We start from the raw sequence: 57671 nt of genomic DNA on the forward strand, positions 1-57671 counted from the left end.
TAGCATTTGATAGCAGCGTTGATGGACTTGATATTGCGGTTTTCTTCCAGAAAATGGCCGGTCTGCACAAACATACCGCCAGAACCGCACGCCGGGTCATGGATAATGCCGTGATCCGGCTGGATCAGGTTCACGATCAGTTGCACCAGTGCGGGTGGGGTGAAGAATTCGCCGCCTTCCTGCGCGCCTGCGCCATCCATGGAAAACTTCATCAGGAAGAATTCGTAAATGCGCCCGAACACATCCCCGGTCAGTTTTTTCACACTGTCCTTGTTGAACACACGGATAAGTTCACGAAGCAAGGCGTCGCCGCGTTCCTGATCACCCATTTCCTGATAGTTTTTGGGCAGAACCCCCGCCAGTTCAGGGTTTTCCGCCTCAATCAGGCGCATCGCTTCGTTGACAGCTGAACTGATGGTTTCACCTTCCGGCAAGTTGGCGAGATACTCATAGCGCGCTGTTTCGGGGATGAAAATGGCACCTTCCGCCTTGAATTGTTCCTTGCCTGACTCTTTGCGGGTGCGCCCCGGCGCGAGTGGCGGTAGGTTTTTCTCGACGCGCTCCCTGGCCTGTTCAAATCGGTTCTGCGCATAGCGCAACAGGATCAAGCCCAGTACCGGGTCTTTATACTCGGCAGCGGTTAGCTTGGAGGTGGCGCGCAGGGTGTTGGCGCTGTCCCACAGTTCGGTTTCCAGTTGTTTGATCTGTTTCTGGTTCAAGGGATGTTTCCGGGGGTAATTCAGGTGAAGGGGGAATGTAAGCATTTGGCGGCGGCTTGCCAACCTTGTTGGGGGGCAATTTGCATAACGGCTGTTCTATAACCTGACGCGGCTTTCGGCTATCATACCCTCTTGATGAACTGCCCAGTTGGTTGAACCCTATGCTGATCCTCCCCGGTAGTGTTGCCCTCTCTGACTCCCGCTGTCTCAAACTGTTAAACGCATTGCAGGCCGCCGTCCCCACGGTCACTGGCCTGCAAGCCGAATATACCCATTTTGTGCGCACATCACGCGAACTGAGCGCAGAGGAGCACGCCCGCCTGCAAACCTTGCTGACCTATGAGGAACGCCAGGGCAGCCATGATTTCAGTGGGACGTTGTTGCTGGTCACGCCGCGTGCCGGGACGATTTCGCCGTGGTCGAGCAAGGCGACCGACATCGCCCACAATTGCGGCCTGACCATGGTGGAACGGATTGAGCGTGGCGTCGCTTATGATGTCCAGGCCAGTGCAACGCTTTCCGATGCGGAACGCGGCCAGCTCGCCGGGCTGCTGCATGACCGGATGACGGAAATGGTGCTGGCCGACATGCAGGACGCCGTGGTGCTGTTCAGTGAGGCCGAGCCCGCGCCGCTGCGTCATGTGGACATTTCCGGCGATGCAGTGGCGGCGTTGCAGCAGGCCAACCTGGAGTGGGGGCTGGCGCTTTCCCCGGACGAAATCGACTATCTGGCTGAAAATTATGCCGAACTGGGGCGCAACCCGACTGACGTGGAACTGATGATGTTCGCGCAGGCCAACTCGGAACATTGCCGCCACAAGATTTTCAACGCGGCCTGGATCATTGATGGCCATGAACAGCCCAAGTCGCTGTTCGGCATGATCCGCAACACCTACCAGCATGCGCCGGAAGGCATCTTGTCCGCCTACAAGGACAACGCTTCGGTCATTGAAGGGCCGTTGGCGACCCGCTTCCTGACGGATGTGAAGACGGGTGAATACCACTACACCAATGAGCCGGTGCATATCCTGATGAAGGTGGAAACCCACAACCATCCGACTGCGATTTCACCATTCCCCGGCGCTGCGACCGGCTCTGGCGGCGAAATCCGCGACGAAGGCGCCACCGGCAACGGCTCCAAGCCCAAGGCCGGGCTGTGCGGTTTCTCGGTGTCCAACCTGCGCATCCCGGGTTACGAACAGCCGTGGGAGCACGATTTCGGCAAACCAGACCGGATTGTGTCCGCCCTTGGCATCATGATCGACGGGCCGATTGGCGCCGCGGCTTTCAACAATGAATTTGGCCGCCCCAATATTGCAGGTTATTTCCGCACCTTTGAAATGCAGGCTCCCGGCGCGAAAGGGCTGGAGCTGCGCGGTTACCACAAGCCGATCATGATTGCAGGCGGCCTGGGCAATATCCGTGAAGGCAATATTGAAAAGCAGCCATTGCCGGAGGGGACGCCGCTGGTGGTGCTGGGCGGCCCGGTGATGCTGATCGGCCTTGGCGGTGGGGCGGCATCCTCGATGGCCAGCGGCTCGAGTGCGGAAAACCTCGATTTCGCCTCCGTGCAGCGCGGCAACCCGGAAATGCAGCGCCGTTGCCAGGAAGTCATTGACCGTTGTGTGGCGCTGGGCGCTGACAACCCGATCCTGTCCATCCATGACGTGGGCGCGGGCGGCATTTCCAACGCCATCCCTGAAATCATCAACGACGCCGGGCGCGGCGGGCGGATTGAGCTGCGCACCGTGCCCAACGACGAGCCGGGCATGTCGCCGATGGAAATCTGGAGCAATGAATCGCAGGAACGCTACGTGCTGGCGGTCGCCGAAGAGCGCCTGGACGCCTTCCGTGAGCTGTGCGAGCGTGAACGCGCCATCTATGCGGTGGTTGGCACGGCGACCAAGGAACAGCAGCTCCTGGTCGGGGATTCCCTGTTCGACAATAACCCGGTCGACCTGCCCATGAATGTGCTGTTGGGCAAGCCGCCGAAAATGCTGCGCGATGTGCGCCATCAGACCTTCCACAAGCCGGAACTTGACCTCAGCCAGATTGGGCTGGCCGACGCCATTGAGCGCGTGCTGCGCTTGCCGACGGTGGCGTCCAAGTCTTTCCTCATCACCATTGGCGACCGCACGGTGACGGGCATGGTGGCGCGCGACCAGATGGTGGGGCCGTGGCAGGTGCCGGTGGCGGATGTGGCGGTGACCGCCGCCGATTACGCCTCGAATTATGGTGAGGCAATGGCGATGGGCGAGCGCACACCGGTGGCGCTGGTGAATCCGGCGGCCTCCGGGCGGATGGCGATTGGCGAAGCCATCACCAATCTTGCGGCGGCGGATATTGCCGACATCCGCCACATCCGCTTGTCCGCCAACTGGATGGCGGCGGCGGGTTATCCGGGGGAAGACGCCGCCTTGTTTGACACGGTGAAGGCGGTGGGCGAAGACCTGTGTCCGCGCCTGGGCCTCGCCATTCCGGTGGGCAAGGACTCCCTGTCGATGAAAACCGTCTGGCGGCAGCATGACGAAGACCGTGAAATGGCGGCACCGTTGTCGCTGATCGTGTCGGCTTTTGCGCCAGTGCAGGACATCCGCAAGACCCTGACCCCGCAACTGTGCACCGATCAGGGCGATACGGATCTGATCCTGGTTGACCTGGGCAAGGGCAAAAACCGTCTGGCGGCGTCCGCGCTGGCGCAGGTGTACGGGCAGGTCGGGCATTACGCGCCTGATCTGGATAACCCGGATGCGCTCAAGGCGTTTTTCGGCGTTATCCAGGAGTTGCGCACTGAAGGCCTGATCCTGGCCTACCATGACCGTTCTGACGGCGGGTTGCTGGCGACCTTGGCGGAAATGAGCTTCGCCGGGCATGTCGGCCTCACCGCCCGCATTGGCCTGCTGGACGATGCATTGCTGCCTGCGCTGTTCAGTGAGGAACTGGGGGCGGTGCTGCAAGTGCGCCACTGCGATACGGATGCGGTGCTGGAGGCTTTCCGTGAGGCCGGGCTGGCGCATTGCGCCCATGTCATCGGTGAACTCAACGACAGCGATGAACTGGTGCTGACCTTCGCCCATGAAGAGGCCTACCGTGCTCCCCGCGCCCGCTTGCAGAAAATCTGGGCGGAAACCAGCTACCGGATGCAGGCGTTGCGTGACAATGCCGATTGCGCCGCCCAGGAGTTTGAACGCCTGGATGACGTGCGCGACCCTGGATTGCCGTTCAGCCTCAGCTACGAGCCGGATGCGGATGTGGCCGCGCCTTATATCAGGACGGGCGTGCGCCCTGCGGTGGCGATCCTGCGCGAACAGGGCGTCAATGGCCAGGTGGAAATGGCGGCCGCTTTTGACCGCGCCGGTTTCAAGGCGGTTGACGTGCACATGACCGACCTTATCAGCGGGCGCGTCAACCTCCGGGATTTCAAGGGGCTGGCGGCTTGCGGCGGCTTTTCTTATGGCGATGTGCTGGGGGCGGGCGGCGGTTGGGCGAAAACCATCCTGATGAACCCACTGGTCAGCGATGAGTTCGCCGCTTTCTTTGCCCGTGGCGATTCCTTCGGGCTGGGGGTGTGCAACGGTTGCCAGATGTTCTCGCAATTGCGCGGCATGATTCCGGGCGCGGCGCACTGGCCGCGTTTCTACCGCAACCGTTCCGAACAGTTTGAGGCGCGCTACGCGGCGGTGGAGGTGCTGAAATCGCCGTCGCTGTTCCTGCAAGGGATGGAAGGCTCACGCCTGCCGATCGCCGTTGCGCATGGCGAAGGCCGCGCGGTGTTTGATGTTGGCGTCAATCCGGCGGATGTGCTGGCGGAAGGGCTGGTCGGGTTGCGTTACATCGGCAATTCCGGCGAGGCCACCGAGCATTATCCGGAAAACCCGAACGGTTCGCCGCTGGGGATTACCGGCGTGACCACGGCTGATGGGCGCTTCACCATCATGATGCCGCATCCTGAGCGGCTGTTCCGCGCCGTGCAGCATTCGTGGAAACCGGCGGGCGCACTGGGTGAGGACGGCGCATGGCTGCGGATGTTCCGGAATGCGCGGGTGTGGGTTGGCTGAATGCTTAAGTTAGGCGATATTGTTGCGCTTTAATTATGGCCATTTAAATTGACGCCAAAATAGACCGTTTGCAGGCTTAGTGTCATATCAAGGCAGGGCAGGCTGATTTCATCCTTCAGCCTGTCAAACTGATGCAAATCCCAGCCGCCTTCAGCATTGCGGGTCAGCATGTCCACCAGCGGTTTGTCCTGCGCCACGATCAGGTAGGCTTGCAGTGAAGGGATCGTTTGATAAGCCAGCGCCTTTTCCAGGTAGTCCTTGCGGATGGTGGAGTCGGATGAGACTTCGACGATCAGGCAGGGTTTTTCCAGATAATATTCGTCCGCGTTGTCGTCTTCTGCACAACCCACCACCACATCTGGGTAGTAATAGGTTTTGCGCTGCGTGGAGGCGCGGACTTTCAGATCCCCCATGAACGCCTCACATTGGCCGCCGCTGTTATCCATGAAAGCACGGTAGCAATTGCCTGCAATGCGGTTGTGCCGCTTGCTTGCGCCCGCCATCGAGTAAATTCGTCCGTCTATGTATTCATGGCGTTCTTCGGCAAATTTCTCCCCTTCCAGATATTCTGCTTCGGTAATGTAATGGTCTTCTTGCTGTTTTGTCACGGACATGGGCGTGGCCTCCCGCTCTTGCTTTGACAAAGCATAACATCCGGCGGAAAGCTCGGGAATTTGCTCATGTCTTAAACACCTTGGTGAACATTTCCAGCATGGCTTTGCGCGTCTTGTAGCGGGTGCGGAAATCTGCCACCAGGTTGTTCGCCATGTTTTGGCCATTGGGCATCTTGGCCAGGATTTTCAGGTCGTTGACCGTCTGTTCATAGGCATGCCGTCCGGTGTTGTTGCGGAGGTAGTCGCAAATCTGGCTGGCGTAGGCGACAGTAATTTCCTGCGGGAAAGCGGTCGCCAGCAGTTGCGCATATTTTTTGAATAATGTGTGGGTTTGTCCTGGTATGGGCGCGGGCTGGGTGACCAGGGCGTACAGGGCCGGGAGGTCGTTTTCTTCCTCCAGCAGGTTGGCACGGGCAGGGTCAAAGCCGCGCGCGGCGGGGATCATGGCGTACAGGCGCTGGCGGACTTCTGGCCATTCATCTGGGGAATAGGCGGCCTTTAGCTGGCGATAGTATTCCAGTGAAAACTGATTGTTCTGGAACAGCCATTCCAGTTCGCTGCGGATGGCGGGCGGTTCATTGAGCTGGTAGGCAATTTCCAGCAAGCGGACACGCCAGCGGTTGAGGATGCCGGGAAGGCTTTGCTGTTCAGCCAGCCTGACGCCTTCCAGCAGCAACTGGCGGGCTTTGGCGAAATCTTTGGTGTCAATGGCCTGTTGGACTGCCGTATCCCGGAAATCAGGGATTTCCAGGTGGGCGGATGTCAGCGTGTCCAGCTCATCCTGCCTGCCCCAGGCTTTGAGCAATTTCAGTTGCAGGCGTAACAGGTAATCCCGTCCCCAGCCGATGGGGGTTGCCCTGATCTGCTGGTCAAGCACCTGCAAATAAGCATCCTGATAGGCGCGGTTGTCCGCCGTCCAGGTTTCCAGCAGCTCGGTGAAAATGCCTTCCAGCCCATATTCGCTGTATTGCTTGTCAAAACTGGCAGCGAGCACTTGCTGGAACAGTTGCTCTTGGCGTTCGGCGGGCAGCAGGCGGTAGGGTTTGGCGAGAATGGCTTTAACACCATACATCAGGTCGCCGAGCCCGCCATCCGAGTCGTCAATCTGGTTGGCGATGTCCGCAATGCTGCGGGCGATGGCAAAGCCCGCGTCGATGCTACCGGCAGGTTCAAGGGGTGACTGTTGCAGCGTGTCCAGCAGTTCCTGCGCTTCGTCCACGAAGTTGTTTGCCTCTTCATAGTCAATGAAGCCGTGCTGGAAATGACGGCGTGCCAGATGGCTGAACATTTGCTGGTATTGTTTGGCGATATTTTCCCCGCCGGAAACAACTGGCTGGAAGCGCAGCAGGAATTTGTCCAACAGGGCGCGGTCGCCATGCAATTGCTGGCGGATGTAGGCTTCCAAGTCTTCGCGTTTGATGGTTTTCAGTGTCTGGTCAAGCTGTTCGCGTTTGCTGGGGGCGCTGGCGGCTGTAGCCTGGCCCGTGGCGGATGTTTGCCGACGGGCGCGGATATTGAGCAGGGTCGCCACCACATGTTTGCAAACCGGGCCGTAATCATACGGGCAGGAGCATGACCAGTCAGTCACTGTGTCGCCATCCAACTGGATTTCCACGTCGTAAGTCTCGGTGCCTTCAACGTAGGCTTGCCAGAATTCAGGTTCGGTTTCTTCCAAATCCAGGACAAAGGCGGTATAGCCTTGACCCCGTTGCAGGATGGCGTGGTCAACAGATGTTTCCAGATTGTTCAGTTTCATGGCGCGCCAAGGGAGGTGGTTCAATTCTGAGTGATTGTAGCGGATGCGGAGGGCTTCTGTGTGTTCCGGGTCTGCCTGCCGCCAGCATTTGCGTTAAACTCACCCTCATTTTGGGTGGTGGCGAGAGGCGATGGCCGATTTCTGGAATCCTGTTTTTGACAGTCTGCATCCCTGCTTCCGGCAGTTGCAAAATATCCGTTGTTGGCAGGAACAGGCGGAATGGCCTGAGGTTGAAATGCTGACCCGTTTGCTGCCCGCTGGTTTATGCGCGCAGTCCGGCCAACCGATCCGTTTTTTGCCGCAGGATGGGACTTTGCCGTTTCCGGAACTTTACTACGAAGAGCGGATTTTTCAGCACGGCATCGTCGCCACCCGTCCCAACTGGCATGATTTCTTCAATGCGTTGATGTGGGCGCTGTATCCGCAAACCAAGGTGATGGTCAATGCGCTGCATGCCACCGACATCATGCGGCATGGCCAGCCGCGCACTTCGCAGCGGGATGCGCTGACGGTGTTGGATGAAAGCGGCGTGGTGGTCGCCGCCAGCCGCCGCGACCTGTTGCAACTGGCGCTGGATTTCAGTTGGGAAGCCCTTTTTTGGCAAGAGCGCGCTGCATGGCGGCGGGAAATCGCTTGCTTTGTCCTGGGTCACGCCACCTTGGAGAAGCTGCTCACGCCGTATGTCGGCCTGACCGCGCATGCTTTGTTGGTGGCGGTGGAACCGGCGTTTTTTGGTTTGGCGCTGGCGCAGCAACAGGCGTATCTGGATGGGGTGATGGCCGCCAGCCTGCAACAAGGCGGGTTGCTTTCACCTGCGGGGCTTAATCCGTTCCCGCTCTTGGGCGTGCCTGGTTGGTGGGCTAATGATGCACCGGCGTTTTATCACAATGAGCGTTATTTCCGGGCGAAGACGCGTGAACGGAAGGCGCAAATTATTGCAGCGTACTGAACTGGAATGTATGGCTGGTTTCGGCGTCGGCGGTGACTTCCAGGCGTGCTTCCTGGGTTTCTTTGCCAAAACTGGCCTTGATGCGGTAAGAGCCGATTGGCAAGGTGTCGCTGATTTTGGATTTGAACAGGTGGCCGGAGAGGTAGTCGTCAGCGGGCGAGTACAGTGTGAAATTGGCGTCCACCGCCTGTTGCTGGGAGCCTTGCGCCTCCAGTAGCAATGTGCCCATTGGGCCTAAGTCGAAATGCTGGTCGATGGTTTGCCCTGGATTGATATGGATGGTTTTGACTTGTTTGATGGTTTTCCAAAGCATGCTGACCTGATAGTCACCGGGGGGGAGGGGCTGGCTGGCTTCGGTGCGGGCGGTAAACTCGGTGATGTAATCGCCATCGCCGCTGTAGATCAGGAAACTGGCGGGCAGGTTTGTCTCGTGGCCATTGGCTCCAGCACTCAGGCGCAGGATGCCTGATGTCTTGTCGGGCGGCGTGGCATGGGTTTGTTCCGTTGTTTGGAGGGTTTGCCGAAGCTGTCCGGCGAATTGCCCTGCATCCTGAATCCTGGCGAAGCGTCCGCCGCTGGTTTCCGCCAAGCAGCGCAGGCTGCTGTTTTCTGTGTCCTGTAAGGAAAGGACATGGATGTGGATGTCGGGATGCGTCGTTTTCAGGTGTTCGGCTGTGGCGCAGGGGTCGCCGCCGCAGCTTTCCGGGCCGTCACTGACCAGCAGGATGTCGCCAGACCCATCCAGCAGATTGGCGGCCTGTCCCAACGCAGCGCTGATAGGGGAGCGCCCGTAAGGTGCAATGCTGTTGATTTTTTGCGACAGGGCGGGCGCATCCATTTCACCAGGGCTGGCGATCACATTGATGTCGTTGCAAGCTGATTTGCGGTGGTTGCCATAAGTCACCAAGCCAATGGCGCTTGTTTCTGGTTGTTGCATCAGCAGGGTATGCAGCCCGTTACGCGCCAGGACTATTTTGTGTGTGTCACCCGCTTTCCCCCACATGCTGTTGGATGCGTCCAGCACGATGACCAGTCCGGTTGGTTCCGCTGCCAGCGGATGCACAGGTGTTGCCCCCGCCATGATGGCGATGACGAAACTGATGGTTTTCAGTATTTTGGAGAGTCCGCTGTCCATGCCAGCAGCGTAATATGCCTTGGCGAAGAAAGTATGTTTTTGCTGGCGTTTAATGCTAAATTGGGCGTTTTTTACGATAAAAGGAAAACAAAATGGGCGTTCAAGATGCTTTTATCCCTCCACGTTCCGCTGTCCAGGATGTTGCAGGCGGCAGCGGTGCAATGACCGACAACATTGTTGCTGCATTGCGTAAAACCCGGCCATGGGTGTTGTTTTTATCCATTATGGGGTTTATTGGCGCGGCCTTCATGGCGTTGGCATCCATTCCCATGCTGATGGGCAGCGCACTGATGGGCAATATGGAGGGCGCGCAGGCCGAACTGGGCATTTACGGGACAGGCATGATGGTGGGAATGGGCGTGATGTATTTGCTGATGGCCCTGGTTTATTTCATGGCGTCGCTGTACCTGCTACGTTACGCAGGCTCGATCAAACGCGCAGTCACATCACTGGATGTGGCGGATCTGGAAACGGCGCTGGGGCAACAGGCAAGCTTTTGGAAACTGGCAGGAATTATGGCGTTGGTGTTCTTGGTGCTGATGGTTGTCATGATGGTGGTTGGTATCGGCGGCGCTATTTTCATGGGTGGTCGCGGTATGTAATTTTCTGACCGTTCAAGGGGAAACTGCTTGCATGTTTCCCCTCTATCCACCATTCTTGTTGAGGATTAAGGGTCTTGTGGGCTAATAAACATCAAGACTAATCTTAAGCGCCACAGAGCGTGTAACCTAACAATAATAAAGATAATAACTCATGCAGGTTGCAACATCCGCTGCGCCAGCCACAATGTTTGGTGAAAGGCTGGTCAAATTAGGCAAACTGAAACCCGCTGATCTTGAGCGTGCATTGCGTGCGCAAACCGAGATCCGCCAGCCGCTGGGCAGTGTGCTGGTTCGTCTGGGTATGCTGACCGAACAGGAAGTGGCGTTCGTGCTGTCACGCCATTTGAATGTGCGGTTGGCGTTGACGAATGACTACCCCTCCATTCCGGTTGAAAACCCCGGCATTGCCATCAACTACATGCGTACCGCTGAAATTGTTCCGGTGCAGACGGGAGAGGAACGTCTGGTGGTCGCCATGTCCAACCCACAGGATCCTTTTGCCCGGCAAGCCATTGGCATGGCCAGTGGCAAACTGGTTGAACCGCTGCTGGGGTTGCCCAGTGAAATCCGCGCCAATATCGAGCGTCTGTATGGTGGTGAAGCTGACAAAAAAGAGGTTGGCGAGGATGAGTTCGAGATCAGCAGCCATAATGATAATTTGGATGACATCGAACATTTGAAGGATATGGCCAGTGAGGCTCCGGTTATCCGCTTGGTCAACCAGATCATGACCAATGCCATGAGCCAGCGGGCTTCCGATATTCACATCGAGCCGTTTGAAAGCCATCTGAAGGTGCGTTACCGCATTGACGGCGTGATCCATGAAGTGGATTCACCGCCGCCGCAGCTGACTTCTGCCATTATTTCCCGGCTCAAGCTGATGGCGCGGCTGAACATCGCCGAGCGCCGCCTGCCGCAGGATGGCCGTATCCAGTTGCGCGCGCAGGGCAAGGAAATCGACATGCGTGTGTCCACCGTGCCAACCATGCATGGCGAGAGCGTGGTCATGCGCCTGCTTGACAAGCACAGCGTCAAACTGGATCTGCAAACCCTGGGGTTTTCCGACGACAACTTGCAAAAACTCCAGCAACAACTGGAAGCGCCGCATGGCGTTATTCTGGTCACAGGGCCGACCGGCTCCGGTAAAACCACCACCTTGTATTCCGCCCTGACCCAATTGAACACGCCGGAAAACAAGATTTTGACCGTGGAAGACCCGGTGGAATACGAGTTGGAGGGCATCAACCAGATCCAGGCCAATCCGAAAATCGGCCTGACCTTTGCTGACGCTTTGCGCTCCATTGTCCGTCAGGACCCGGATGTGATCATGATCGGTGAGATGCGCGATGTGGAAACTGCGCGTATTGCCATCCAGTCCGCCCTGACCGGCCACTTGGTGCTGTCCACCTTGCACACCAACGACGCCGCCAGTGGCATCACCCGCCTGTTGGACATGGGGATTGAAGATTACCTGCTCACCTCGACCGTCAACGGCATTCTTGCCCAACGTTTGGTGCGGCGCTTGTGCCCGCAGTGCCGTGAGCCGCATCCGGTGCTGCCGGAAATTGAGGAAGAGCTTGGGCTGCGCCGTTACCAGCCGGATGGCGAGTTGCGGTTGTGGCGTGCCAAAGGATGCAACGCTTGCAGCAATAGTGGCTACAAGGGCCGTAGCGCCATTCACGAAATCCTGGTGATGGATGACCCGATCCGCCGCCTGATCCTCAAGCATGAAGACGCTGGCGTGTTGCAGGAACAGGCGCGCAAGGGTGGCATGCGCACCATGTACGAAGACGGCCTGCTCAAGGCCTTGAAAGGCGTGACCACCTTGGATGAAGTGCTGCGGGTAGCGGAGGAAACCCCGAATGGCAGCGTATAGTTATAAGGCCATTACCCCTGGCGGTGTGGCCAAGGAAGGCGTGATGGAGGCGGCCAGCGAAGCGCTGGTGGTGGAAAGCCTGCATGCGCAAGGGTTGATCCCTGTCAAAATCCAGGCGGGGAAATCCGCTGTGGGTGGTGGTAAGGGCTCTGCTGCCAAAAAATCCGTCGGGTTGTTCGGCGGCAAAAAGGTTGCCCAAGAAGACATTATGGCGTTGACCCAGCAGATGTCCACCATGCTCAAGGCTGGGTTGCCGCTGGACCGTGCGCTCGGCATCCTGCTGGAAATCAGCGACAAACCGGCGGTGCAGACGCTGGTGCAGGGCATCCAGAACCAAATCCGCAGCGGCAAACGCTTTGCTGACGCGCTGGATGAAAGCGGCAAGTTCTCACGTTTCTACGTCAATATGGTGCGGGCGGGCGAAGCGGGCGGTTCCATTGATGATGCGCTTGGCCGTCTGGTCGACTACATGACGCGGGCGAAGGAATTGCGCGGCACAGTGATTTCCGCCCTGATTTATCCGGCCATCCTCGCGTTTGTGGCGGTGGTGTCGATCATTGCGCTGCTGACATTTGTGGTGCCGCAGTTTGCGCAGATGTTCCAGGATATGGGCGGCGAACTGCCGACCATCACCCGAGTGGTGATGACGGCGGCGGATACCTTGCAGCATTACTGGTGGGCGGTGCTGGGTGGCTTCCTGCTGGTGCTGATGCTGCTGCAATACGTCCTGACCAATGAAAAGGCGCGCGCTGGCCTTGACCGCAGCATGTTGCGCTGGCCGATTGTCGGCGGCCTGATCGGCAAGATTGAGACCGCGCGTTTTTCCCGCAGCCTGGGAACCTTGCTGCACAACGGCGTCCCGCTATTGGGCGCATTGAAAATTGCCAAGAATACGATCAGCAACCGGGTCATGGCGGCGGCGGTGGAGGAATCCGCCGACAGCCTTAAGCAGGGCGAAAGCCTGACCCGGACATTATTGGGCAAAGGCGTGTTTCCCCCATACGCCTTGCACATGTTGCGCGTCGGAGAGGAAACCGGGCGTATGGAAGATCTGCTAAGGGAAGTGGCAGACATTTACGATGATGAAGTCAAAACTGCCGTGAAACAGATGTTGGCGCTGCTGGAGCCGCTGCTGATTCTGGTGATGGCGCTCGCCATTTTGGTGATTATTGGCTCGGTGCTGTTGCCGATGATCAATATGGCCGATCTGGTGAAGTAGGAATCCCCAATTTCGATAACACAATAAAAGCTAACCAAAATAGCTAATAACAAGGAGCTAATAATGCAACACAAACCCCAAAGTGAACGACTGTCCAACCCACAACGCGGCTTCAGCCTGATTGAGCTGATGATCGTGCTGGTCATTCTCGGCCTGATTGCCGGGATTGTTGGCCCGCAAGCCCTGAAATACCTCGGCAAGGGCAAGACCCAATCCGCCAAGGTGCAGATTGAAAACATCAGCGCAGCCCTGGACATGTACCGCCTGGAAGTTGGCAGTTACCCAACTTCGGCGGATGGGCTCAAGGCGCTGGTGACCCAGCCTTCCAATGCGCGTGGCTGGAATGGCCCCTACCTGAAAAAAGGCGAAGTGCCCAAGGATCCATGGAACAACGATTACCAGTACAAACGTCCTGGCAGCAACAGCCAGCCATATGACCTGATGTCTTTCGGCGCGGATGGTGCCGCCGGTGGTGAAGGCGAAGATGCAGACATTACGCTCTGGAAACAGCAATAGTGGCTTCACCCTGCTGGAACTCATGATCGTATTGGTTCTGGCGGGCTTGTTGATGGGGGTGGTGGCGACTTCCTTGAGCGAAGGCCCCGTGCTGCGTAAAAGCAGCCGGGAAGTCGCCGCCAGCCTGCGTCATGCCCGCGCCCAGGCGATCATGCGCCAGCAGCCGGTCTTGTGGAAAATGAACATCAAGGACAAGCGTTTCTGGATTGAGGGCGGGGCGGACAATGCCGAACGCACGTTCAGCAGTGCTATCGAGGCCAAAATCAACACCACCTCTTCGGAAGTGAGTTCCGCCGACCAAGGCGGCATCCGCTTCTTTCCTGATGGCGGCTCCACCGGCGGGTCGGTGGAGCTGACCTACAAGCAACAGGCCTACAAGGTCAATGTCGAATGGGTGACGGGGCGTGTTTCAATCCAGTAAAGGTTTTTCCCTGCTTGAAGTGCTGGTCGCTTTTGTGGTGATGGGGCTGGTGGTCGGTGTCATCCTGCAACTGTTCGGTTCCTCCATGCGCGGTGTGGCGCTGTCAGATGAATACAGTTTTGCCGTGCAGGTGGCCGAGTCCCGCATGGCGGCTGTTGGCCGCGAGATTCCGGTGGAAGAGGGGGATACCAGCGGCGAGGAAAAAGGCTCCGGCTACCGCTGGGAAGTCAGGATGGAGCCAATCAAGCTGGATGACAAGCAGGAAAAGCTTTCCATCCCGTTGCAACTTTATCAGGTGGATGTCGCCGTAACCTGGAAGACGGGTGAGAAAGCGCGGGAATTCCATTTGTCCTCTTTGCGTTTTGGGAAAGAAAAATGAAGCAGCGTGGCTTTACCTTGCTGGAAATGCTGATTTCATTTGCGCTGGTCTCCTTATTGTTTCTGGCCCTGTTTGCGGCTTTCAACACCATCGGGCGCGGTTGGGATGCGGCGGACGCCCGCATCAACAAAACCGAGGACATGCGCCTGATCACCGATTTTCTGCGTCGTCAACTGAGCCAGGCGATGGTGGTGAAGATTAAAGGGAAAAAGGACGACGCGCCGGTTTATGCGTTTGAAGGCTCCTCTTCCTCCCTGCGTTACGCCGCGCCATTACAACCCTTGCAGCATCAGGGTGGGGTATTCCTGATCGAACTGGATATTGTCAGCGGCAAGCAGGGCAAGGCATTGCAGATGCTGTATGCCCCTTACCGGCCTGAGCTGACCTGGGATGATGCGTTCAAGGACGCCGAACCGGTCTTGGTGTTCGATGGGTTGAAAGATGCCGCATTTGCATACTTCGGTGCAGAAGAGGCGAATCAGGATCCGCAATGGGAGTCTGAATGGGAAGAACAGCCAACCTATCCGCTGCTGCTGAAATTGTCGTTGGCGGATGCGGAACGGCCGTGGCCGGACATGCTGATCGATTTGCCGCAGGTGAGTGATTATGAAAAATAAATTGTCCCCCTATCCTTGGCCTTACCTGCGGGGTGGCATGGGTCGGCAAGCGGGTGTGGCGATGGTGGTGGTGCTGTGGATGATCATGGTGATGATGGCGTTGGCGGCCAGTTTGGTGTACGCCACCCGCACCGAAACCAGCATGGTGGATTACGCCCGCCGCACTGCCATGGCCCGGGCTATCGCCGAAGCTGCCACCCATTATGCGGTCATGCAACTTTTCCTGCCCAACAAGGAGCGGGATCTCAAGTTGGGAGGGACGCCACTGCTGTGGAGTTACGACGGCGCAAAAGTCGAAATCCGGGTGGTCGGCGAGAATGGTTTGATCGACATCAATTACGCCAGCCGCCCATTGTTGCAGGCAATCCTGAAGCAGGTCGGCCTGAATGACGAAGCCAACGAGCGGATGTTGGATATTCTGGAAGATTTCCGGGATGTGGATGACCTGCGTCGCCTCAATGGTGCCGAGGACAAGGATTATGAGCGTGCTGGTTTGCCATTCGGTGCCAAGGATGCCCCGTTTGAGCGGATTGAGGAGTTGCAGCAGGTGATGGGGATGACGCCAGAGCTTTATCAGTCGCTGACCCGTTTCCTGACAGTCAATTCCGGCGCAACCGGGATCAATCCGATGTTGGCTCCCCGCCAAACCCTGCTGTTGCTGGCGGAAGGGGATGCGGCGAAGGTTGATGCCTATATGCAGAAGCGGGAGGAGTCGGAAGGGGAATATGTGCAGCCGGATTTTGGTGGGCCATTTTTGGATTCCAGTCAGCAGCCGCTGTACCGGATGCAGATCAGGGTTTATACAGACGAAACCGCCCCCCCGTATTTTGAGGAGCGGTCAGTCCGGTTGGCACCCGGTAAAATGCCACCTTTCATCAATTATTTCCGTATCTTGCAAGAATCTTCCGAGCAGTTTGGGTGACGGGCTGTTCTTTAAACCAGCGGCGCAAGCTGTCTTTTTCAGCTTTTGCAACAGGGGCCAACAGTAACAGGTACGCCAGGAACGTCAGCAGGAAGGCGTAAAACATCAGGCTTGCATTGATTTGCAGGTGCTCTGACACAACGCCCACACTTGCAAGTGCAAACGCCAATGTGCTCATGGTGACCAGCGTGGCGGATTTGCTCAAGCCGATTTCCATCAGCAGGTGGTGCAGGTGATCACGGCCAGCGGCAAAGGGGGAACGGCCTTCGCGCAGACGGTGCAGGATCACACGCACCATATCCATGATCGGCAGCGCAATCAGCCACAACGCTGTCACCGGACGGAATGCTTGGGCGCTAGGGTCTTGTGTGCCTTGGATCAACAACCAGCTAATGGTCAGGCCAATCAACATGGAGCCTGCATCCCCCATGAAAATTTTCTGTTTGAAAGGCGGCAACACCAAGTTGTTGAGCAGGTAAGGGATCAGGGCGGCGATGAAGACGACACAGACGCCCAATTCCGCCGTATGGGCAGGCAGGTTGAACAACATAACCAAGCTTAATAGTGAACCCATGGCGACTGAGCCTAATAGCCCGTCAATGCCATCAATCATATTGAACGCATTGATGACGCCTAGCACGATGATGACGGTGAACGGGTAGCTGAATAGGCCAAGATCAATTTCGCCAAGACCCAGCAGGTTGCCAAGGTTTTGCAGTGACAAGCCAGAGCCGAGGCACAACGCCAGTGTGAGGAGGGTTTGCATGGCGATGCGCAGTTTGACAGAGAGGTCTTCCGCATCATCCGCAACGCCCAGCAACACGATGCCAAGGGCGCAGAGCAGCCAAGTGCTGACGGCTGGATTGGCGGGCAGGATAAACAGGGTGGCGACGGATACGCCAGCGAATATTGACATTCCACCGATCAGCGGAACGGCTCCCGTATGCTGTTTTCTGCCTTTGGGGATGTCGAGCAGATGGGCGCGGCGCGCTACAGGCTTGAGCAGATAAAGTGCAATCCATGTCACGCACAGGCTTGTTATCAAGGATATTGTAAGCATGTTGTCCTCGTGGTTTGTTGTCTTCCTGAGGACTTTTTTATGCTATGCCGATGAGGTTTGCTTATCCGGCCAGTTTCAAACGAATGATAAGACCGATTAGTGGAAAATGCCTTGTCAAAAAAGCCGATGGACGGAAAGCTGGTTTTATGCTGCGGCGGATAACTTTAACCAAGTGGTCTTGATGAATTCACCCAATTGCATGAATTCGGTTTCGCGGGCGCTGCCGCGCCGCCAAGCCAAACCAATTTCGCGGTAGCTTTCTTCCGGTAGGGGCCATATTTTTACATGCGTGCCAGCCAGCAATGCAGAGCCTTTGACCATTTCCGGCAGATAAGAAATCCCCAAGTCCGAGTCCAACATTTGCACCAGTGTCAATAGGCTGCTGGCGGTAAAGCGGCTGACTTTGTCCATATCCTGTAGGTGGCAGGCGGACAGCGCATGGTCGCGCAGGCAGTGGCCATCCTCCAGCAGCAAAATGCTTTCCGGGTTCAGCTCGTCGAAAATATAGCGGCGGGGACGGGTATGTTGGGTGTCCTCACGGCAGGCAAGGAAAAAACTGTCATGAAACAATGGCAGGATTTCGACATTACGCAGTGAATAGGGCAAGGCGAGGATGATCAGGTCAAGTTCGCCACTCATCAGCTTTTCGTAAATGCGTTGGGTGACGTCTTCAGTCAGATACAAGCGCAGATGCGGGAATTGCTGGCGCAGGGATGGCAGGACTGACGGCAACAGGAACGGGGCGATGGTGGGGATGACGCCGACCCGGAGTTCGCCCGTCAATGGCGCATGGTTGCTGCGCGCCAGTTCCACCAAGTTTTCGATGTCGCGCAAGCAGCGGCGGGCTTCAGCAGCAATCTGGCGGCCGATATGGGTGACGGTGACATTCTTGTTGGTGCGGTCGACCAGTTGCACCTCGAGGATGGTTTCCAATTCGCGGATGGCGGTGCTGAACGCAGATTGCGAGACAAAACAGGCTTCGGCCGCTTTGCCAAAGTGTTCATGGCTTTCCAACGCAATAAAATAACGTAACTGCTTCACCGTAGGCAGGTTCATGGCATGGTAACCTCGGGGTGTATCGTTTTTCGACTTACCGCAAGAATAATATTCTATTTTCTGTATGGATGTAAAAAACCTTTTGCGCCGTAACGCCATTCGTCGGCAGGATGCTTGCGATTGTTCGGGAGCAGGGCACGGGTTCTTTACGGATTCAATTAACATAATTTCAGAAGATAAATTAGCGGTTTCCATACTTTACTTATAAATAAAATCGCTCCAATCAATAACTCTCATTTATTAAATGTTTTGTATTTTTCTTTAAGTTAATCCCCGGATAAAGGGGAGCTGGTTCTGTGCGCACGCATGATGCGGAAAGTTGAGGTCAAATGAAAAATGTACAAAGGAATGTCGTTTTTAGCGTTGTGGGGTATGCCCTGCCATTGCTTGCGGCTTTGGCGACCATTCCATTTATGGTCAGTAAGTTGGGAACGGAGTTCTACGGTTTGTATGTCATCTGCGTATCCCTGATTGGTTTCATGACGCTTGTCGATCTGGGGGTTGGGCAGTCAATCATCAAATATGTCGCGGCCTATGAGGCGACTGGCCAGCAGGCAAAAGTCGCGCCAGTCCTGAATGTGTCGCTGTTGGTTTATGTGGCGCTGGGCGCAGTCAGCGTTGTTCTCCTTTATGCGCTGGCCCCAATGCTGGCGGCACATTTGTATGGTGACCCATACAAACAAATGCTGGCGCAAAAGGTCTTGCGTATCACCACCCTGCCGTTGTTTTTCAGCTACCTTAACCAGTTTTACCTGAATGTATGCAAGGCGTACCACCGTTTTGACGTACCGGCAGTGATCCATAACCTGGGCAATCTGGGCGGGATTGCGGTGGCGACAGCCCTGTTGCTGGCGGACTTTTCTTTGGTTGGGGTCATGTGGGGCTACGTGGCTGTCCAGGCTCTGGCGTTGGCCAGCGGTTATATTGCCAGCCACAAGGTTTTACCGGCGGGAATTCATCCCTATCCGGTGTTTGACCGGGTTATTTTTGATGAAATTGTCTCGTTTAGTTTTTATACATTCATGGGGAATTTTTTCAGTTCCCTGACAACCCGGGCTGACAAGCTGCTGATCGGCCTGGTGATAGGGACTGAAGCGGTCACTTACTACCAAATACCTTTCACCATTGCCCAAATGGCCAATGGCATTATCCATACCCTGGCGCAGATTGCCTTTCCCCGTTTTAGCGAGATGTCCAGCCTGAATGACAAAGAGGGATTGTTGGCCTTATACCGGAAAGTGAGTGAGGCCATGTTCCTGATCAGCATGGTGCTGGCGGTCATGATGATTACAGTGGGCGGCGATTTCCTGGGGTTATGGATTTCCCCAGAGTTTGCGGCGAAGGCTGGCCCCACCTTGCAGATCATTGCGGCGTACTTTTTCCTGCACTCGAATACGGTTGCGGGCTACTGGGTGTTGCAAGGCAGCGGTCAGGCGAAGCTGACGGCCTTAATTGGCATGGTTGGAATGACTGCCTACTTTATTGGGATTTATTATCTCGGCGGAAAATACAGTTACAACGGGGTGGCGTTTGCGCTATTTCTGTTGCTGTCAGCAGTCCCGCTGCAATATATGTGGATAAATCGTTACATTGGCCATTCATGTATAAATTATCTTGCACAAGTGTTGATGTTTGGATTATTGGGTTATGGCTTGGTGTGTGGGCTGGAATTGTTCAATCAGCAACTGAACAATAGCCTGTTGGAAATCATCGCCGATGCGGTTTTGATGTTGCTTATGTTGGCATTTGGGTTATGGATAATCCTGGGGGGAGGCAAGGCAGGAAGCGGGAAAACCGGCCTTCCTGCCTGAAACGGGCTGTTTTTTAGCTTTTGAGGCGTTTGTACTTGATCCGCTGCGGATGCAGTTCATTGCCGTGGCGGCGTTTGTAATCTTCTTCGTAGTCGCTGTAGTTGCCTTCAAACCAGGTCGCCTGCGACTCGCCTTCAAACGCGAGGATGTGGGTGGCGATACGGTCCAGGAACCAGCGGTCATGCGAGATCACCACCGCGCAGCCAGGGAAGTTGAGCAGCGCTTCTTCCAACGCGCGCAAGGTTTCCACATCGAGGTCGTTGGTCGGTTCGTCAAGCAGCAGCAGGTTGCCGCCGGACTTGAGCAGCTTGGCCAGATGCACCCGGTTGCGTTCACCGCCGGACAAATCGCCGATGCGTTTCTGCTGGGAGTCGCCCTTGAAGTTGAAGCGGCCAACATAGGCGCGTGACTGAATTTGATAACCGCCCACCGTCATGATGTCATGCCCGTCCGCAATTTCCTGGAAGACCGTCTTGTTCGGGTCAAGGTCGTCGCGGGACTGGTCGACATAGGCGATCTTGACGGTTTCACCCACACGGAACGCGCCGGAATCAGGCTGTTCCTGCCCGGTGATCATGCGGAACAGGGTGGTCTTGCCCGCGCCGTTGGGGCCGATAATGCCGACGATGCCGCCCTTGGGCAGGTTGAAGCTGAGGTTGTCGTACAGCAGGCGGTCGCCGAAGGATTTGCTGATGCCTTGCGCCTCAATCACCAGGTCGCCAAGGCGCGGGCCGGGGGCGATGTAGATTTCGTTGGTTTCGGCGCGTTTCTGGTAATCGCTGGATGACAGTTCCTCAAAACGCTGCATGCGCGCCTTGCTTTTGGCTTGGCGGCCTTTGGGGTTGGAACGCACCCAGTCGAGCTCCTCCTTCATCGCCTTCAGGCGGCCTTGTTCGGATTTCTTTTCCTGCTCCAGACGGCGTTCTTTCTGGTCCAGCCAGGAAGAGTAATTGCCTTCCCATGGAATGCCCTGCCCACGGTCAAGCTCCAAAATCCAGCCCGCCACATTGTCGAGGAAGTAACGGTCATGGGTGACAGCGACCACGGTGCCGGGGAATTCCTTCAGGAAACGCTCCAACCAGGCGACGGATTCGGCGTCGAGGTGGTTGGTTGGTTCGTCGAGGATCAGCATGTCGGGGGAGGACAGCAGCAGGCGGCACAGGGCGACGCGGCGGCGCTCACCACCGGAGAGCTTGCTGACATCAGCGTCCCAGGGCGGCAGGCGCAGGGCGTCGGCGGCGATTTCCAGGGTGTGGTCCAGATTATGGGCGTCAGCGGCTTGCAGGATATTTTCCAGGCGCGCCTGTTCGGCGGCGAGGGCGTCGAAATCGGCGTCCGGGTCGGCGTAGGCGGCGTAGACCTCATCCAGGCGGGCTTGTGCATCCTTGATGACGCTTAAACCCTCCTCCACATTGCCGCGCACATCCTTGTCCGGGTTCAGTTGCGGTTCCTGCGGCAGGTAGCCGATATTGATGCCGGGCTGCGGACGGGCTTCGCCCACAATGTCGGCGTCGATCCCCGCCATGATGCGCAGCAGGGTGGATTTGCCCGCGCCGTTATAGCCGAGCACCCCGATCTTGGCGCCGGGGAAAAAATTCAGGTAAATGTCCTTGAGGACGAAGCGGTTCGGCGGGACAACCTTGCCGACACCGTTCATGGTGTAAATGTATTGCGCCATTCAATGCTCCATAAGCAAAGGCAAAGAAAAGTGGGATTATGCCGCAGATAAACTGGATATTCTATTCGTAGTCAATATTTGTCGGGCGTTTATTGTACATTTATGGCGAAAATATTTATTGTGTTAATTTTTATTGGCAACTTGCTGATTACTGTATTAGGGTAAATTAAAGGGCGGTTACTCCAATATCTCATTATCTATTTATAAAAATATAAGGTGCATAATCACGCTTTCTATAAAATATTTCACAGTTTTATATAAGGCAACCATGGAATTTTAATCTGTAATTATGTTTTTATTTTTTTGATTAGGGGAGGTCTATTTGACGAGAATCGTTTATCGATAACTGGTTAGGTTTGTTATTGCTTCCAGGAGGGTATTTGCCATGTCTGCGTATATTAACAAAACAGTGTTGTTTCTTGTCATTGCATTGCTGTCAGCACCTGTTATGGCGGTTGATTTCGATTATAAAGGTTTTGGTGGGTGGCGCACCTATGCACAAGATGGTGTTACGCCATTGCCTGATGGCAGTGGGGATCGGGGGTTCGCCATTGATCCGGTTGCTTCGCTGGCAGACTGTAAATATGCATGTGGGAATGATCCCATGTGCCAAGGCGTTGAATTTGTCGATTTTGGGGATGGCCACAACATTTGTGAAATCCACTATGACAAGTTTGCAAAATGTGATGTTGCTGGAGGGACAACGACCAGGGCTGGTTGGGATGGCTGTTGGGTCAGGAAAGCCACAACCTGCCCATCACAACACTGGGGTAAAGTGACGTTCAGCCTTAAAGACAAGTCGCCAGTACGTGTTGATAATGGTTATCTTGAGATTGATCCATTGAATAGCAGTAGCCCGGTTTTCGAAGTCTATACCGATGCTGATTGTCGCATACGGTTTAAATCAGAAGAAAATGGCATGTATGTGAAGACAGTGGGTGGGCATCTGAAAGCTGAAGTGAGTTATTTGAATGATGCAACTTACTATGATGTTGCGGAGAATGCTGATACAACCTATTCAATGCAGGACAGTGATTCTAAATACTGGGTTGGATTCACTACCTTGAGTGATGTGTCTATTTATGCTATTGAGCCAACAAAGAATGCGGCTGACAATGATTTCATTGTGAAGATCATTGAATGGAAATAGATGGTTGTTGATTTTTGTTGATTTTTGTTGATGGTTGGGTGGGCGAATGTATTTATTCGCCCACCTGTATTGTTCAAGATAACAGGCCGCTAACTATATTGACCTGTTCCTGCACCAGCGCCGGGTTTCGCCGTGATTCCACATTCAAACGCAGCACTGGCTCGGTATTGGAGCCGCGCAGGTTGAAACGCCAGTCGGCAAATTCCATGCTCAGGCCATCGGTGGTGTCGGTCACCAGCGGCTGCTGCGCCGCGAAGTGTTCGCGCACCTTGGCGATGCAGGCTTTGACATCGGCGACGTGGAAGTTGATTTCACCGCTGCACGGATAAGCCTGGATGCGTTCGTCCACCAGTGTGGACAGCGGTTTGCCCTTGACGCTCATCAGTTGCGCCACCAGCAGCCACGGGATCATGCCGCTGTCGCAGTAGGCGAAGTCGCGGAAATAATGGTGGGCGCTCATTTCACCACCGTAGATGGCGTCTTCCAAGCGCATCCGCTCCTTGATGAAGGCGTGGCCGGTCTTGGACTGGATCGGTTCGCCGCCCGCCGCTTGCACCACGTCGATGGTGTTCCAGGTCAGGCGCGGGTCGTGGATGATCTTGGCGCCCGGATGCTGTTGCAGGAAGGCTTCCGCCAGCAGGCCGACGATGTAATAGCCTTCGATGAATTCGCCTTGCTCATCAAACAGGAAGCAGCGGTCGAAATCGCCATCCCAGGCGATGCCCATGTCGGCGTTATGCTCCAGCACTGCATTGCGGGTGTCGGCGCGGTTTTCCGGCAGCAGCGGATTGGGGATGCCGTGCGGGAATGTCCCATCCGGGTCGTTATGCACCTTGATGAAGGTGACGGGGACTTGCAGGCGCTGGAATTCGGCTTCCAACGCGTCGACCACATGGCCTGCGGCGCCGTTGCCCGCATTCACCACCAGTTTCAGCGGCTTGAGGGACGGCAGGCCGATGTAGCCGAGCAAGTGTTGCACATAAGCCGCCAGCGTGGATTGCTGGGCCAATGTCCCGCGCTGGCTGACGGGCGGGAAGCTGTTGGTTTCCGCCATGCGCTGGATGTCCTTCAGGCCGGTGTCGCCGCTGATCGGCCTGGAGCCTTCGCGCACCAGCTTCATGCCGTTGTAATCCATCGGGTTGTGGCTGGCCGTGACTTCAATGCCGCCATCCACGCCCAGATGGAAGGTGGCGAAATAGATTTCCTCCGTGCCGGTCATGCCGATGTCGATGACATCCACGCCCGCATCCTGCAAGCCGTTGGCCAGCGCCAGCTTGAGCCCTGCGGAGGTCAGGCGCACGTCGCCGCCAACCACGACTTGGCCGCTGCCGCCCACGAATGCGCCATAGGCGCGCCCGATGCGGTAGGCGATGTCTTCGTTCAGTTCTTCACCCAGTTTCCCCCGGATGTCATAAGCCTTGAAACAGGTTAATGTTTGCATGATGTGTGTCTCTTGATTGTTGTGTGTCAATAACTGCCCTTTCTCAACAGCACGGCCACGATGGTCTTGGTCAGGATGATCAAGTCCAGTTCCACCGACCAGTTGCGCACATACCAGACATCCAGTTGCACGCGCTCGGCATAGCTCAGTTCATTGCGCCCGCTGACTTGCCACAAGCCGGTGATGCCGGGCCTGACCTGCGTGTAATAGTCGATATATTCACCATAGGCAACAATTTCTTCCTCGATGATGGGCCGTGGGCCCACCAGCGACATTTGCCCGCGCAGCACATTGACCAGTTGCGGCAGTTCGTCCAGCGAAGTGCGGCGCAGGAAACTGCCGATGCGGGTGATGCGCGGGTCATTCTTCAGTTTGCGGTCGCGCTCCCATTCTTCACGGGCGGCGGGGTCGGATTCAAGGATTTTTTCCAGTTGCCGGTCGGCGTCGACCCGCATGGTGCGGAACTTGTAAATCTTGAATGGCTTGCCGTCCAGGCCGATGCGTTTTTGTTTGAAGATGGGTTTGCCATCCGTCGCCTTCCATACCCAGACGTACACGCCAAACAGGAAGGGTGCCAGCGCCAGCGTCAGGGCGAGTGCCAGCACAAAATCGGACAGGTGTTTGAAGGCCCGGTCACTATCGCTCAACAAATTGTTGCGGACAAAGAAAATCAGGCCTTTCTGGTTGATTGAGTTGAACACTTCCGCATTGAACATCGGCGATGAGGTCATGCGCGGCACCAGCAGTATCCGCTTGACCTTATGCTGGATCTGGTCCATCAGGTGAAACATGTGCTCCATGCCGGTGTTTTCCAGCATGATGATGGTGGCGAAGAAATGTTCGTTCTCCAGTGCCTTGGAAACCGCCACCTGCAAGCCTTCGGGCGAGTGGTGGTTGAGGTTAAGGGTCTGCCCAATATCGAAGCCAAACGGGTTGTCAACGGCCAGCCATTGCTGGGCGTCCGTGCAGGCTTCCTCGTCACAAATCAGCAGCACCCGTTCCCGCAGCAGGGGATGTTGGAGGAAGCGCCGTTTCAGGTAGTAAATCCAAATGGGCAGCAACAGGTTCAGGCTGAAAAAGGTCAGGATGATCATGCGTGAATACTGGTCTGCCTGTTTGAGCATGGACAGCAGGGCGAAATTGATCACCACAGCGAAGAGGTTGCCTTTGATGATCAGCCAGGTTTCCGAGGTCGTCACCATGCGTCGGGTGAGCAAGCGCAAGTAAAAGAAAATCAGCAGATAGACCATGATCTGCCACAGGTATTTGCTGGTGGGGTGGGCGTAAATGTCCGGCAACAGCCATTCCGCCAGACCGCGTGCCAGCAGCAGGTTCAGCACTAACAGCAGGGTGTACAGGGTCAGCTTGAACAGGGTATATTTCATGATTTAGTTATAGAAAAGTCATCACTTTGAATCGAAGCGCCAGTCCAGGGGTCGCCATTCTGCTTTGCACTTATAACGGTCAGCCATATTTGCACGCCCAGCTCGATTCCATTGCCACCCAGTCCTCTCCTCACTGGTGCATTTGGGCGTCTGACGATGGTTCGCGAGATAATACCCTCACAATTCTGGCTGAGTATAGGTCAAAATGGCCTGCCGGGTGCCTATCTATTGTTCATGGGCCGGGGAACGGGTTCGTGGCAAATTTTCTGTCGCTTGCCTGTAATGCCGAAATTCAGGCCAACTACTATGCGTTTTGCGATCAGGACGACATTTGGGAAACGGACAAGCTGCAACGGGCGCTGGATTGGTTGCAGACGGTTCAGGATGGCGTTCCTGCGCTCTACTGTGCACGCACACGGCTGGTCGATGCTGAAAACCGTGAAATCGGCTTGTCCCCGCTGGCGGTCAGGCCGCTCTGTTTTGTCCATGCCCTGACGCAAAACCCTGCCAGCGGCAACACGATGGTGTTCAACCACGCCGCCTGCGCCTTGTTGAGGCAAGCGGGCGCAAATGTGGAGGTGGTGGCGCATGACTGGTGGTTGTATTTGCTGGTGACAGGTGCGGGTGGCGCGGTGTTTTATGACCCTGTCCCGAGCCTGCGTTACCGCCAGCATGGCGGCAATTTGGTGGGGATGAAGCGCAACTGGTTGGCGCGCTTGCTGCGCCTGCGCACGTTGCGGGAGGTGTGGCAGGGAAATTTCAGGCAGGGCAATGACCGTCATATACGCGCTTTACAGCAAGGGCATGTTACACTCACACCGCAAAACCGGTTGATGCTGGACAACTTTGTCCGTGCGCGAAGCCGCTGGCTGCTGCCCCGCTTGTGGGGGTTGTGGCAAGTGGGTGTTTACCGCGAACCGTTGTGGAGCCATGTGGGGCTGATAGCCGCCGCCATTTTCAAGAAGATTTAATATAAACATGAAGTTATATCAACCATTGCCAAACAGCCCCATGGCGATAGCGCATTCCTTGTGGCGGCACCGCCAGCTGGTCTGGCAGATGAGCAAACGCGAAGTCCTGGGCCGTTACCGGGGGTCGATGGTAGGGCTGGCGTGGTCATTTTTCAACCCAATTTTCATGTTGCTGGTTTACACCTTTGTGTTCAGCGTCGTGTTTGAGGCGCGCTGGGGGCAGGACGTGGCGGGCGGGCGGGGCAGTTTTGCAATCATCCTGTTTGCTGGCCTGGTGGTGCACAGCCTGTTTGCGGAATGTGTCAACCGTGCGCCCACGTTGGTGCTGAATAACGCCAGCTATGTGAAAAAAGTGGTGTTTCCCCTTGAAATCCTGCCATGGACAACCTTGATTTCCGCGTTTTTCCATGCAGCCATCAGCATCCTGGTGTTGCTGGTGGCGGAATTGGCGCTGATGGGCGGAATACCGTGGACAGTGCTGTTGTTGCCGGTGGTGCTGGCTCCCTTCGTCATCAGCATTATGGGTATCAGCTGGCTGTTGGCGTCATTGGGGGTGTATCTGCGGGATGTGGCGCAGATCACTGGCGTGATCACGACTGTGCTGCTGTTCATGAGCCCGGTGTTTTATCCCCTGTCCAGGTTGCCGGAGAAATTCCAGGCATGGCTGCTGCTGAATCCCCTGACGTTCATTATTGAGCAGACCCGGCAGGTGCTGGTGTTTGGCAACCTGCCGGACTGGGGCGGCTTGCTGGTTTACAGCGTGGCTGCTTGCCTGCTGGCGTGGCTTGGGTTTGCTTGGTTCCAGAAAAGCCGGGGAGGGTTTGCCGATGTCCTCTGATTTCGCCATCAAAGTGACAAATGTGGGCAAGAATTACCAGATTTACGACCGGCCACACCATCGCCTGCTGCAAATGTTGCCGGGTAACCGACGGCAGTGGTTCCGGGATTTCTGGGCGTTGCAAGACGTTTCCTTCAGCATTGGCAAAGGCGAAACGGTCGGCATTATCGGGCGCAACGGTTCCGGCAAATCCACGCTGTTGCAAATGATCTGCGGGACGCTGACGCCGACCACCGGCAGCATTGAAGTCAATGGCCGGGTCGCCGCCTTGCTGGAGCTGGGGGCAGGGTTCAACCCGGAATTTACTGGGCGGGAAAATGTGTATATGGCGGCCTCCCTGTACGGCCTGTCGAAGGAAGAGACCAACGCCAAGATGGCGGACATCATTGCGTTCGCTGACATCGCCGCTTTCATGGAGCAGCCGGTCAAGACCTATTCCAGCGGGATGTACGTGCGGCTGGCGTTCGCCGTGATTGCCCATGTGGATGCGGACATCCTGGTGGTGGATGAGGCGCTGGCGGTGGGCGACGCTTTTTTCACCCAGAAATGCATACGTTTCCTGCGCGACTTCATGCAGACGGGCACGGTGCTGTTTGTCAGCCATGACACAGCGGCGATTGTCAATTTGTGCAGCAAGGCCGTGCTGTTAAGCCAGGGGAAAATTGCCGAAACCGGCACGCCGAAAGAAGTGACCGAGCATTATCTTGCTACACTGTATGCAGCAGACCAGGATGTGACCGGCGTCAGCCGCAAACAGGATGGGCAGGAAGAGGCCAGCGAAGCATTGGCCGATGTGAAGCCGGATGCGGCAGGGTTCGGCACCGGCGATGCGAAAATCCTAGGGGTCCGGCTGCTGGGTCAGGATGGCGAGCCGTTAACGTATGTCATGGGTGGCGAGGACGTGATGCTGGATATCCGTTGCGCCGTGTACAGGGACATTGTCGGCCCCATCATCGGTTTCCAGTTCAAGGATCGGCTGGGGCAAGTGATTTTTTCCGACAACACCTTCCTTGCCTACCGGGATGATCCGCAGCAGGTGGCGGCGGGGACAGAACTGACCGCCCGGTTTGAATTCCAGTTGCCGTTCCTGCCGTCGGGTGACTACAGCATTTCGCCCGCCATTGCGGAAGGCACCCAGGAGGCGCATATCCAGCATCATTGGCTGCATGACGCCATGATTGTGCGGGTGCATGCCGCGTCCGCCTGCATGGGGCTGATTGGTGTGCCCATGAAGCGCGTCAGCTTGCGTCAGGCGACAGATAGAAAATCATAAATCGGGAGGAATTGAGCGGATGGATTTTACCGGTGAGCGTTTTATGCCGGACGTGCATGGCAATATTGAACTGGAGCACCTGCACCGTTATTTGCTGGCCAGTAAAGTGGCGGCGGGGAAAACCGTCCTGGATATCGCCAGCGGCGAAGGTTACGGCAGCGCCATGCTGGCGAAGGTTGCGCTTAACGTCACCGGGGTGGACATTTCTGAGGAAGCCGTCGCCCACGCACAAGCCAAATACCAGCGCGCCAACCTCACCTACCGGCAGGGGACATGCGCTGCAATCCCCTTGGCTGACGCCAGTGTTGACGTGGTGGTGAGTTTTGAAACCATCGAACACCATGACGAACATGACGCCATGATGTTGGAGATCAAGCGGGTGCTCCGGCCAAACGGGGTGCTGGTGATTTCCAACCCTGACAAGCTGGAGTTCACCGACAAGCCGGGCACGGTCAATCCGCATCACGTCAAGGAGCTGTACCGTGATGAATTTACCGCGCTGCTGAAAAAATACTTCAAACATTGCCGGGTGTATGGGCAACGGGTGGTCTACGGCTCGGCGATCCTGAGTGAGGAAGGGGTAGGCCCGGCGGCCAGCTATGAGCTTGCAGACCCTGATTTGCCCGCGATCCCTGGTGTGCCGTATGCAGTGTATTTGCTTGCGGTGGTGTCGGATGCTGACTTGCCCTTGCTGGATAGCGGTGTGCTGGAGCAACGCATCGAAGACACCGAGATAACCCGTTTCTGGCGTGGCCTGATGGCGGGGCGCGATGCGCAGATTGCGGAGCGTGAGGCGCAGGTCGCCACGCTGGCCGCCGAACGCGACAGCCTGCTGGCGGAGCGCAACATGATGTTGAACACCCTCAGTTGGCGCATCACCAAGCCGTTGCGGGACATGCGCCGGGGCAAGGCAGGCGGGCTTTACCGCTGGGCGCGGCAAACCGCATCCCTCGGGGCCAGGCAAGCGTGGAAAAAGCTGCCGCTGTCCGCCCGGCAGAAGGCGTGCCTGAAGCAGCAGTTGTTCACTGCCCTGCCGCCCGGCCTGGGGCGCTGGAGCCGGACGTACCGCAACTGGGCGGGTGAGGATGAATCCTGGGAGGAATGGCCGGAGCCACTGGCCAATCCTGGCGATATGCTGTCTGGCGCGACGTATGCGCCATTGCTGGATGCGCCGCCGCCAGTTGATTTGCCTGTCCGCCTGATTGCGTTTTACCTGCCCCAGTTCCACGCCATCCCGGAAAATAACGCCTGGTGGGGGGAGGGGTTTACGGAGTGGACGAATGTGCGGCCCGCGCAACCCCAGTTTGTGGGGCATTACCAGCCGCATGTCCCGGATGAACTGGGCTATTACGACCTGCTGGACTCCAGGACACAGCAGCGGCAGGTGGAGTTGGCGAAGCTTTACGGTATTGGCGGGTTCTGTTTTTACACCTACTGGTTTGGCGGCAAGCTGTTGCTGGAAAAGCCGGTGGAGCATTATTTGCAAGACCGCAGCCTGGACTTGCCCTTTTGCCTGTGCTGGGCGAATGAAAACTGGAGCCGCCGCTGGGATGGCCTGGAAAGCGAAATCCTGATCGCGCAGCAGCATTCCGCCGAAGATGACTTGGCCTTTATCCGCTATGTCGCCCAATACATGCGGGACGAACGTTATCTCCGGGTCAATGGCAAGCCGTTGCTGCTGGTGTACCGGCCCGGTTTGCTGCCGTCAGCGAAAGACACCGCCAAACGCTGGCGGGACTGGTGCCGGGATAATGGGGTTGGCGAGATTTACCTTGCCTATACCCAATCGTTCGAAGTGGTGAACCCAAAGCACTATGGTTTTGACGGGGCGATTGAGTTTCCACCCAATAATGTGCCGTTGCCAGATATTGCGGACACGGTCGAGCCGTTGAATGGGCGTTTCAATGGCAAAGTGTATGACTGGCGCACGTTTGTCAAACGTTCCCGCCATTATAAAAAGCCGGGTTATGCGTTGTTCAGGAGCGTTTGCCCATCCTGGGACAATACGGCGCGCCGGAAACAGAACGGCACGATTTATTTGTACAGCAACCCGGCGGCCTATCAGGAATGGCTGGAAAATGCGGTGGCTGACACCTGCGCCCGTTTCGGCAATCCGGGCGAACGGCTGGTCTTTGTCAATGCTTGGAACGAATGGGCGGAAGGGGCGCATTTGGAGCCAGACCAGCAATATGGCTATGCTTACCTGGAAGCCACCCGCCGTGCCCTGACCGGGGAAGGCAATCTGCATGCGGCGGGGAAAGTGCTGGTGGTTTCACACGACGCCCACCCGCATGGGGCGCAATTCCTGGCGTTGGGGATGGTCAGGGCGCTGAAACAGGACTTGCATCTGGAGGTGGAGGTCGTCCTGCTGGGCGGCGGGAAACTGGAAAAGGAGTTTGCCGCGCTCGCCAGGGTGCATCATGTGGCTGTGCAGGAACAGGGCAGCGGGGCGTTGGTGCCGGTGGCTGCCATGCTGGCCAAGCGCGGCTTTAGCAAGGCGATTGTGAACACGACGGTTTCCGGGTGCATGTTGCCGGTTTTCCAGCAGGCAGGCATTGAAAGCATTTGTCTGGTGCATGAATTGCCTGGGGTTATCCAGCAGTTCCAGCTTGAAGGTTGCGCGGCGCAGATTGCCGCCCATGCCAAAGCGGTCGTATTCCCCGCGCCAACCGTCGCGGAGGGCTTCGCCCGTTTTGCGGCGGTGGATGACGCCAAACGGATTATCCGCCCTCAGGGCTTGTACCGCAGGAACAAATGGCGGCTGGACAAAGCCACGGCCAGGGCTACGTTGCGCAAGCAGCTTGGGCTGGCGGCGGAGGGCAAGATTGTCCTGACGGTGGGTTACGCCGACCACCGCAAGGGTGTTGATTTGTTTGTGGAATGCGCGCTGCAACTGCTGGCCCAGCGCCAGGATGTCGATTTCATCTGGGTCGGGCACTGGGAGCAGGCGATGCAGGCGCAGGTTGAGTCCCGGCTGGCGGGAAATGCGTATGGGGGGCGGATTCATTTCGTCGGTTTCAACCCGGAAACTGCGCTGTTCCACGCCGCTTCGGATGTGTACGCCCTGACCTCGCGGGAAGACCCATTCCCCAACGTGGTGTTGGAGTCCTTTGACGCGGGTGTTCCGGTGGTGGCGTTCGCCGAAACGGGTGGTGCGTCCCAATTGGTGGCGAAAGTTGGGGGGCTGGTTGCGCCTGCGCTGGATACGGGCCAGTTTGCCGACGCCATCAACCAACTGCTGGAGAATGCGGAACTGTCCCGGCATATGGGCGAAGCGGCCCAGCGCCATGTCGATGAGCATTTTGCATTCCGCGCCTATTTGTTTGATTTGTGTGGGCTGTTGGACATCAAATTGCCGAGGGTTTCCGTGATTGTGCCGAATTACAATTACGCACGTTACCTTGAAGCGCGGCTGGAAAGCATCAGCAAGCAATCCCTGCCAGTGTTTGAATGGATTGTGCTGGATGACGCGTCGAGCGACCAGAGCATTGCGGTGATGTCGGCATGGCTGGCGGCAACACAGACGGAAGCCAGGGTTGTGCGGAATGAGGCCAATTCGGGAAATGTGTTTGAACAATGGCGCAAAGGGATTGAGCTGGCGACTGGGGATTATATCTGGATTGCGGAAGCGGACGACCTCAGCAACCCGGATTTTCTGGAAACGGTTTTGCCGCCGCTCATTTCCGGGGAAGCTGTGCTGAGTTACTGCGATTCCCAGCAAATTGGCGCGGATGGCGCGGTATTGGCCAAAAACTACCAGGATTATGTCAGTGTTGTTTCTGCCTCCAAATGGAAGCAGGCTTATATCGCGGATGGGACGGAGGAATGTGTTTCGGCGCTGGCCATCTTGAACACGGTTCCCAACGTCAGCGCTGTTGTGTTTGACGGCGCTGTGCTGAAGCAGGTTTTCCAGGAGCATTGCCAGGAAATCAGCACTTTCCGGAAGGCAGGGGATTGGGTTGCCTATGTGCATGTCTTGTCGCATGGCGGCATTGCCTATTCCCCACGCGCCGCCAACCGCCATCGGCGGCACGAAAACAGTGTGATTGCCGGGGAAGGGCGGCAGCGCTTATTGGCGGAAATTGGGCAAGTCCAGCAATGGGTCGCCAGCCGTCACGCCGTCGCCGCCAATGTCCAGGCGCAGGCCGCCCATTATCTTGAGAGCGTCAGGCAAGAGATTTTATTGTGATGGATGACAGGTTGCTGATTTATGGATAAGCGCTGCTTGGTTTTGGGGGGGAAGGGTTTTATTGGTTCACATTTGGTGAAGGCGCTGCTGGCGGCAGGCAATCCGGTGCGCGTATTTGACCAGGCTGAAGCGGAATCCCTGCTGGAGCCAGACGTGGCGGAGCGGATTGAAGTGGTTGAGGGGGATTTCACCGACACTAGGGCTGCGGCTGCGGCGTTGGCTGGGTGTGAAGTTTGTTTCCACCTGATTTCCACCACCTTGCCCAAATCTTCCAATGAGAATCCGGTTTATGATGTGCAGAGCAACCTGATCAGCACCATCCGCTTTTTGGAGCAGGCGCGTCACACATCGCTTAAAAAGATCGTTTTCTTATCTTCTGGCGGCACGGTTTACGGCGCGCCAAAATATTTGCCTATCGATGAACGTCACCCCACCGACCCACTGTGTTCCTATGGCGTCACTAAGTTGGCGATTGAGAAATACCTTGAGCTGTACCGTTCCCTCCATGGCCTTGAGTACAGCATTTTGCGTGTCTCCAACCCTTATGGCGAAGGGCAACGGCTGGTTGCTTCCCAAGGGGCGGTGGCGGTTTTCATGGGCCGGGTGTTGGCGAATGAGAAAATCACCCTATGGGGGGATGGCTCAATCGCCCGGGATTATCTGTATATTGGGGATTTGATGGGCGCGTTGCTGGCGGCCATGGACTATGCGGGTGATGAGCATGTTTTCAATATTGGTTCAGGCATCCCGACAACCTTGCTGGAGCTTGTCAATGCCATTGAGGTGGCCACGGGCAAACAGGCCGCAATGGAATTCATGCCAGCGCGTTCGCTGGATGTCCCCGTGAATGTGCTGGATATTGGCCGGGCGCGGCTTGAATTGGGCTGGAACCCTGCCATTGGGTTGCGTGAAGGGCTGACAAGGACGAAAGCCTGGATTGATAAGGCGCTGTGTTGACGGTGCGCCGTCTTATGCTTTGGGGGTTGGGCTTTTAAACTCGGTGAACGCAGCTTCGCACGCAACGGATTGCGGGTTCCTGCCCGCTTGCAGATAAAGCCGCCGGTATCCGTCCGCCATCTGCTGCACGTTGAATTCCCGCTCCAGCAACTCCCGGCTGGCCTGCCCCAGTTGGGCGCGCGCCGCCGGGTTGTCCGCCAGCAGTTGGATCAGCCTGACCGCTTCATCCGTATTCTGGAACAGGAAGCCGTTTTGCCCCGTGTGCACAATGTCCGAATGCCCTGTGCACTTGCTCAACACCAGGGGCAGGCGGTGGCACATGGCCTGCAAGGCGGAGAGTGGCAGGCCTTCCCACGCTGAAGTCGACAGGTAAATGTCGGTGGCTTGCAAGTGCGCTGTCACTTGGGCAGGGCTGACCCAGCCGCTGCATTCAATATTGGGCGCGGTCAATTGATGGCGCAATTCGCCGTCGCCCACCCACAGAAAGCGGATATGCGGCTGGTCGACAAACGCTGCTGCAATGGCGTTATACCACGACGGGTTTTTCTGGCTGGAAATGCGTCCAACCAAGGTTACCCTGATCGACTTCTCATCATGTTTGGGCGTTTTGATCTCGGATTCCGGCTGGCAGGTGACACCGTTGTTGATGTAGTCGGCCTTAATGCCATGGGAACGTAAACAGGCGGCTTCGGATGCGGAACAGGCGATGACTTTCCCGCCGCATTTGTCCGCCAGTTGCTCCAGCCAGGCAAACAGTGTTTGCTTGCGGCTGGCCACGTCCTGCCGCAGGAAAGCGACACCGTGCGGCGTGTAAATGACCCGTTTCGATTGCCCCAACAGCATGGCCCCCAACCGCCCCAGAAATCCGGCCTTGGAGGAATGCAGGTGAACGATGTCGCCATCCTGCTGGTGTAGCAGGCGCATCAGCCGGAACAAGGCGGTGGCGTCGCGCCAGGGGCTGATGTCCCGGCCCAGCTCTTGCCACGGCAACAGGACTACATTGCTGGGAAACAAGCTGGCGTAATTTTCAGGCGTATCCGGGCGTTTGCCATGAATGACAACATGCTCGTGTTCCGGCATGACGCGCGTGATTTGGGCGACAAAATGCAATACGCCAGCAGCGAACGATTCAGCAACGTGGATAACCTTCATAGGGGCATTGATCTTCTTTTTTAGGGCGGTTAATCAAAAGATTAGCTAACTCTTAAAGTTTTTGTTCCATTAATTTACTTATGTGCTTATTAATGTCATAACGAAAACGCATCACTGAAAAACGTTGTGCGAATTCGCTGATTATCTCCGGATCAAACTTATCTTGCCGTGCCTCAAAATCATTGACCGCTTGGTGGATGGCCGCCGCTGTCTGTTCCTCAAAATGGATGCCGGTTTTGCCATGCACAACGGTTTCCGCAGTTCCCCCTTGGTTCAGGCAGATGACAGGTGTGCCGCAAGCCTGCGCCTCCACCGGGATGATGCCGAAATCTTCCAGCGCCGCAAACACCAGCGCTTTGGCCTTTTGCATCAGGCGGGCGACGCTGGCGTCATCCTGGAAACCAAGGAATTCAATATTGCCTGTCGCCATGCTACGCAATTTTTCCATCTCCGGCCCATTGCCCACCACGACCAGCTTGCGCTTCGTATGGGCGAACGCCTGGACAATCAGATCCATGCGCTTATACGGCACTAGGCGGGAGAAGGCTAAATAATAGTCGTCCCTGCCTGTCGATAAACTGAATCGATCTGTATCAACAGGTGGATAAATGACATGGGCCTCCCGCCGGTAAATTTTCTGGATGCGTTTGCGGATGTAATGGGAATTGGCGATGAAATGGTCGACACGGTTGCTGCTGACCACATCCCAGATGCGCAGCCTGTGCAGGGTATGGCGGCTGATCCAGGATTTGACGCTGACGTTCTGTAGGTTGCCGCCGCGCAGGTAGTCGTGGTACATGTCCCAGGCGTAGCGCACCGGCGTATGGCAGTAACAGACATGCAGTTGCCCGTGGTGGGTCAGGACGCCTTTGGCGGCCAGATGGGAGGAAGACAGCACCAGGTCATATTTGTCCAAGTTGAACTGCTCGATGGCGATGGGGAACAGCGGCAGGTACTGGCGAAAATGCTTGCGGGCGAACGGCAGATGCTGGATGAACGATGTCCGGGTTTGTTTGCCGCCGAGCAGGCTGGCGCGGGAGGCGTCATCCAGCCAGTCAACCAAGGTGTAAATGTCTGCGTCGGGATAAAGGTGGTTGAACTCCCCCACACACTTTTCCGAACCCGCCACTTCATTGAACCACTCATGCACCAGTGCGACTTGCATTTAAAAACCTTGGCAGCGGGGAAAGGTGTCTGTAACAATAGGCGGGTACAACGTACAAGCAGGATGCAAGTGGAATTCCTCAGTTGGCAGCCAATCGGACGGGTTGTGGGAAAGCCGGAATTCTAGCATATATTTGACAAATACAACTGCTGTACCGCCAGAGGATAGAGGGAAGGGAAAACTTCATGAGAAACACAACCCTTATAGGCAGCGAAGGAAAGTTGCCGGAAATTGGCGTCATTAATTCCTGGCTGCTGGTTTTGCTCGCTTTTACCTTCATGTGCAGTGTCGCCGTCGGTAATTTGTTGCTGTTGCTAATTCTGTTGCTATGGCTATTTGAGGGGAAATTTGCCGAAAAATTCCAGCGGATAAAACACAACCCTTTCGTATGGGCGGTGGCCGCCTTTGTCTTGTTGCATTTCGTTGGCCTGTTGTGGACGAGCGACTGGGGGTTTGCGGCCTTCGTCATGAAAAAGGAAACCCGCTACCTGATGATCCCAATCCTGATAACCGTGTTGCGGCCAGAGCATATCAAGTATTACCCGTTGGCTTTCATGCTGTCGATGGTGGTGCTGGTGGCGATTTCGTATGGGATTTATCTGGACATCATCCCCCCTTACGCCATTCTGGGGCTGGAGCAGGTGGAAGACCCGACGCCTTTCGTGGGGCATATCGTGTATAACCCGGTGCTGGCGTTTACGCTGTATTTGATCCTGTACGCGGTGTTCTTGCTGGATACTTTGTCGTGGCGGGTCAAGGCGCTGTTGTTGGCGCTGTTTGTCATCATGAGCGTCAATATGTTCCTGACCCAGGGGCGGATGGGGCAATTGGTGTTCCTGGTGTTGCTGACGCTGTTCGTGTTCCAGTTCTACCACGGCAAGGTGCTCAAGCCTGCGCTGGTTGCATTGCTGCTGGTGGCGACCATTGCGCCCGCTGCCTACCTGTCCAGCCCGGTGGTGCAGGAACGGGTGAATGTTGCCATCCATGAAGTTGAAAATTACCGGGAGGAACCCAATTCCAGCGTCGGCCTGCGCGTGATCATGCTGCTGAACTCCTTTGAGCTGATTGAGGAAAACCCGCTGCTGGGCGTCGGCACTGGGGATTATCACCGCGAATATGTGCGGGTCAACCGGGAAAACTTCCCCGAGGCCACGCGCGGGGAAATCCTGGCGCACCCGCACAATGTCTATGTGCAGGAAATGGTGCAGTTCGGCGTGTTGGGGTTGTTGGCGCTGTGTTACCTGTTCTATGCGATGGTGAGGATGTACAAGCAATCCGCCAGCCCGTTCAAGCCGGTGATGCTGGCGTTCCCGGTGTTTTATTTTGTGATCTTTTTCTCCGACGGCTACATCATGGATCATTACCTGACCCTGCTGTTCCTGCTGCTGGGTTCGATTTTGTATTCGGGCCATGAATCTGCAAACCGTTGACAGCATCCTGATCATTATCCGCCGCTCCAACGGCGATGTTTTGCTGGCGTCCCCCCTGATCCAGCGCTTGCAGGAAACCTATGCAGGGGCGGCAATCGATTTGCTGGTCAATGACGACACGCTGGCAATCGCTAAGGCATTGCCGCATGTGCGCAACATCCATGCCTATTCCTATCAGTGGAAGCAATTGCCCCGGCTGCGGCGTTTGCGGACTGAGGCCGCTTTTGTCGGCGCGCTTTGGCGGCGTTATGATCTGGCGATTTCCCTGTCCACCACCGACAGCAGCGTGCTGTACGCCTTGCTGTTTGGCCGCCATTCCATCAGCGCCATCGATGATGAGCCGCGTAAAAGCTGGTGGAAAAAACGCCTTCTGGATGGTTATTACCGGTTGGATGGCGGGCGGCATACCCTGCTGAACAATCTGGAGGCGTTGCGCTTGCTGGGCATTGCGCCCGGTAGGATTGAACCCGCGATCCGCCACACGCCCGCCGCTGACAAGCGCGTGCAGGACAAATTGCAGGCGCGTGGGATTGGGCGGTTCATTATTTTTCACCCGTCTGCGCAGTACCGCTACAAGGTTTACCCCGAACACTTGCGGCATGAACTGCTGAAGGCGCTGGCCGGATTGGGCATCCCGCTCGTGGTGACCGGGGCAAGGACGCCGCTGGATTTGCAGATCAAAGCCTCCCTGCCGGTGCTGGCAAATGTCCATGACCTGATCGGCGAAACCAGCCTGGATGAATACATCGCCCTCAGCAGCCAGGCGCTGGCCTATGTCGGCGGCGATACCCTCAACATGCATATCGCCGCCGCCCAAGGCAAACGGGTGTTCGCCATTTTCGGCCCGACCTTGCTGAAGCTCTGGTCGCCGTGGAGCAATGCCCTGCAACAGGCCGCCAGCGTCAGCCAGCCTGTGCAAACCTATGGGAACGTCACCCTGTTCCAGGCGGACATGCCCTGCACGCCCTGCGGGCAGGCCGGTTGTGATAACCGGCATGGCGACAGCGAGTGCCTTTACCGGATTGATCCGGCTATCATCAGCGCCGAAGTCAGGGGCTGGCTACAACAACAAGGATTGATCGATGATGAAAATTAGCGGGCTGGTGATCACCTATAATGAGGCTGCCAATATCCGCGCCTGCCTGGAGTCGCTGTTTGAAGTCTGTGATGACGTGGTGGTGGTTGATTCCCTTAGCACCGACGGCACCGCCGAAATCGCTAGGGAAATGGGTGCCAATGTGGTTGAGCAGCCTTTCCTGGGCTATGGGCCGCAGAAAAACGCCGGTTTGCCCAAGTGCCGCCATGACTGGGTGTTGAGCCTGGACGCCGATGAACGCCTGGATGCGGACGCCATCGCCGCCATCCGCCAGTTGGATGGGGAAAACGGCACTTACGACGCCTACGAATTCCGCCGCAAGAACCTGTTCCATGGCAAATGGGTTCGCTGCACCTCCTGGTATCCCGATCATGTGCGGCGGCTGTTCAACCGCAGCAAAGCCCGTTTTTCAGACCTGCAATGCCATGAAAAGGTGGAAACCGCCAACAGCAAACAACTGGATTCCCACATCGTCCATTATTCCTACCGCGATTATCAGCACATGCTGCACAAGCTGAACCAGTATTCCAGCCAGTATGCGGACGACAATGCCGCGCAGGAAAAAAGGGTCAGCGCGCTGTCGCCCCTGGCGCACGGCCTGTTTGCGTTCCTCAAGAACTATCTCATCAAGCGCGGCTTCCTGTGCGGGTTTGACGGCTTCACCATTTCGCTGCTGAACGCGCTCGGCTCCTATTTCAAATACGCCAAGCTGCTGGAAAAACAGCGTTACGGCGCAGGCGGCGCGCCATGAAAGTCAGCGCCTGCACCTTCATCCGCAATGGCCAACTGCTGGGCTATCCGTTTGTGGAGTCGATCCGTTCCGTCCTGCCAATTGTCGATGAATTCGTCATTGCGGTGGGGCAGGGGGACGATGACACCCTCGCCATCCTCCAGGACTTGAAGGAGCCGAAACTGCGCCTGATCGAAACCGTCTGGAACGACCATATGCGGGTCAAGGGCTACGTCTACGGCCAGCAGAAAATGATCGCCCAGTTCGCCTGCACGGGCGAATGGATTTTCTATTTGGAGGGCGATGAGGTCGTGCATGAAAAGGATTTGCCGCTGATCCAGGCCAGCATGCAGCTGCATCTGGATGACCCGGCGGTGGAGGCGCTGGTGTTCGATTACCTGCATTTTTACGGCAACGCCAACACCTATCTGTGGTCGCCCGGCTGGTACCGGCGCGCGCCGCGCATCATCAAGGCATCGGTGCGCAGCTATGCGCCAGATGGGCTGTTCTGGCTGGTGCTGGACTCCAACAAACGCGGACGCTATCCGCAGGCGGCGCATACCGGCGCGACCCTGTACCACTATGGCTGGGTCAGGAGCGAGGCGCAGATGAACCTGAAAGCCAGCCGGGTGGAAAAATACTGGAACAAGCAGAACGCCGCGATTGACTACCGTGAGATGGATGGGCGCATCCTGCGTGAATTTTCCGGGACGCACCCGGCGGTGGTGCAAGACTGGCTACCGAAGGAACCCGGCCTGTTCCAGGTCAACCCGGATTACCAGCCGAGCCGCAAGCAGCGGCGCCATTGGAGGATGCTGCAACTGGAGCGCTGGTTCGGGCTGGATCTGGGCAAGAAACACTACAAGCTGGTGCGCTGACATGTTGCGCCTGCACCATTCCAACCAGTTGGAGCGGCTCGCGGAGCAATTCGCCCGTTTGCAGGCCGCAGAACCTTTGCCGCCGCTGGAAACGGAACGGGTGGTGGTGCAGAACATCGGCATGGGGCGTTGGCTTTCCCTGCAAACGGCGCAGCACATCGGCGTCGCCGCCAATATCCGCTACCTGTTCCCGGCTGAAATGACCTGGGAGTTGCTGCGCCTGGTGCTGCGCGACGTGCCGCTGCAAGACCCGTGCGCGGCGCACATCCTGCGCTGGCGGTTGCTCGACATCTTTTTGCAGGAACCGGGGCAGTGGCCGGAACTGGAGCGCTACCTCGGCGCAGGCGAGTCCGCCGCTTGGCAACTGGCCGGACAAATCGCCAAGGCGTTTGACCAGTACCTGTTTTTCCGCCCGGAATGGATCCGTGGATGGGAAAACGGCAATGGCGCAGGCGATGACTGGCAGGCGCGGCTGTGGCGGCGGATGGCGGGCGAACGGCAACTGCCGCATTGGGTGCGCTTGCAGGAACGTTTCGCCCACGCCATCGGCATGACCGATGTCTCGGTATTGCCCCGGCGCATCAGTTTTTTCTCCGTGCCGGTGCTGTCGCCCGGTTATGTGCAACTGTTGGGGGAAATCGGCCAATACATCGACATCGACTTCTATTTGCTGAACCCCTGCGAGGAGTACTGGGGCGACATCGAGTCCGAAAAGCGCAAGCACAAACAGCAGGCCGAGGTGCAGGATTATTTCAGCGTCGGCAACCCGCTGCTTGCGTCCTGGGGGCGGCAGGGGCGGGATTTCATCGACTTGTTGGTCGAAGCGGAAGCGGATATGGATGGCCCGCCCCTGTTTGCGGAGCCGGATGGTTCCACCCTGCTGGGGCGCATCCAGGCCGACATCCTGCATTTGCAGATGCCTGAAATTCTCCCTCTCCCCTTGGCGGGGGCAAGGGCGGGGAAGGGGGGGATTCCCTCCCTCGCTTTCCACGCCTGCCATTCGCCGATGCGCGAGGCGGAGGTCCTGTACGACCAGTTGCTGGCGCTGTTCGAGGCCAACCCGGATCTGACGCCTGCGGATGTGGCGGTGATGACGCCCGACATCGACACCTATGCGCCGTACCTGGATGCGGTGTTTTCCAGCGCCGAACATCCCCTGCCATTCAGTATCGCCGACCGCAGCCCCGGTTATGCGCAGGGCATCATCAACCTGTGCGAATGCCTGTTGGAACTGCCGCAAGGCCGCTGTGACGCCGAAAGCGTGCTGGCTTTGCTGGAATTTGAGGAAGTGCGCGCCCATATCGGGCTGGATGAAGCCCAGGTGAGGCAATGCCGCGCCTGGATACGCGCCGTCAATATCCGTTGGGGGGTCGACGCCGCCGCGAGGCCGGAACTGGGGGGCGCGGACACTGCCGAACACACTTGGCGCTACGGGCTAGACCGGCTGCTGTTGGGTTACGCCATGCCGGGCGATGAGCTGTTCGGCGGTGTGCTGCCCTGGAATGACATCGAAGGCAGTCAGGCCGAAATGCTGGGCCGCCTGCAACAGGTGCTGGAAGCCGTCTTCGAGCTGGCGGGCTGGCGCTGGCGACAGCAGGCGGTGACGGAATGGAACCGCCGCATCCGCCGCCTGCTGGAAACCGTGGTGGGCGAAGATGCGCCCCTGCAAACGCTGTGGCAGGCGCTGGAGACGCTGGAGCGGACGCTGGCGCAAGCCGGTTTCGACCAGCCGCTCGCTTGGCCGGTGTACCAAAGCGCCTTGTTGGAGCAACTGGACAAACGCAGCGAGTCGGAAGGCTTCCTGGGCCGTGGCGTCACTTGTTGCGCCCTGATGCCGATGCGTACTGTGCCATTCCGTTTTGTCGCCCTGCTCGGCATGAATGACGGCGTGTTCCCGCGCCGTGATACCCGCGCCAGTTTCGACCGGATGGGGCAGCAGCTCCGCCGGGGCGACCGCCTCAAGCGCGATGAAGACCGTTACTTGTTCCTGGAAAGCCTGCTGTCGGCGCGTGATTGGCTATACGTCAGCTATATCGGCCAAAGCCCGCGTGACAATAACGAATTGCCGCCTTCCGTGCTGGTCAGCGAACTGCTGGATTATGTGGAGCGCTGTGTGCCGGGCAGCCGGGAAAGCCTGCTGACGCGGCATCCGTTACAGGCGTTCAGTCGGCAATACCTGCGTGGTGAGCGGGGTTTGTTCACCTACAGCGCATACGGGCAAGGGCAAACGGCGGAGGATGCCGCCAAGGCGGTCTGTCTGCCGTTCTGGCAGGGGGAAACCTTGCCGGAGCCAGACCCGGCTTACCGCCAGGTCAATTTGGCGGAACTGATCCGCTTTTACCAGCATCCGGGGCGGGCTTTCCTGAAGGAGCGCTTTGGCCTGCGTCTGGCGGAAGCGGGCGAGGAACTGCCGGTGCGTGAACCCTTCACCCTGGAGCAGTACAGCGACCGTGACGTGCGCGCCTGCATTTTCCGGCAGTTGCAGCGGGGGCTGCCTGCCGTCAGCGCATTGCCGCTGTTGCGGGCGCAGGGCCTGTTGCCGCATGGCAAGCCCGGCGATCTGGCGTTCCAACAGGAAGTGGGCGTCACCGAGGCGTTTTTCCAGGCGATCCAGCCAGTGCCGGAATTGCGGCGCGAACACTTCAGCTTGGCGTTGGACGGGTTCCACCTCAGCGGCGTCATTGGCAACCTGGATGCAAGTAGCGGGCGCAGGATCGATGAGCTGGGGAATTTGAGCTATTGGAACTGGCTGGACATCTGGCTGCATCATCTGGCGCTCAATGCGCTGGAGGCGACAGCTTTCCCCCGCCACACCTGGGTGCATTCACCAGACCGGCATTACCAATTGCAGCCGGTGGCGGACGCCCGCGAACAGCTGCAACAGCTGCTGGACTGGTATTGGCAGGGCTTGCGGGAGCCGCTGCCATTTTTCCCCAAATCCGGCTTCAACCTGATGGAGCAGGGCGAGCCGGACATCAGCCGGGTGATGAGCACCTGGGAAGGCAGCGGCAATTTCAGCGGTGAAAGCGAAAAGCCTGAATACCGTTTGCTTTACCGGGGCGTCAACCCGCTGGAAGGGCAGCCGGACGCCTTTCTGGAAATCGCCGGGTATGTCTTTGGGAGCCTGTTCGCCGCCAGAAGCACGTTGGATTGAGCCGCCGCCTGCGTCAGAACAGGGTGTAGATGAATGGTGCCAAGGCGGAACCTTGGGCGAACACCAACAAGGCGCCAAACAGCACCAGCACCAAGATAATGGGGGCCAGCCAATATTGCTTGCGTTCGATCATGAACAGGCCGAGTTCTTTCAGTAAATCCAGCATCAGAATAACCTCTCGACGTGGTTGGGTGGGCGTGGTTGGCTGGGTTGGCGGAGTGACGCGCCGTCAGCCGTTTTCAGTGCGCGGATATGCCCTTGTTTCAGGCAAGCCATTAGCAAGCCAATGGGCACAATCAGTAGAAAATAGGCGATACCCAACAATATCCGGGTGTTGATCCAGCCCAGCAGGTCTCCAAACTTTATCCAGGCCGCGTAAGCGGTGCGCAGGAAACCGGCCTTTTTCGGGGTGGGTTTAGTCGGGGGTGAATGCATTGCGCCAGTCTCCTGAATCTTGCCATTCCGGTTGCGCCTGTTTGGACAGCAGGCAATTTTCCAGCACCAGGTAGTCCATATCGGTGCGCATGAAGCAGCGGTAGGCATCCTGTGGGGTGCAGACAATGGGTTCGCCGCGCACATTGAACGAGGTGTTGACCAGCACCGGGCAGCCGGTGAGCTGTTCGAACGCATCCAGCAACTGGTAGAAGCGCGGGTTGGTTGTGGGGTGGACGGTTTGCAGGCGGGCGGAATAATCCACATGGGTGACCGCCGGAATGTGCGAACGCGGCACCTTGAGCCGGTCGAGGCCGGTCAGGGCTGGCGTTTCCCCGTGGGCCGCGATGCGCCGTTTTTCCAGCACTTCCGCCACCATCAGCATGTAGGGGCTGTTGCGGCCGTGTTGGAACCATTCGCCCACCTTGTCGTATTTGACGGCGGGGGCGAACGGGCGGAATGACTCGCGGTATTTGATCTTGAGGTTCATGACCGACTGCATGGCGGGGTTGCGGGCATCGCCCAGGATGGAGCGTGCGCCCAATGCGCGGGGGCCGAACTCCATCCGCCCCTGGAACCAGCCGACCACTTTGCCATCAGCAAGGATGGCGGCGACCTGTTCCATGAGCGCCTTGTCGTCCAGGGCGGTGTACGGCAGATGCTGCCCATCCAGCCATTGGCGGATGGTGTCCGGCGGGAAAGCGGGGCCGAGGTAAGCGCCTTGCATGCTGTCTTCCGGCTCAACCTGTCGGGGCTGGTTGTGGTATTCGTGCCAGATGGCCAGGGCTGCGCCCAGCGCGCCGCCCGCGTCGCCCGCCGCCGGTTGTATCCAGATGTCCCGGAACGGGCCTTCCCGCAACAGGCGTCCATTGGCCACGCAATTCAGCGCCACCCCGCCAGCCAGGCACAGGTGATCGTTGCCGGTTTCGCGTTGCACGGTGCGTGCCAGCCGCAACACGATTGCTTCGGTGACAGCCTGGATGGAGCGGGCAATGTCCATTTCCCGCTGGGTCAGCCTGCTTTCCGGCTGGCGTGGCGGCGCACCAAACAGCTCGGCGAAACGGCGGTTGGTCATGGTCAGGCCGGTGGCATAACCGAAATGCGCCATGTTCAGGCGGAAAGTCCCGTCCGCGCGCAAATCCACCAGCTTGTCGAGGATCAGTTCCACGTAGCGGGGTTCGCCGTAGGGTGCCAGCCCCATCAGTTTGTATTCGCCCGAATTGACCTTGAAACCGGCGTAATAGGTGAAGGCGGAATACAGCAGGCCCAGCGAGTGCGGAAAATCCATCTGCCACAGCGGGGTCAGGCGGTTTCCATCGCCTTGCCAGACCGAGGTGGTAGCCCATTCGCCGACCCCATCCAGGCACAGGACTGCCGTTTTGGCGAAGGGGCTGGGGTAAAAGGCCGAGGCGGCGTGCGCCTGATGGTGCTCTGTAAACAGCAGCGGCGGCAGCGCCTTTGCCTTGAGCCCGGACAGCGCCGCCAGTTCCGTTTGCAGGGTTTGTTTCAGGAACAGCTTGTCCTTCAGCCATACCGGCATGGCGGTGACGAATGAGCGGAAGCCCCGTGGCGCGTAGTGCAAATACGTTTCCAGCAGGCGTTCGAATTTCAGCAGGGGTTTGTCATAGAAGACCACTTGGCTGACCGCTTGCAGGCTGATCCCGGCGGCTTCCAGGCAATAGCGGATGGCGTGGGCCGGGAAGGCCGGGTCGTGCTTTTTGCGGGTAAAACGCTCTTCCTGGGCTGCGGCCACGATCCGCCCATTGTGCAGCAGCGCCGCCGCGCTATCGTGGTAATAGGCGGAAAGGCCGAGGATATAGGAATTCATCAAACAAGCCATGGTCCTGATCAGTGGTGGGGCGGCAAGCCAGTTACCGGCGGTCAGGCCAATGTTGGGAAGGTTGCAGGGCGGGGTTCAAGCACAAACCCGCCAATGGTCAGGTTTTGGTGACAGGCATGCAGCTTACCGGGCGGGCGGGCGCAGGGAAATGACCGGCCATCCCCGTTGCAGGGCGGTTGCGCGCAAGGTGTCATCCGGGTCAACCGCGATGGGGTTGTCCACCATGGCCAGTAAGGGCAGGTCATTGTGGGAGTCGCTGTAAAAGTAACTGCCGCTCAGGGTTTCCGTCCGCTGTTTCAGCCATTGCTGCAAGCGCGTGACCTTGCCAGCCTGGAAACAGGGCACGCCGTCGATTTCGCGGGTATAGTGGCCATTGGCCACTTTTGGCTCCGTCGCCAGCAGGTGGGGGATGCCGAAAGCCTCGGCGATGGGGCGGGTGATGAAGCTGTTGGTGGCGGTGATGATGACCAGCGTATGCCCCTGGCTGCGGTGCTTTTCCACCAGCGCCAACGCGGCCTCCGACATCAGCGGGCGGATGGCCGTCGCCATGAATTCCCGGTGCAGCGCCGCCAGTTCTTCCATGCTGCGTTCGCTCAACGGCTGGAAGGAAAAGGCCGAAAATTCATGGATGTCCAGAATTCCCTGTTTGTATTGCTCGTAAAAATACTGGTTGGCGGTTTCGTAATGGTCCCGTTCCACCAGCCCCTTCCCAACCAGAAACTGTCCCCATTCGTAATCGCTGTCGCCACTGAGTAAGGTGTTGTCCAGATCGAAAAGCGCCAAGGCCATATTGCGGGCTCCTGTTGGGAAAAAGCGTTGATTGTACCCGCTTTTTGTCTTCATGAAATTGCCGAATGGTGACAGTTATGAAAAAATCAGGGTAAGTTAAGCTTTGGAGAGAGAATCGTGATTGATGAGGAAGGATTTAGGGCCAATGTTGGCATCATCCTCTGCAATTGCGATGGCAAAGTGTTTTGGGGGAGACGGCTGGGGCAGGATTCCTGGCAGTTTCCACAGGGAGGCATTGATCTAGGAGAAACGCCGACAGAAGCCATGTTCCGCGAACTTTATGAAGAAGTCGGCCTGAACAAGGAACAGGTGGAGATCGTTGGGCAAACCCGTGGATGGCTGCGTTACCGCATCCCCCATTACATGATTCGCCGTCGCGCGAGGCCGCTGTGCATCGGGCAAAAGCAGCGCTGGTTTTTGCTGCGCCTGTTGTGCAATGACCGGGATGTCAATTTGCACGCCACCGGAAAACCGGAATTTGACCATTGGGAGTGGGTGGACTATTGGAAACCCATCCGTCAGGTGGTGTTCTTCAAGCGCCGGGTCTACCATCGCGCGCTGAATGAGCTGGCACCGTTCTTGGAATAAGCCATGCTTCAGCCCTCCCCCAACAGGGCGAGGGCTGGACATTTCAGAAAGGCTTCAGCACCGCCAGTATCACCACAATGATCAGCAGCACGCTGGGCGCTTCGTTGAACCAGCGGTACCACTTGTGATCGTGGGTGTTGGCGTCGTTCCTGAAAGCGGCCATTAGCCGATAGCAGGCGTAATGGTAGGCGACCAACGCCGCCACCAGCAGCAGCTTGAGATGGAACCAGTGGGTGGCTGCCAGCAAGTAGCGCCAGTTGAGCGCCAGCATGGCGAGGCCGAACACCGCCGCCAGCACCGCCCCGATGGTCATGATGGCGAACAGGCGGCGCTCCATTACCTTGAACAGCTCGAAACTGCTGCGGTTTTCCGGCATGGCGTGGTAGACATACAGGCGTGGCAGGTAAAACAGCCCCGCGAACCAGGTCACCATGAAAATGATGTGGAAAGCCTTGAGCCAGAGGTACATGCCTTATCCTTTCATCAGTTCGCGGACTTTCTGCTCCAGTTCGGCGGCGTCCCATTCACCCAGTTTTTGCACCGCGACTTTACCGTCAGGGCCGACCAGGAAGGACGTGGGCGTCACCCGCACGTCGAACTGCTTGCTCAGTTCGCCGCTCTGGTCATGGGCGATGGTGTAGGAAATGCCTTTCTGCGCGCGCATGGCCTGAATGGCGGGCGTCTCATCGTAGGGCATGGCGACCGCGATAATGCGGAAGCCGGAACCCTGCATCTTGTGATCCAGCGCTTCCAGCACCGGGATTTCGCCGACGCAGCCAGGGCAGGTGGTTGACCAGAATGTAAGCAGGTAAGGCTTGCCTTTCAGGCTATCCAGGCTCAGTGAGCCGCCGTCAAGGGTTTGTACTGTGGTAGGGGGAATGCTCTTGAGGCCACCTCCCGGCGTCAGCAGAAAAAAGGCTGCAAGCCCCGCAATGAATGCCAGTATGGCAATTCCTTTGATGTCCAGTTTCATAGTGTAGAGGTTGTTAATCGTTAAGGAAGGCGTATTATACAGGGATTTTTCAGGCTGACAGAAATAGAGGTTGTGTGAAAAGGAAGATTGGTATTGTTGGCGCAACGGGTTATACAGGCGTTGAATTGCTGCGTTTGCTGGTCAGCCATCCCGACGTTGAAATCAGTTATGTCACGTCCCGTGAGCATGCTGGCAGCCGGGTGGACGCCATGTTTCCCAACCTGCGCGGCTATGTGGATCTTGAGTTTTCCGCCCCTTCCAATGAAGCCCTGAGTGGATGTGACCTGGTGTTTTTCGCCACCCCCAATGGGATTGCGATGAAAAGCGCCCAGGCATTGCTGGATGCAGGCGCGAAAGTCATTGATCTGGCCGCTGATTTCCGTATCAAGGACATCGCCGTCTGGGAAAAGTGGTACGGGATGCAGCACGCCAGCCCGCATCTGGTGGAGGAAGCCGTATACGGCCTGCCGGAACTGAACCGGGCGCAAATCCGCGAGGCCCGTCTGGTCGCCAACCCCGGTTGCTACCCGACTGCGGTCACGCTGGGTTTGCTGCCGCTGGTGGAAAAGGGTCTGGTTGACCTGGATCATATCATTGCTGACACCAAGTCCGGTGCCAGCGGCGCAGGCCGTAAGGCTGAAGTGCATACGCTGTTGGCGGAAGCTGGCGATAACTTCAAGGCATATGCGGCATCCGGTCACCGTCACCAGCCGGAAATCGCCCAAACGCTGTCTATGCTTGCCCGTCAGCCGATAAACCCTGTTTTTGTTCCCCATTTACTGCCAATGATCCGGGGCATTCACGCAACACTTTATGCGCTGCTGACGGCTGAGGTTGATTTGCAGCAGCTTTACCAGCAACGCTATGCGGATGAGCCGTTTGTGGACGTGCTCCCGGCCGGTGCCCACCCAGAAACCCGTTCGGTGCGCGGTGCCAACTTCTGCCGGATAGCCTTGCATCGCCCCGGCAATGGCGTGCGGGTGGTGGTGCTTTCCGTTATTGATAACTTGGTCAAAGGGGCGGCTGGCCAAGCGGTGCAAAACATGAACCTGATGTTGGGGCTGGCGGAGGAGGCCGCCCTGAAACAGCCAGGTCTGTTACCCTGATTGAGTGAGGAGATGGAATACAATCACGCATGAGTCTTGAATACATATTTGAAAACCGGGGAACTGTACAGGTGCGCCCGAGTTGTGGCGGTAAGCGCAACTTTTGTTGGTATATTTTAGGAGGGGCAGGGCTGTTATTGTTGGTGTTGTTGGTATGGCTGTTTTTCAGCGGATACTTGACATCTGCCGATTCATCTGGGGTGCATGCGCTGACTTTGCGCGGCAAAATGGATGAGCAAGAGAAGTTGATTGAAAAACAGGCCGCCTCAATTCGCAATCTTGAAGATCAGTTGGCGTCCGCCAAACGTGAACAGGAGGTTCAGCGTGCAGCCAACGATGAGCTGACCAAAAAATTTGCCGCTGCTGAAGCGGATCTTGCGGGTCAGCGTGACAAGTTGGCGTTGTATGAGGAAATTCTCTCTCCCGAAGGACTGGAGGAGGGGCTGAATATCCAGCATTTCAGCGTCAAGGAACGTTTGATTGACAGTGATGGCAATAAAGTGAACGGTGGCCATCTCTATCAGTATCACTTGGTCATGGCCAATATCCGTGGGGGGGATGCCTCTGTGAAAGGCAGCTTCTCCATTACCGTCACGGGCAAACAGGATGGCAAGGAAGTGACCGTAACCCAAAAAGACGTCACTCCCAAGGATGAAAAAACACTGACGGATTTTGATGTCAAGCATTATCAAAGCCTGGAGGGCAGCCTGTTGTTCCCGAAAGACTTTGTGCCGGTGTCCGTGAAAGTCAGGGTCAGTCCTGAATCAGGCGATGCCCCTGACCGTCTGACCAAAAGCTATAACTGGGCCTCGTTCAGTAAAGCCGGTTCTGCATCCAAGGCGGCTGAGTTAACAGTATCTACGACTACGAATAAGGAGTAAGCAAACATGTTCGGTAAATCCGCCAAGAGTACCGGTAGCAGCAGCCCTGCCAATAATGCGGGTCACAATGACCAGAAGATCCGTCGGGCGCAGGTCGACACCCTGATTGGCAAAGGTACAACCATTGACGGCGACTTGCGTTTTTCCGGTGGTTTGCATGTGGAAGGCGTCATCAAGGGCAACCTGGCGGCTGACGGTGACGACGCCACCTTGATCCTGAGCGAAGATGGCCATATCCAAGGGGAAGTGCGCGTGCCCAGCATGGTGTTGAACGGCATGATTGATGGCGATGTCTTCGCCAGCGGTAAAGTCGAGCTGTTTGAAAAGGCGCGCATTTGCGGCGATGTTTATTACAACCTGTTGGAAATGGCGGTTGGTGCGGAAGTCAACGGCAAGCTGGTGCGCCAAAAACCGGAAACCGGCAGTTTTGCGCCTCCCCCGTCGGTTTCTTCCGCCAGTGAATAAGGGCATTTTGCCCTGCTGTGGTGGTGATGTTAACGTGACCCATAGGTTTTAGTTCAGGAGACAGATACATGACGGTTGAAACAGCAATTCCTGCCCCATTGATGTTTACAGATGCAGCGGCGGCCAAAGTGCGGGCGCTGATTATGGATGAAGGCAACGACAACCTGAAACTGCGCGTGTTCGTGCAGGGCGGCGGTTGTTCCGGTTTCCAGTACGGCTTCACCTTTGATGAAAATGTGAATGACGACGACACTGCGGTGGAAAACGGCGGCGTGACCCTGCTGATTGATCCGATGAGCTTCCAATATATGGTGGGCGCCGAGATCGATTACACGGAAGGTCTGGAGGGCGCGCAGTTCGTCATCCGCAACCCGAATGCGACCACCACTTGCGGCTGCGGTTCTTCCTTCAGCGCATAACGCATAAGCAGGCGCGTCAGGCGTCAACAAAAAAGGCCGCATCAGCGGCCTTTTTTGTTTGCCAATGGCAGTCCCGTTTCGCCTAGCCGGTATTGCGCATACCGGCGGCGATGGCGTTGATGGTGCGCAACAACACGGATAGCCATGAGGAATCGGTGCTGCCGGTTTCCGCAACATAGCGGCGGTGGCGGCGGATCAGGGTGATTTGGATGTGGTTGAGCGGGTCCAGATACGGGTCGCGCCGTTGCAGCGAATATTGCAGCAGCGGGGTTTCATCCATCAGGTGCTCCAGTTGCGCGGTTTTGAGCACTTCACGGGTCGTCAGTGCGTGTTCGGCGCGGATGTCGGCGAAGATTTGCTGCGCGCTCGTCTGGTCGCCCGCCAGTTCGGAATACTCCTGGGCGGTCGCCATTTCCGCCTTGTACAGCGACATCTGGACGTTACTGAGCAGGGAGCGGAAGGCGGGCCATTCCTGGTACATGCGTTCCAGCAATTCGCCATTGCCGGGGCTGGCGGCGCGGAATTGCGACAACGCTGTGCCGATGCCGTACCAGGCGGGCAGGGTATGGCGGGATTGCGCCCAGCCGAACACCCACGGAATGGCGCGGATGGAGCTTTTGTCGCGCACGGTTTTCTTGCGGTGCGACGGGCGCGAGCCGATGTTCAACAGGGCGATTTCCTGCACTGGCGTGGCTTCGTAGAAATAATCCATCAGCCCCGGCGTCCAGTCAGTCAATTGGCGGTAACTGTTTTCGCCGATGGCGGCGATGCCGTTCATGGCCTGGAGGAATTCCGCCGGGTAAGAGCCGCGCTTTTTCAGCAGGCCACGGCTGGCTTTCAGCAGGCCGGTGGCACCGACACCCAATTCGTAGACCGCCGTTTCCACGTTGCTGTATTTGGTCGCGAGGACTTCCCCCTGCTCGGTGAACTTGATCTGTCCCTGCACGGTGTCGGGCGGTTGGGCAATGATGGCTTCGTGGGTTGGGCCGCCGCCCCGGCCAACCGTGCCGCCGCGCCCGTGGAACAGGCGGCAGCGGACGCCGTATTGGTCGGTCAGGGAAATGACTTCCTTCTGCGCGTTGTACAGGTTCCAGTTGGAGGCGAGGATGCCGCCGTCCTTGCACGAGTCGGAATAGCCGAGCATGACTTCCTGCATATTGCCGGAAGCGGCCAGCAGTTCACGGTAGGTTTCATTTTCCAGCAGGCTGGTCAGCACGCTGGTGATGTGCTTGAGGTCTTCGATGGTTTCAAACAGCGGGGAAACCAGGATGTGGCAGAACAGCTTGCGGTCTGCACCGTAGCCGATCAGCCCGGCCATACGCGCCAGCAGCATCACTTCCAGCACATGGCTGGCGGTGTGGGTCATGGAGATGACGTAGGCACCGAAGATGCCGGAACCGGCTTCGCTGCGCATTTCCACCATGCTGTCGAACACTTCCAGCGTCTCGGCGGTGCGTTCGCTCAGTTTGGGGCGGTGCGGCAACGGCAGGCGTGGGCGCTGGATCAGTTCGGCCAGCATCTCCATGCGCTCGCTTTCCGGCAGTTCCAAGTAGTTGCCGCACAGGTCGGACAGTTGCAGCAGTTCGGCGACGGTTTCGCTGTGGATGGTGGATTCCTGGCGGATGTCGAGCTTGTACAGGCCGAAGCCGCAGGTTTCCGCCAGCCGGATCAGGTCTTTCAGCTCCCGCCCGGCGATGACGTGGTCGTTGTGGCTGCGCAGGGAATCGCGGATCAGGTACAGCTCGTGGATGAAGTCCGCGATGTCGGCATAGGCGAATGCGGAGGGGTAAATGGCCCTGCCCGCCAGCCGCGCATTCACCATGTTCAGGGTTTCCTGCAATTTGTGGTGGATGATGCTGAGTAGGCGGCGGTAAGGCTCTTCCCTGAAGCTTTCCTTGGCGTAATGGAACACGACCTCGCCCAGCCCCATGCGCTGGTCTTCACTGCGCAGGTAGGCGCTGAAGGCTTCCGTCGGGGTGATGAACTGGGTGGAATGCGACAGCACGGAGCGCAATTCCCGCACGCGGCGGGCGTATTCCTCCAGCGCCATCTGCATCTGCATGCGGATGGCTTGGCGGGTCAGCGCCGGGGTGACGAACGGGTTGCCGTCGCGGTCGCCGCCGATCCAGGAGCCGAAGCGCAGGAAGCTGGGCACGCTGACGGCATGTTCGCCATAGGCGATGCGGGCGGCGCGTTCGAAATAGCGGTAAACCATCGGGATGGCGTCAAACAGCGATTCGCGGAAGTAGTAGAGGCCGTAGCGGATTTCATCCTCCACCGTCGGCTTGCGGGTGCGGACTTCGTTGGTGCGCCACATCAGCTGGATCTGGGCTTTCAGGTGCCGCAGCAGGGATTCGCGTTCGCTCGGGTCTTGGTTGATGTCGAGCTGGTCAATCACGAGGAAAATGCGGCGCTGGATTTCCATCATGGTGCGGCGGCGCGCTTCGGTCGGATGTGCTGTAAAAACCGGCGTGTAGCGCATCTGGTCGAGCAGGGATTGCAGCTCTGCCGCCGTCACCCCATCCTCCGCCAGCTCCAGAATGGTGCGCCGGACGGAACCCTTCCACAACTGGCTGTCGCCGTGCTGGATCTGGCGGCGGCGCTCCCGGTGCTGGAAATCTTCCTCAACGATATTGTTGAGGATGTAGAACGTGTTGAAGGCGCGGATAACCTGTTCCAGCATGTCCACATCCAGGCTGTCGATGAAGGTCATCAGCTCCTGGCGCAGGGCGGGGTCATTGCTTTTGCGCAGGCCGATGTAGCCACGGCGCAGTTTTTCCACGGTTTCGTAAACGGCTTCACCTTCCTGTTCACGAATGATTTCTCCCAGCAGTTCCCCGAACTGACGGATATTTTCCTGTAGTTTGGCAACGTCGAATGGCTTGTTTGTCATGGCGCTCTACTGTTTGTGGGGTGGCAAGGGTCATGCACGGCGATAACGTGCAGGTCATGAAACTATGCAAGAATGAGGCCGCCAGTATGCCTGATCCCCCTCGGGTCGGCAAAAAGGCATGAAAATTATGTCATCCCGAGTTTTTTGTGCATTGCAGCAAAAAAGTTGTTGACAGCATTTTCTGAAGGCGTTATTGTGCACTGCATCAAATGCTGCAAAGCACAAGAGATACCGCAACACTAGGAGATTGATTATGCAGAACGAAATGATGAACATCATGAAGCAATTCAGCGACAGCGCCCTGGCTTCTGCCAAAAAGATCGGCGACCTGAACCTGAAAACCTTCGAAACTCTGGCGACCAAACAGGCAGAACTGGTTAAGTCCTGCGTTGAAATGGGCACCAAGAATGCAGAAGCGGCCACCAAGGTGAAAGACCTGAACGAACTGACTGCCCTGCAACAGGAAGTGACCCGCGCTTGTGGCGAAAAATGGGTTGCCAACATGCGTGAAGCCACTGAAATGCTGACTTCTGTGCGTGACGAACTGACCGCCATCATGGAAGAAGCCGCCAAGTACACTCAGGAAAAAGCTGAACAGGCTGTAGAAGCCGGTAAGAAAGCTGCCACTGCTGCGGTTGAAAAAACTACTGAAGCAGTCGAAAAAGCCACTGCTGAAGTGGTTGAAATGACCAAAGAAGCAGCTGAAAAAACCGTCGAAGTCACCAAGAAAGCTGCTGCCAAAGCCAAAGACGCCTAATTGTAAAAAAGTTTAGTCGGCAGTGGGCCGGGGTGTAACTCCTCCTCTCCTCTCTCTAGCTACCCGGCTCACTTATCCTCCATTGCCCGCTCTCTTGGCGGGCAATTTTTTTTGAAGCTCCTCTTTCCCTTCCGCCATCTTCCAACTTACAGGCTTGGCTCTTGAGGCTGCCGTGCTGACGGCTGCTTGTCAGGTTGTTGCGCTTTGGGGTTGTAATTCAACAGGCAGTCATTTTTGCCGTCATCCCGCCCGATTTTGTAAAACAGCGCCAACGCCGAAGCCATCGCCACGCCTGCCAGCGTCTGCAAAAAGCCGAATCCGTTGATCAGGTTGGCCAGCACGGAAAACACGCCGATGCCAGCGAAAACATAAAGGGTAAGGCGAAGCAAAGCTTGTGATGACATGGATAAGCCCCCGCAGTCATTTAATAGTTAATTTTATGAAATGATAACAGCAGTTGAATTGCTCAGTAAACAAGCATGTTGGCGCGGCGCAACAAGCCCCTGGGCGTCCGCTTGTGCCTTAGCGCACCCGCCACAACATCCATGTTCCTCCAGCCAAAAAGACCAGCAAAGGCAGCGTGGCGGACAACAAGGGCGGGATGCCATAGACAATGCCTACATTGCCAAGGATGCGGCTAAACAGGAAGAAGGCGATGCCGATGATGATGCCGATAAAGATCCGCTGGCCTGCCCCGGCATTGCGTTGGAAGCTGAAGACAAACGGGGCCGCAATGATCAGCATCACCAGGGTCGACAGTGGCGTGGTGAAATGTTGCCAGAAAGCTTGTTCGAAACGGTCGCTGTTCAAGTCGTTTTCGCGCTGGTGTTGGATGAACTCAGCCAGTTCCCGCGCCGCCAACTGGTTGGGCTTGACCGCAGCAATGGTGAGGACTTGTTCAGGAAGCAGGTTGTCCGCATGCTCTGTTGCAAGCTTGGTTTGTTGGATGCCATCCGGGCGGATGATCCTGTGGTTGACGCCATGCAGTAGCCAACCCTCCGCATCCCGTTCAGCACTGTCAGCATGCGTGATGTTTTCAATGCGCCCCTCGGCGGGGTTGACCGTATAAACAGAAATGCCCTCAAGCTTTTTTTCCGACCATAATTTGGCGATATTGAGGATGCGGTCGCCGTCCTTGACCCAAACGCCTTGGTCGCTGACGGCAAGCTGTTTTTGTTGCATCTGTAATTTGAAATTGTTGGCGGCCAGCTCGGTGCGGGGTGCCACCCATTCCCCCAGCACAAACACCAGCATCACCAGCGCCAGCCCCAGTTTCAGCGTCATCAGCACGATTTGGCGGATGGAAACGCCCGCCGCCCGCATCGCCGTCAATTCGCTGTTGGCGGCCAGATTGCCCAACCCCAACAGGCTGCCAATCAGGGTGGCGGTGGGGAAGTAGTCGTACAGGAATTTGGGCACACCCATCACGATGTAATAGAACGCCTGCAAGCTCCCGTAGTGGGTGTCAGGGCTGGTGTCGCCGAGTTCCCCCAAAAAGGCGAAAAACCTGTCAAGCAGCAGCAGCGCCAGCCAAGTGACCAGGATACTGGACAGGACGCTTTTCCAGATGTAACGCTCCAGGATGTTCATGCCGGTTTTCCATAATATTTGCGCAACAACCAGAAGCTGAGGCCAAGCACCGCCAAATGTATCCACCACAATCCGGGAAGGATGGGGAAACCGCCCCGATCCATCATGCCGCGCACCGTCGCCAGGACGCTGGCGTAGACGGCGTAGATCAGGATGGCGACCGCAATTTTGCTGTAACGCCCTTGCCGGGGGGCGGTGTAACTGAGCGGGAAAGCCAGCAACGCCAGCAGGGGGGCTGACAGGATGACAGCGATCCGCCATTGCAGTTCGGCGCGGGAAGCCGGGTCGGTCTGTTGCAACAATTGTTGGATCGGGACTGCCGCCAAGCTGTCGCCGCCCTGAAAACTGCGCAAGGGGATGCGGATGCCGTGTTCACCGAAGCGGATGATGGTCATGCCGCCCTTTTCCGGGTCAGATTCGTAACGGTAGCCGTCACTGATCTGCAATACCCGCTCCCCGGTGCCGGAATCGATGAACAGCACCGCAGACTTTGCCCAGATGACAATTTCCTTCCCGCCAGCTTTGGCGCGGATGAAAAAGCGCTCCATCACCGTGTGGCTGGGGTCAATGCTTTCTGCCAATGCCGTGTAATTGCGTTCCTCCGTGCCGGAACTGACGAACTCACCAGGCGGGATGCCAGCCGCTTCCGGACGCTCATTGATTTCGCGGCGCAGCTCCAGGTTGCTGGCTTCCAGCCACGGCGACACAAAGATGACCAGCACGCCCAGCAACAGGGTCAAGGGCAGCACGAAACTGAAAATGGCGCGGTAAAAATGGCGCGGCGCGACACCTGCCGCCCGTAACGCCGCCATTTCCGAATCCCGGTACAGGCGGCTGAACGCCAGCATCATGCCGATCAGCAACGCCACCGGCACCAGACGGATCAATTGTTTCAGCGAACCGAACCACAACAGGCTGCCGACCAGGTCAGCGGGCAAGTTGCCGGTGCTCGCATCCGCCAGCAGGCGCACGAACGTGTTGCCGACAATGATCAGCGTCAGCACCAGCAGGGTGGCGATGAAGCTGAGGGCGATTTCCTTGAACAGGTAGCGGTTGATGATCATGGTGTCGGCCTGGGTGCGGGTTTGCGCCATCTCAGGCGGAGGGCGGCGATACAGGAACCGGCTGAAGCCGCCGCGATCGCCATTTGCAGCCAGAACGCCTGCGGATAGCCGCTATCCAGCCAAAACAGCAGTAAGGCAAACAGCAAAAATAACCCCGCCAGCGTTTGTTGCCCACCAGATGTGGCAGGCCAGCGCCAGTGGTTCGCCAGCTTCCACCCCACCCAAGCTGAAAACCAGCCGCAAGCAGCGCCAGCGGCGACATCCATCGGCCAATGCGCGCCGACCGCGATCCGGCTGCAACCGACCAGCAAGGCGGCGCAGTAGAGCAGGGCGGTCAGGCGTCCCCGCTGCAACACCAGCGCGTAGACGCCCGCCACCACAAACGCAGCGGTGGTGTGCCCGGAAGGGAAGCTGAACGTTTGCAGCTCAATTCCGGCGACATGCACTTGTTGGCCCAAGACCGCCAGCGGCCTCTCCATCGCCAGCAGGGGTTTCAGGCTGCGGGTAAGCAGGGTGGCGACCAGCCCCGCCAGCAACCCGGTTGGCAGCAATTGCGGGTGGCGGAAGGCCAGCAGCCCCAACAGGGCCAGCGACGCCAGCGCATCGCCCAGCAGCGTGATGTTTTCCCAAACGGCATCCGGCCATAGCGCAAACCATTGTTGCAGGTGCAGGAACAG

At 57.3% G+C, this 57671-nt stretch carries 50 protein-coding genes (1 of these 50 running past the window's edge); 28 read left to right on the plus strand and 22 right to left on the minus strand.

The features are described from left to right. On the minus strand, nt 1–719 hold a 719-nt coding region (locus tag VSS37_RS09165), incomplete at its 3' end, for a type I restriction-modification system subunit M (RefSeq protein WP_324694541.1). 161 nt (nt 720–880) lie between these two features. On the opposite strand from VSS37_RS09165, the gene purL reads away from it, so the two are divergent. After that, nucleotides 881–4777 carry a phosphoribosylformylglycinamidine synthase gene (gene purL, locus VSS37_RS09170; protein ID WP_324694543.1) on the plus strand — a complete coding sequence of 1299 codons (3897 nt, stop codon included), beginning with the start codon at nt 881–883 and terminating at the stop codon, nt 4775–4777. A gap of 29 nt (nt 4778–4806) precedes the next feature. Here purL and VSS37_RS09175 read toward each other — a convergent pair whose 3' ends face one another. Continuing rightward, nucleotides 4807–5391 carry a Uma2 family endonuclease gene (locus VSS37_RS09175; RefSeq protein ID WP_324694545.1) on the minus strand — a complete coding sequence of 195 codons (585 nt, stop codon included), beginning with the start codon at nt 5389–5391 and terminating at the stop codon, nt 4807–4809. Between the two features lie 64 nt (nt 5392–5455). Continuing rightward, nucleotides 5456–7147, minus strand: a complete 1692-nt coding sequence (locus VSS37_RS09180; RefSeq protein ID WP_324694547.1) for an SWIM zinc finger family protein — start codon at nt 7145–7147, stop codon at nt 5456–5458. A 130-nt stretch (nt 7148–7277) separates the two neighbouring features. Here VSS37_RS09180 and VSS37_RS09185 point away from each other — a divergent pair, with 130 nt between their 5' ends. Next, a complete protein-coding gene (locus tag VSS37_RS09185; protein WP_324694549.1) occupies nt 7278–8096 on the plus strand; it encodes a DUF3025 domain-containing protein in 819 nt (272 codons plus the stop codon). Here the strand turns inward: VSS37_RS09185 and VSS37_RS09190 are convergent. Continuing rightward, nucleotides 8080–9231 (minus strand): vWA domain-containing protein, encoded by a 1152-nt coding sequence (locus tag VSS37_RS09190; protein ID WP_324694552.1) that lies wholly within the window; start codon nt 9229–9231, stop codon nt 8080–8082. The genes VSS37_RS09185 and VSS37_RS09190 overlap by 17 nt on opposite strands. A gap of 92 nt (nt 9232–9323) precedes the next feature. Between VSS37_RS09190 and VSS37_RS09195 the strand changes: the two genes are divergently transcribed. The 8 genes from VSS37_RS09195 (at nt 9324) to VSS37_RS09230 (ending at nt 15783) form a co-directional block, all read left to right on the plus strand. Continuing rightward, nucleotides 9324–9833 (plus strand): DUF5362 family protein, encoded by a 510-nt coding sequence (locus tag VSS37_RS09195; RefSeq protein WP_324694554.1) that lies wholly within the window; start codon nt 9324–9326, stop codon nt 9831–9833. Between the two features lie 151 nt (nt 9834–9984). Next, nucleotides 9985–11709: a type II secretion system ATPase GspE gene (gspE, locus tag VSS37_RS09200; protein WP_324694556.1), complete on the plus strand. Its 1725-nt coding sequence runs from the start codon at nt 9985–9987 to the stop codon at nt 11707–11709. Continuing rightward, on the plus strand, nt 11696–12928 hold the full coding sequence (locus tag VSS37_RS09205) for a type II secretion system F family protein (protein WP_324694558.1): 1233 nt from the start codon (nt 11696–11698) through the stop codon (nt 12926–12928). The genes gspE and VSS37_RS09205 overlap by 14 nt, the downstream gene beginning before the upstream one ends. 63 nt (nt 12929–12991) lie before the next feature. Continuing rightward, nucleotides 12992–13444 (plus strand): type II secretion system major pseudopilin GspG, encoded by a 453-nt coding sequence (gene gspG, locus VSS37_RS09210; protein ID WP_324694560.1) that lies wholly within the window; start codon nt 12992–12994, stop codon nt 13442–13444. Beyond that, on the plus strand, nt 13413–13865 hold the full coding sequence (locus tag VSS37_RS09215; RefSeq protein WP_324694562.1) for a GspH/FimT family pseudopilin: 453 nt from the start codon (nt 13413–13415) through the stop codon (nt 13863–13865). Before gspG ends, VSS37_RS09215 begins: the two co-directional genes overlap by 32 nt. Further along, a complete protein-coding gene (gene gspI, locus VSS37_RS09220) occupies nt 13849–14244 on the plus strand; it encodes a type II secretion system minor pseudopilin GspI (protein WP_324694563.1) in 396 nt (131 codons plus the stop codon). The genes VSS37_RS09215 and gspI overlap by 17 nt, the downstream gene beginning before the upstream one ends. Further along, nucleotides 14241–14861, plus strand: a complete 621-nt coding sequence (locus VSS37_RS09225; RefSeq protein ID WP_324694565.1) for a prepilin-type N-terminal cleavage/methylation domain-containing protein — start codon at nt 14241–14243, stop codon at nt 14859–14861. Before gspI ends, VSS37_RS09225 begins: the two co-directional genes overlap by 4 nt. Continuing rightward, nucleotides 14851–15783 (plus strand): type II secretion system minor pseudopilin, encoded by a 933-nt coding sequence (locus VSS37_RS09230; RefSeq protein ID WP_324694566.1) that lies wholly within the window; start codon nt 14851–14853, stop codon nt 15781–15783. The genes VSS37_RS09225 and VSS37_RS09230 overlap by 11 nt, the downstream gene beginning before the upstream one ends. On the opposite strand, the gene wecA is transcribed toward VSS37_RS09230, so the two are convergent. Further along, nucleotides 15737–16843, minus strand: a complete 1107-nt coding sequence (gene wecA / locus VSS37_RS09235; RefSeq protein ID WP_324694568.1) for a UDP-N-acetylglucosamine--undecaprenyl-phosphate N-acetylglucosaminephosphotransferase — start codon at nt 16841–16843, stop codon at nt 15737–15739. The genes VSS37_RS09230 and wecA overlap by 47 nt on opposite strands. Nucleotides 16844–16987: 144 nt before the next feature. Continuing rightward, nucleotides 16988–17899, minus strand: a complete 912-nt coding sequence (locus tag VSS37_RS09240) for a hydrogen peroxide-inducible genes activator (RefSeq protein WP_324694569.1) — start codon at nt 17897–17899, stop codon at nt 16988–16990. A gap of 329 nt (nt 17900–18228) precedes the next feature. On the opposite strand from VSS37_RS09240, the gene VSS37_RS09245 reads away from it, so the two are divergent. Beyond that, entirely contained in the window at nt 18229–19710 is a 1482-nt protein-coding gene (locus tag VSS37_RS09245; RefSeq protein WP_324694570.1) for an oligosaccharide flippase family protein, read from the plus strand. Nucleotides 19711–19723: 13 nt separating this feature from the next. On the opposite strand, the gene ettA is transcribed toward VSS37_RS09245, so the two are convergent. After that, on the minus strand, nt 19724–21388 hold the full coding sequence (gene ettA, locus VSS37_RS09250) for an energy-dependent translational throttle protein EttA (protein WP_324694572.1): 1665 nt from the start codon (nt 21386–21388) through the stop codon (nt 19724–19726). 385 nt (nt 21389–21773) lie between these two features. Between ettA and VSS37_RS09255 the strand changes: the two genes are divergently transcribed. Further along, nucleotides 21774–22538 carry a hypothetical protein gene (locus VSS37_RS09255; RefSeq protein ID WP_324694574.1) on the plus strand — a complete coding sequence of 255 codons (765 nt, stop codon included), beginning with the start codon at nt 21774–21776 and terminating at the stop codon, nt 22536–22538. A gap of 73 nt (nt 22539–22611) precedes the next feature. On the opposite strand, the gene cpsG is transcribed toward VSS37_RS09255, so the two are convergent. After that, the gene (cpsG, locus tag VSS37_RS09260; protein WP_324694576.1) at nt 22612–23979 is read right to left on the minus strand and encodes a phosphomannomutase CpsG; all 1368 of its coding nucleotides are present in this window, start codon (nt 23977–23979) and stop codon (nt 22612–22614) included. A 26-nt stretch (nt 23980–24005) separates the two neighbouring features. Beyond that, entirely contained in the window at nt 24006–25364 is a 1359-nt protein-coding gene (locus tag VSS37_RS09265) for an exopolysaccharide biosynthesis polyprenyl glycosylphosphotransferase (protein WP_324694578.1), read from the minus strand. 26 nt (nt 25365–25390) lie between these two features. On the opposite strand from VSS37_RS09265, the gene VSS37_RS09270 reads away from it, so the two are divergent. From VSS37_RS09270 to VSS37_RS09290, 5 genes are read left to right on the plus strand one after another with little or no spacing between them, the layout of a single operon-like run. Beyond that, on the plus strand, nt 25391–26335 hold the full coding sequence (locus tag VSS37_RS09270) for a glycosyltransferase family 2 protein (RefSeq protein ID WP_324694580.1): 945 nt from the start codon (nt 25391–25393) through the stop codon (nt 26333–26335). A gap of 7 nt (nt 26336–26342) precedes the next feature. After that, the gene (locus VSS37_RS09275; RefSeq protein WP_324694582.1) at nt 26343–27173 is read left to right on the plus strand and encodes an ABC transporter permease; all 831 of its coding nucleotides are present in this window, start codon (nt 26343–26345) and stop codon (nt 27171–27173) included. Continuing rightward, a complete protein-coding gene (locus tag VSS37_RS09280) occupies nt 27163–28446 on the plus strand; it encodes an ABC transporter ATP-binding protein (RefSeq protein WP_324694584.1) in 1284 nt (427 codons plus the stop codon). The genes VSS37_RS09275 and VSS37_RS09280 overlap by 11 nt, the downstream gene beginning before the upstream one ends. A gap of 19 nt (nt 28447–28465) precedes the next feature. Continuing rightward, a complete protein-coding gene (locus VSS37_RS09285; protein WP_324694586.1) occupies nt 28466–32635 on the plus strand; it encodes a glycoside hydrolase family 99-like domain-containing protein in 4170 nt (1389 codons plus the stop codon). 21 nt (nt 32636–32656) lie between these two features. Beyond that, complete coding sequence (locus tag VSS37_RS09290) at nt 32657–33592, plus strand: NAD-dependent epimerase/dehydratase family protein (protein WP_324694587.1); 936 nt, start codon at nt 32657–32659, stop codon at nt 33590–33592. A gap of 12 nt (nt 33593–33604) precedes the next feature. On the opposite strand, the gene VSS37_RS09295 is transcribed toward VSS37_RS09290, so the two are convergent. Both VSS37_RS09295 and VSS37_RS09300 read right to left on the minus strand, forming a co-directional pair. Then, entirely contained in the window at nt 33605–34744 is a 1140-nt protein-coding gene (locus VSS37_RS09295; protein ID WP_324694589.1) for a glycosyltransferase, read from the minus strand. A gap of 52 nt (nt 34745–34796) precedes the next feature. Continuing rightward, complete coding sequence (locus tag VSS37_RS09300) at nt 34797–35909, minus strand: glycosyltransferase family 4 protein (protein WP_324694590.1); 1113 nt, start codon at nt 35907–35909, stop codon at nt 34797–34799. 185 nt (nt 35910–36094) lie between these two features. Between VSS37_RS09300 and VSS37_RS09305 the strand changes: the two genes are divergently transcribed. Genes VSS37_RS09305 through recC form a run of 5 tightly spaced genes read left to right on the plus strand, consistent with a single transcriptional unit; the run spans nt 36095 to nt 43197 of the window. Continuing rightward, nucleotides 36095–37339: an O-antigen ligase family protein gene (locus VSS37_RS09305; RefSeq protein ID WP_324694592.1), complete on the plus strand. Its 1245-nt coding sequence runs from the start codon at nt 36095–36097 to the stop codon at nt 37337–37339. Then, nucleotides 37320–38435 (plus strand): glycosyltransferase family 9 protein, encoded by a 1116-nt coding sequence (locus VSS37_RS09310; protein ID WP_324694594.1) that lies wholly within the window; start codon nt 37320–37322, stop codon nt 38433–38435. The genes VSS37_RS09305 and VSS37_RS09310 overlap by 20 nt, the downstream gene beginning before the upstream one ends. Next, nucleotides 38422–39186 (plus strand): glycosyltransferase family 2 protein, encoded by a 765-nt coding sequence (locus VSS37_RS09315; protein WP_324694596.1) that lies wholly within the window; start codon nt 38422–38424, stop codon nt 39184–39186. Before VSS37_RS09310 ends, VSS37_RS09315 begins: the two co-directional genes overlap by 14 nt. Next, a complete protein-coding gene (locus VSS37_RS09320; RefSeq protein ID WP_324694598.1) occupies nt 39183–40043 on the plus strand; it encodes a glycosyltransferase family protein in 861 nt (286 codons plus the stop codon). The genes VSS37_RS09315 and VSS37_RS09320 overlap by 4 nt, the downstream gene beginning before the upstream one ends. Nucleotide 40044: 1 nt before the next feature. Then, nucleotides 40045–43197: an exodeoxyribonuclease V subunit gamma gene (recC, locus tag VSS37_RS09325; RefSeq protein WP_324694599.1), complete on the plus strand. Its 3153-nt coding sequence runs from the start codon at nt 40045–40047 to the stop codon at nt 43195–43197. Between the two features lie 13 nt (nt 43198–43210). On the opposite strand, the gene VSS37_RS09330 is transcribed toward recC, so the two are convergent. From VSS37_RS09330 to VSS37_RS09345, 4 genes are all read right to left on the minus strand, one after another. Then, entirely contained in the window at nt 43211–43363 is a 153-nt protein-coding gene (locus VSS37_RS09330) for a DUF5989 family protein (RefSeq protein WP_324694601.1), read from the minus strand. After that, the gene (locus tag VSS37_RS09335; protein ID WP_324694603.1) at nt 43363–43632 is read right to left on the minus strand and encodes an SxtJ family membrane protein; all 270 of its coding nucleotides are present in this window, start codon (nt 43630–43632) and stop codon (nt 43363–43365) included. Before VSS37_RS09335 ends, VSS37_RS09330 begins: the two co-directional genes overlap by 1 nt. After that, a complete protein-coding gene (locus VSS37_RS09340) occupies nt 43613–45457 on the minus strand; it encodes a carbamoyltransferase family protein (protein ID WP_324694605.1) in 1845 nt (614 codons plus the stop codon). Before VSS37_RS09340 ends, VSS37_RS09335 begins: the two co-directional genes overlap by 20 nt. 135 nt (nt 45458–45592) lie before the next feature. Continuing rightward, nucleotides 45593–46258, minus strand: coding sequence for a histidinol-phosphatase (locus VSS37_RS09345; RefSeq protein ID WP_324694607.1), 666 nt, complete (start codon nt 46256–46258; stop codon nt 45593–45595). 117 nt (nt 46259–46375) lie between these two features. Between VSS37_RS09345 and VSS37_RS09350 the strand changes: the two genes are divergently transcribed. Then, a complete protein-coding gene (locus VSS37_RS09350; RefSeq protein WP_324694609.1) occupies nt 46376–46846 on the plus strand; it encodes an RNA pyrophosphohydrolase in 471 nt (156 codons plus the stop codon). A 43-nt stretch (nt 46847–46889) separates the two neighbouring features. On the opposite strand, the gene VSS37_RS09355 is transcribed toward VSS37_RS09350, so the two are convergent. Together VSS37_RS09355 and VSS37_RS09360 are read right to left on the minus strand one after the other, a co-directional pair. Next, nucleotides 46890–47315: a CopD family protein gene (locus tag VSS37_RS09355; protein WP_324694611.1), complete on the minus strand. Its 426-nt coding sequence runs from the start codon at nt 47313–47315 to the stop codon at nt 46890–46892. Nucleotides 47316–47318: 3 nt separating this feature from the next. Continuing rightward, nucleotides 47319–47819: a TlpA disulfide reductase family protein gene (locus VSS37_RS09360; protein ID WP_324694613.1), complete on the minus strand. Its 501-nt coding sequence runs from the start codon at nt 47817–47819 to the stop codon at nt 47319–47321. A gap of 74 nt (nt 47820–47893) precedes the next feature. Here VSS37_RS09360 and argC point away from each other — a divergent pair, with 74 nt between their 5' ends. The 4 genes from argC to erpA all read left to right on the plus strand — a co-directional run bounded on the left by argC (nt 47894) and on the right by erpA (nt 50690). After that, a complete protein-coding gene (argC, locus tag VSS37_RS09365; RefSeq protein ID WP_324694615.1) occupies nt 47894–48925 on the plus strand; it encodes an N-acetyl-gamma-glutamyl-phosphate reductase in 1032 nt (343 codons plus the stop codon). A 29-nt stretch (nt 48926–48954) separates the two neighbouring features. Further along, on the plus strand, nt 48955–49806 hold the full coding sequence (locus VSS37_RS09370; RefSeq protein ID WP_324694617.1) for a DUF6776 family protein: 852 nt from the start codon (nt 48955–48957) through the stop codon (nt 49804–49806). Nucleotides 49807–49812: 6 nt separating this feature from the next. Then, nucleotides 49813–50271, plus strand: coding sequence for a bactofilin family protein (locus tag VSS37_RS09375; protein WP_324694619.1), 459 nt, complete (start codon nt 49813–49815; stop codon nt 50269–50271). Between the two features lie 68 nt (nt 50272–50339). Beyond that, nucleotides 50340–50690 (plus strand): iron-sulfur cluster insertion protein ErpA, encoded by a 351-nt coding sequence (gene erpA / locus VSS37_RS09380; protein WP_324694621.1) that lies wholly within the window; start codon nt 50340–50342, stop codon nt 50688–50690. Between the two features lie 82 nt (nt 50691–50772). Here the strand turns inward: erpA and ppc are convergent, their stop codons facing one another. Continuing rightward, nucleotides 50773–53583 carry a phosphoenolpyruvate carboxylase gene (gene ppc / locus VSS37_RS09385; RefSeq protein ID WP_375339137.1) on the minus strand — a complete coding sequence of 937 codons (2811 nt, stop codon included), beginning with the start codon at nt 53581–53583 and terminating at the stop codon, nt 50773–50775. A gap of 253 nt (nt 53584–53836) precedes the next feature. On the opposite strand from ppc, the gene VSS37_RS09390 reads away from it, so the two are divergent. Further along, nucleotides 53837–54340 (plus strand): phasin family protein, encoded by a 504-nt coding sequence (locus VSS37_RS09390; protein WP_324694623.1) that lies wholly within the window; start codon nt 53837–53839, stop codon nt 54338–54340. Between the two features lie 146 nt (nt 54341–54486). On the opposite strand, the gene VSS37_RS09395 is transcribed toward VSS37_RS09390, so the two are convergent. The 4 genes from VSS37_RS09395 to VSS37_RS09410 form a co-directional block, all read right to left on the minus strand. Continuing rightward, nucleotides 54487–54744, minus strand: a complete 258-nt coding sequence (locus VSS37_RS09395) for a hypothetical protein (protein WP_324694625.1) — start codon at nt 54742–54744, stop codon at nt 54487–54489. A gap of 118 nt (nt 54745–54862) precedes the next feature. Further along, nucleotides 54863–55930 (minus strand): LPS export ABC transporter permease LptG, encoded by a 1068-nt coding sequence (lptG, locus tag VSS37_RS09400; protein WP_324694627.1) that lies wholly within the window; start codon nt 55928–55930, stop codon nt 54863–54865. Further along, on the minus strand, nt 55927–57024 hold the full coding sequence (gene lptF / locus VSS37_RS09405) for an LPS export ABC transporter permease LptF (RefSeq protein ID WP_324694629.1): 1098 nt from the start codon (nt 57022–57024) through the stop codon (nt 55927–55929). The genes lptG and lptF overlap by 4 nt, the downstream gene beginning before the upstream one ends. Continuing rightward, on the minus strand, nt 56991–57671 hold the 3' portion of the coding sequence (locus tag VSS37_RS09410) for a phosphatase PAP2 family protein (RefSeq protein WP_324694630.1). The gene runs 90 nt beyond the window's last position; 681 of the gene's 771 nt are visible here — the last part of the coding sequence; its start codon lies off the right edge, out of view; it ends in the stop codon at nt 56991–56993. The genes lptF and VSS37_RS09410 overlap by 34 nt, the downstream gene beginning before the upstream one ends.

Source organism: Candidatus Thiothrix phosphatis, from assembly GCF_035668035.1.
Classification (GTDB): Bacteria; Pseudomonadota; Gammaproteobacteria; order Thiotrichales; family Thiotrichaceae; genus Thiothrix; species Thiothrix phosphatis.

Bases quoted from the DNA above. Each gene is read 5' to 3' on its own strand.
- purL (WP_324694543.1), top strand. From the start codon at position 881: ATGCTGATCCTCCCCGGTAGTGTTGCCCTCTCTGACTCCCGCTGTCTC.
- VSS37_RS09175 (WP_324694545.1), bottom strand. From the start codon at position 5,391: ATGTCCGTGACAAAACAGCAAGAAGACCATTACATTACCGAAGCAGAA.
- VSS37_RS09180 (WP_324694547.1), bottom strand. From the start codon at position 7,147: ATGAAACTGAACAATCTGGAAACATCTGTTGACCACGCCATCCTGCAA.
- VSS37_RS09185 (WP_324694549.1), top strand. From the start codon at position 7,278: ATGGCCGATTTCTGGAATCCTGTTTTTGACAGTCTGCATCCCTGCTTC.
- VSS37_RS09190 (WP_324694552.1), bottom strand. From the start codon at position 9,231: ATGGACAGCGGACTCTCCAAAATACTGAAAACCATCAGTTTCGTCATC.
- VSS37_RS09195 (WP_324694554.1), top strand. From the start codon at position 9,324: ATGGGCGTTCAAGATGCTTTTATCCCTCCACGTTCCGCTGTCCAGGAT.
- gspE (WP_324694556.1), top strand. From the start codon at position 9,985: ATGCAGGTTGCAACATCCGCTGCGCCAGCCACAATGTTTGGTGAAAGG.
- VSS37_RS09205 (WP_324694558.1), top strand. From the start codon at position 11,696: ATGGCAGCGTATAGTTATAAGGCCATTACCCCTGGCGGTGTGGCCAAG.
- gspG (WP_324694560.1), top strand. From the start codon at position 12,992: ATGCAACACAAACCCCAAAGTGAACGACTGTCCAACCCACAACGCGGC.
- VSS37_RS09215 (WP_324694562.1), top strand. From the start codon at position 13,413: ATGCAGACATTACGCTCTGGAAACAGCAATAGTGGCTTCACCCTGCTG.
- VSS37_RS09225 (WP_324694565.1), top strand. From the start codon at position 14,241: ATGAAGCAGCGTGGCTTTACCTTGCTGGAAATGCTGATTTCATTTGCG.
- VSS37_RS09230 (WP_324694566.1), top strand. From the start codon at position 14,851: ATGAAAAATAAATTGTCCCCCTATCCTTGGCCTTACCTGCGGGGTGGC.
- wecA (WP_324694568.1), bottom strand. From the start codon at position 16,843: ATGCTTACAATATCCTTGATAACAAGCCTGTGCGTGACATGGATTGCA.
- VSS37_RS09240 (WP_324694569.1), bottom strand. From the start codon at position 17,899: ATGAACCTGCCTACGGTGAAGCAGTTACGTTATTTTATTGCGTTGGAA.
- VSS37_RS09245 (WP_324694570.1), top strand. From the start codon at position 18,229: ATGAAAAATGTACAAAGGAATGTCGTTTTTAGCGTTGTGGGGTATGCC.
- ettA (WP_324694572.1), bottom strand. From the start codon at position 21,388: ATGGCGCAATACATTTACACCATGAACGGTGTCGGCAAGGTTGTCCCG.
- VSS37_RS09255 (WP_324694574.1), top strand. From the start codon at position 21,774: ATGTCTGCGTATATTAACAAAACAGTGTTGTTTCTTGTCATTGCATTG.
- cpsG (WP_324694576.1), bottom strand. From the start codon at position 23,979: ATGCAAACATTAACCTGTTTCAAGGCTTATGACATCCGGGGGAAACTG.
- VSS37_RS09265 (WP_324694578.1), bottom strand. From the start codon at position 25,364: ATGAAATATACCCTGTTCAAGCTGACCCTGTACACCCTGCTGTTAGTG.
- VSS37_RS09275 (WP_324694582.1), top strand. From the start codon at position 26,343: ATGAAGTTATATCAACCATTGCCAAACAGCCCCATGGCGATAGCGCAT.
- VSS37_RS09280 (WP_324694584.1), top strand. From the start codon at position 27,163: ATGTCCTCTGATTTCGCCATCAAAGTGACAAATGTGGGCAAGAATTAC.
- VSS37_RS09285 (WP_324694586.1), top strand. From the start codon at position 28,466: ATGGATTTTACCGGTGAGCGTTTTATGCCGGACGTGCATGGCAATATT.
- VSS37_RS09290 (WP_324694587.1), top strand. From the start codon at position 32,657: ATGGATAAGCGCTGCTTGGTTTTGGGGGGGAAGGGTTTTATTGGTTCA.
- VSS37_RS09295 (WP_324694589.1), bottom strand. From the start codon at position 34,744: ATGAAGGTTATCCACGTTGCTGAATCGTTCGCTGCTGGCGTATTGCAT.
- VSS37_RS09300 (WP_324694590.1), bottom strand. From the start codon at position 35,909: ATGCAAGTCGCACTGGTGCATGAGTGGTTCAATGAAGTGGCGGGTTCG.
- VSS37_RS09305 (WP_324694592.1), top strand. From the start codon at position 36,095: ATGAGAAACACAACCCTTATAGGCAGCGAAGGAAAGTTGCCGGAAATT.
- VSS37_RS09310 (WP_324694594.1), top strand. From the start codon at position 37,320: ATGAATCTGCAAACCGTTGACAGCATCCTGATCATTATCCGCCGCTCC.
- VSS37_RS09315 (WP_324694596.1), top strand. From the start codon at position 38,422: ATGATGAAAATTAGCGGGCTGGTGATCACCTATAATGAGGCTGCCAAT.
- VSS37_RS09320 (WP_324694598.1), top strand. From the start codon at position 39,183: ATGAAAGTCAGCGCCTGCACCTTCATCCGCAATGGCCAACTGCTGGGC.
- recC (WP_324694599.1), top strand. From the start codon at position 40,045: ATGTTGCGCCTGCACCATTCCAACCAGTTGGAGCGGCTCGCGGAGCAA.
- VSS37_RS09330 (WP_324694601.1), bottom strand. From the start codon at position 43,363: ATGCTGGATTTACTGAAAGAACTCGGCCTGTTCATGATCGAACGCAAG.
- VSS37_RS09335 (WP_324694603.1), bottom strand. From the start codon at position 43,632: ATGCATTCACCCCCGACTAAACCCACCCCGAAAAAGGCCGGTTTCCTG.
- VSS37_RS09340 (WP_324694605.1), bottom strand. From the start codon at position 45,457: ATGAATTCCTATATCCTCGGCCTTTCCGCCTATTACCACGATAGCGCG.
- VSS37_RS09345 (WP_324694607.1), bottom strand. From the start codon at position 46,258: ATGGCCTTGGCGCTTTTCGATCTGGACAACACCTTACTCAGTGGCGAC.
- VSS37_RS09355 (WP_324694611.1), bottom strand. From the start codon at position 47,315: ATGTACCTCTGGCTCAAGGCTTTCCACATCATTTTCATGGTGACCTGG.
- VSS37_RS09360 (WP_324694613.1), bottom strand. From the start codon at position 47,819: ATGAAACTGGACATCAAAGGAATTGCCATACTGGCATTCATTGCGGGG.
- VSS37_RS09370 (WP_324694617.1), top strand. From the start codon at position 48,955: ATGAGTCTTGAATACATATTTGAAAACCGGGGAACTGTACAGGTGCGC.
- VSS37_RS09375 (WP_324694619.1), top strand. From the start codon at position 49,813: ATGTTCGGTAAATCCGCCAAGAGTACCGGTAGCAGCAGCCCTGCCAAT.
- erpA (WP_324694621.1), top strand. From the start codon at position 50,340: ATGACGGTTGAAACAGCAATTCCTGCCCCATTGATGTTTACAGATGCA.
- ppc (WP_375339137.1), bottom strand. From the start codon at position 53,583: ATGACAAACAAGCCATTCGACGTTGCCAAACTACAGGAAAATATCCGT.
- VSS37_RS09390 (WP_324694623.1), top strand. From the start codon at position 53,837: ATGCAGAACGAAATGATGAACATCATGAAGCAATTCAGCGACAGCGCC.
- VSS37_RS09395 (WP_324694625.1), bottom strand. From the start codon at position 54,744: ATGTCATCACAAGCTTTGCTTCGCCTTACCCTTTATGTTTTCGCTGGC.
- lptG (WP_324694627.1), bottom strand. From the start codon at position 55,930: ATGAACATCCTGGAGCGTTACATCTGGAAAAGCGTCCTGTCCAGTATC.
- lptF (WP_324694629.1), bottom strand. From the start codon at position 57,024: ATGGCGCAAACCCGCACCCAGGCCGACACCATGATCATCAACCGCTAC.